A 55601-nucleotide genomic window follows, 5' to 3' on the forward strand; every position below is an offset into this window, starting at 1 on the left:
AAGGTTCCGAACAGGAAGGGGCCGCCCTGGCCGAAGCGGGCGCGGCAATCGGTCCAGAGGGCGTCGATGCGGGCCACGTCGGCCCGAACGTCGTCGGGGATGTCCGCCATGGGATGGTCTTCCACCACATCCATGGAGCAAGCGGAGCGCAGCGGCATGAAGCCGGCATGCATCTCGGCCGAAACCGAGCGGGCCTGGGCGCGGGCCGCCGGGTCCCGGGGCCACAGCCCGGCCTGGGGGAAGCGCTCGGCCAGATATTCGCAGATGGCCAGCGAATCCCAGACGGTGACCCCGCCATCGTCCAGGGCGGGAATCTTGCCCGACGGCGACCATTGCAGGATCCTGGCCTTGGTGTCGGGCTGGCGCAGCTCGATGAACACTTCGCGGAAGGGGGCACCGGTGGCGGCCAGCGCCATCCAGGCCCTGAGCGACCAGGAGGACCAGCGCTTGGTGCCGACGACGAGGGTGAGAGACATGATGCTTCCCAAACCGTGGATGGTCACGGATCATGGGAGCAAGCGCGGGACGCCTTCAACAGGGAATTGGTGACATGACGGAGGAAAGGGTGCTGGAACTGCTGGTCGAGACCGACGACATCGCCACGGACCTGGTTCCCCTGCGCAAGGGCGAGCTGGCCGGCTGGCTGGGCGGCCAGCCCGCCGCCATCCGCCAGTGGGTGGAGCAGACCGGTTTCAAGGCCGAACCCGGCTCGGTCTGCCTGCTGCCCGGCGAGGGCGGGGTCCTGGCCGGCGTCCTGGCCGGCCTGCCCGACGAAGACGATCCCTGGGCCTTCGCCCACTTTCCGGGCAAGCTGCCGGCCCGCACCTTCCGGCTGGCCGCGCCGCTGCCCGCCGTCCAGGAGGACCGCGCCGCCCTGGCCTGGGCGCTGGCCGGCTATTCCTTCGACCGCTACAAGGCGCGCAAGGGCAAGGAACAGCCCCGCCTGGTGTGGCCGCGCGCCGCCGACCGCGCCCGGGTCGGGCGCTGCGCCGAGGCCGTCGCCCTGGTCCGCAACCTGATCAACACCCCGGCCGCCGACATGGGACCGGCGGAACTGGCCGCCGCCGCCGATGCCCTGGCGGCGCGCTTCGGCGCCAGGTGCCGGGTGATCGTCGGCGACGGCCTGCTGGCCGAGAACTATCCCGCCATCCACGCGGTGGGGCGCGGCGCCGCCCAGAACCGCCGCCCCCGGCTGATCGACCTCGCCTGGGGCGATGAGCGCGCCCCCAAGGTGACCCTGGTGGGCAAGGGGGTGTGCTTCGACACCGGTGGCCTGGACCTGAAGCCGTCGTCCAACATGAAGCTGATGAAGAAGGACATGGGCGGCGCCGCCCATGTGCTGGGCCTGGCCTCGATGATCATGGAAGCCGGGCTGAAACTCAGGCTGCGGGTGCTGATCCCGGCGGTGGAAAATTCGGTTTCGGGGGAATCCATGCGGCCGCTGGACGTGCTGGCCACCCGCAAGGGCCTCACCGTCGAGGTAGGCAACACCGACGCCGAGGGCCGCCTGATCCTCTGCGACGCCCTGGCCGAGGCGGCGGCCGAGAAGCCCGCTTTGCTGATCGACATCGCCACCCTGACCGGAGCGGCGCGGAGCGCGCTGGGTACCGACCTGCCCGCCTTGTTCAGCAACAACGATCTGCTGGCCGCCGACATCCTCCGGAACGGCGAGGCCGAGGGCGAGCCGCTGTGGCGGCTGCCGCTGCACAAGCCCTATCGCCGCATGATCGATTCCAAGGTGGCCGACCTGACCAACGCCTCGGATTCCCCCCATGCCGGCGCCATCACCGCCGCCCTGTTCCTGCAGGAATTCGTCGAGCCGGACATCGCCTGGGCCCACCTGGACATCATGGCCTGGAACGGCGCCGGCCGCCCCGGCCGCCCCGAGGGTGGCGAGGCGCTGGCCCTGAAAGCCCTGTTCGCCACCATCGCCCAGCGGTTCGCATAACGCCGATCCGTATTCGGCGGGCGAAACGCCCGCGCTCCGCCGACGGAGCCTGGGGCGCGGCCGTTCCGGCAGCCGCCGCCCGGACGCAAGACAGTCCTTTACAGGGGAGGAGATTCCTTCCATGAGTCATCTCTTCCAAGGGGACAGATGACTTGATCGACATCCGGCCGGTTCTCTTCGTCAACGGCTTCCTGCTGCTGGTGCTGGCTGCGGCCATGGGCATTCCGGCGATAGTCGATCTGTCGGCCGGCGACGTGGACTGGAAGGTGTTCGCCGTGTCGTCCATGGTCACCGCCTTCTCGGGCCTGGCCCTGATCTTCGGCACCCGGACCAGGGGGCGGCCCTCGCTGTCGGCGCGCCAGGCCTTCATGCTGACCACCCTGGCCTGGGTCAGCACGGCGGCCTTCGCCGCCCTGCCCTTCGCCTTTTCCAACCTGCGCCTGTCTCCCACCGACGCGGTGTTCGAGGCCATGAGCGGGCTGACCACCACCGGGGCCACGGTGATCATCGGCCTGGACACCGCGCCGCGCGGCATCCTGATCTGGCGGGCCCTGCTCAACTGGCTGGGCGGCGAGGGCATCATCATCATGGCGGTGGCCATCCTGCCCCTGCTGCGCATCGGCGGCATGCAGGTCTTCCGCATGGAGACCTCGGACAAGACCGAATCCATCAAGCCGCGCATCACCCAGGTGGCCACCGCCATCACCCTGGTCTACGTGGTGTTCACCGCCCTGGCGGCGCTGGCCTTCTGGGCGGCGGGCATGGGCCGCTTCGACGCCGTCTGCCACGCCATGGCGGCCATCTCCACCGGCGGATTCTCCACCTCGGACGCCAAGCTGGCCCATTGGAACACCGCCGTGCAGTGGGTGGCCATCTTCGCCATGATGGTCGGGGGATCGAGCTTCGTGCTGTGGACCGGCCCGTGGCGCAACGGCCGCCCGCGCATCCTCGACGACGCCCAGGCCCACTGGTACCTGATGTTCATCGGCACCGCCGCCGGGGTGCTGGCCCTATGGCAATGGGCGGTCAACGACATGAGCCTGGGGATCGCCGTGCGCCACGCCGCCTTCAACGTGGTGTCCACCGTCACCACCACCGGCTTCGTCTCCACCGATTACGGCCTCTGGGGCGGCTTCGCCCATGTGGTGTTCTTCATCCTGGTGTTCATCGGCGGCTGCACCGGCTCCACCGCCGGCGGCGTCAAGATCTTCCGCTGGGAATTGCTGTTCGCCCTGGCCGGCATCCACCTGAAGCGCCTGCTTCACCCGCACGGCGTCTTCGTCATCCACTACAACCAGCGGCCCATCGCGCCCTCGATCCTCGATTCGGTGCAGGGCTTCGTGGTGATGTACTTCTTCACCTTCGCCCTGTTCGCCCTGGCCTTGAGCATGGTGGGGGTGGACTTCCTCACCGCCCTGTCGGGGTCGGCGGCGGCGCTGGCCAATGCCGGGCCGGGCATCGGCGAGGTGATCGGCCCGTTCGGCAGCTATCGCCCGCTGCCCGATTCCGCCAAGTGGATCCTGTCCTTCGAGATGATGCTGGGCCGCCTGGAACTGTTCACCGTGGCGGTGCTGTTCTCGCGCAGCTATTGGCGGGAGTAGCGGCATCATGATCGACATCCGCCCCGTCCTGTCCTCCATCGGCGCCCTGGTCTGCATCCTGGCCGCCGCCATGTGGCTGCCGGCGGCCATCGACTTCCGCGACGGGCACGAGGAATGGCAGGTCTTCGCCACCTCGTCGGGGCTGACCCTGTTCTTCGGCCTGGCCCTGCTGCTGGGCACCCGCACCCCCAGCCAGCGGCGCGGCGTGCGCCAGACCTATCTGGCCGCCACCTTCGGCTGTCTGGTCCCCGGCCTGTTCGCCGCCCTGCCCCTGGTCTACGGACCGCTGCAATTATCGCCCACCGACGCGGTGTTCGAGGCGCTGGCCGGCCTGACCACCACCAACGCCACGGTGATCCGCGGCATGGACGCCCTGCCGCGCGGGCTGGTGCTGTGGCGCGCCGTGCTGGGCTGGCTGGGCGGCATCGGCGTCATCGCCATGGCCATCGCCGTGCTGCCCGATCTGGCGGTGGGCGGCATGCAGATGTTCCGCCTGGAGGTTCCCGGCCCGGCCGAGCGCGCCACCTCGCGCGGGCGGCGCATCGCGTTTTCCATCCTGGCCGGCTATTGCGGCGCCACCGCCCTGCTGGCCCTGGCCCTGTGGCTGGCCGGCATGAGCGGCTTCGAGGCCCTGGTCCACGCCATGGGGACCATTTCCACCTCGGGGGCCTCCACCTCCGACGCCTCGGTCGGCCATTTCGACAGCGCCGCCATCACCGTGCTGATCACCTTCGGCATGGTGCTGGGCGGCATGCCGTTCCTGCTGTTCTTCCACTTCCTGCGCGGCAACCGCAAGATCGTGCTGCGCGACCACCAACTGCGCTGGTACTTCGCCCTGCTGGCGCTCGGCACCCTGGGGGTATCGGCCTGGCTGGTGGCCAGCCGGGGGCTGCCGCCGCTGGACTCGCTGCGCCATGGGGCGCTGACCGTGGTGTCGGTGATGACCGGCACCGGGCACTTCACCCTGGAATACGGCAATTGGGGCGGCATGCCGGCCGCCATCCTGTTCTTCCTGGCCTTCGTGGGGGGCTGCGCCGGCTCGACCAGCGGCGGCATCAAGGTCTTCCGCTTCCAGTTCCTGTTCGCCGACGCCCTGATGCAGATCCGCCGCCTGCTGCGCCCGCACGCGGTGCTGATCGCCGGCTTCAACCGCCGCCCCATCCCCGAGGAGGTGTTGGGCTCGGTGATGGGCTTCCTGTTCGTCTATGCGCTCTCTTTCGCCATGCTGGCCATGTCGCTGGCCTTCCTCGGCCTCGACTTCGTCACCGCCGTGTCGGGGGCGGCCTCGGCCCTGGCCAATCTCGGGCCGGGCCTGGGGCCGGAGATCGGCCCCGGCGGCTCCTATGCCGGCCTGCCCGATCTGGCCAAGTGGCTGCTGTCCCTGGGGATGCTGGTGGGAAGGCTGGAACTGTTCACCGTGCTGGTGCTGTTCGTCCCCGCCTTCTGGCGGCAGTGAGTTCGGACGCCGTCAGCCGAACAGCTTGTCGATGGCGTCCTGGCCCAGCATGCGGTCCACGTCGGCCTGAGAGACGCCCTGGCCGGGCAGTTGGGGCCCGTGCAGCAGCGCCTTGTCGGGATCGACCTCGTCCTTCTTGATCTCGACCACCAGCTTGGTCAGCTCGTCCTTGCCCCAGGTGAGGATGACCGCCTTGATGCGGTCCTCGACGAACTTCAGGGAATTGACGATCTTGGAGATGCGCTGGCCGGTGATGTCCTGGAACGAGCAGGCCTCGAACACCTGGTTGACCCGGTCCTCCACCTTGTCGAAAACCTGGACCAGCGGCTGGTTGTCGATGGCGATGGCGCGGGCCTCGCACATCAGCTCGCTGACGCTCTCCATGCTTTCCATGATGGTGTTGGTGGCGCTTTCCGTGGCGCCGACGATGGCGTCCAGCTGCTCCGACATGCTGCCGAAGTGATCCTGGGCACCGGGCGGGTTGAGGGCGGCCAGCTCGGTCTTGATCTTCTGGAGGTGCCCGAACAGCCCCACCAGCTCCCGCTTGAGGAGGCCGCTATCGGTCATCGGTGTCTGCATGTTCATTCCGTCGCCTTCATATAGAAGCCTGAGAATAGCCTGTTTATCGGGAGCACGCCAAGGGGCATCCCTGGAATTAGTGCTGCCCCCGGAAGGTCCGCACCAATTGCCGCGCCGCCGCGCCGGGCGCCATCCGTCCGGCGGCGACGCCGCGCTCCATCTCGGGCAGCAGCCTTTCCACCCGGGGGTCGTCGCGCAAGGCCTGCAACAGGGTCTCCGACACCTCGTTCCACATCCAGGCATGGGCCTGGGCGGCGCGGCGTCCGGCCAGGGCGCCGGCCTTGTCCATGGCGTCGCGGTAGGAGGCGATGGTCGACCACACCGCGTCGATGCCCGACCGCGCCAGGGCCGAGCAGGTCAGCACCGGCACAGTCCAGTGGGGCGAGGAGGGCGCCAGCAGATGCAGGGCATTCTTGTAGTCGCGCGCCGCACGCCCCGCCGCCGCCGCCAGGTCGCCGTCGGCCTTGTTGACGATGATGGCGTCGGCCAGCTCGACGATGCCCTTCTTGATGCCCTGCAATTCGTCGCCGCCGCCGGGCACCAGGACCAGCAGGAACATGTCGACCATGTCGGCCACCGCCGTCTCGGATTGCCCGACCCCCACCGTCTCGACCACGATGACGTCGAAGCCCGCCGCCTCGCAGACCAGCATGGCTTCCCGGGTGCGGCGCGCCACGCCGCCCAGGGTGCAGCCGGACGGACTGGGGCGGATGAAGGCCCGCGCGTCGCGCGACAACTCCTCCATGCGGGTCTTGTCGCCGAGGATCGAGCCGCCCGAGCGCGGGCTGGAGGGGTCCACCGCCAGCACCGCCGGCTTCTTGCCCATCTCCAGCACATGCAGGCCAAAACTTTCGATGAAGGTGCTCTTGCCCGCGCCGGGCACGCCGGTGATGCCGACCCGCACCGAGCGCCCCGTGTGGGGCAGCAATTCGTGCATCAGCGCTTCCGCCGCCTCGCGGTGGTCGGGGCGGGTGGATTCGATCAGGGTGATGGCGCGGGCCAGGGCGCGGCGCTCGCCGGCCAGCACGCCCTCGGCCAGGGCCTTGGGATCGGGGGAGGTGCTCACGTTACGGGCTATCTCTTCTTGTCGTCGGGCTCGCGGCCCTGGTTGAGGAAGGTGAGGATGGCCATGCCGACCAGCTTGGCGCGGTCCTCGTCCGACAGGGCGTCGAGAATCTTGCGCTTGGCGCGGTGGACCTCCTGGGCGCGCTTCAGCAGGGCGGTGCGGTCGGAGCCGGGATCGGCCTTGGCTGGAGGCAAGGGCTTGGGCTTGGCTTTCGGCTTTGGCTTCGCCTTCGGCTCGCCGGGACCGAACAGGGCTTTGAGGAAGCCGAACATGCTCAACCGCCCCCCAGCAGCGCCTTGCGCGCCACCTGTTCCAGCCTGGCCCGCTCGTCGTCGGAAAGCTCGGCCAGCACCGATTGCCGCGCCCGGTGCACCAGCATGGCCGAACGGATCAGCTGGGCCTTTTCCGGCGGCAGGCGCTTCATGCGCTCCTCCGCCTCGGCCAAAGCGGTGGCGGGGTCGCGTTCCCTCGGCCTGGAGGCGGCAGCCTTCGGACGCGCCGACACCCCCGGCGCCGGGCGCTTCAGCGCCTCGCGCGCCCGCTTGTCGAGGACCAGACGGGACAGCCAGCCGAGCATGGGGCGAGTCTACTCCAAATGATTCGTATCGGCGAGCCGCTGAAGCGACTCGCCTTATCACCCTCAGACGCCGGGCGCTTCGCTTGGCTTACTTGGCATAAGCCGAGGCGAGCCGTGCCCTTGCCGCCTTCCGACGGAAGGCGGAATCAACCCAGGTAGCGCCGCCGCAGATGGGCCTCGAACACGGTGGGATCGAGAGGACGGCCGGTGGCCTGGGTCAGCAGCTCGCGGGTGGAAACCAGCGAACCCCTGGAATGGACATTGGCGCGCAGCCAGGCGAGCAGCGGCCGGAAATCACCGCCGGCGATGCCTTTCGACACCTCGGGATCGGCGGTCCTGGCGCCGTCGAACAGCTGGGCGGCGGTCATCGCCCCCAGGGTGTAGGTGGGGAAATAGCCCCAGGCGCCGCCATACCAGTGGATGTCCTGCAGGCAGCCCAGGCGGTCGTCGGGCGGCCGGATGCCCAGCAGGCGCTCGTAGCCGTCGTTCCAGGCGGCGGGTAGGTCGTCCAGCTCCATGCGGCCCTCGATCAGGGCCTTTTCCAGGCGGTAGCGGATGATGACGTGGGCGGGATAGGTGACCTCGTCGGCCTCGACGCGGATGAAGCCCCGGCTGACCCGGATGCCGCGCCGGTAGAGATTGTCCGCCTCCCAGGCCGGGCCGTCGCCGCCGAAGGTGCTTTTGAGCAGCGGCGAGAGGAAGCCGGCGAATTCCTTGGACCGGCAGGCCTGCATCTCCATCAGCAGCGACTGGGATTCGTGCATCACCATGCCCCTGGCCCGGCCCACCGGCTGCGAGCGCCAGTGGCCGGACGGCAGGCCGAACTCGTAGAGGGCATGCCCGGTCTCGTGCAGCACCCCCATCATGGCCGAGGCGAAATCGTCCTCGTTGTAGCGGGTGGTCACCCGGATGTCGCCGGGATAGCCGCCGCAGAACGGGTGGTGCGACACGTCCAGGCGGCCATGGCGGAAATCGAAGCCCAGCACCTCCATCAGGCGCATGCCCAGCGCCTTCTGCCGGTCGGTGGGAAACAGGCCGTCCGGTTCCAGGACGGCGGGGCGGGCCGCCTGGGCGTCGAGCACCTCGCCGATGAAGCCGGGCAGGAACTTTTCCAGGTGGTCGAACACCGGGTCGATCTCGGCGGCGCGGCCCAGGGGCTCGTACTGGTCGAGCAGGGCGTCGTAGATGGAGACGCCCAGCGCCTCGGCCTTGACGTGCCCCACTTCGCGCACCAGCCCCAGCAATACCTTGAGCGCCGGCAGCACGGCCTTGAAGTCGGCCGCCGGGCGGGCCTGGCGCCACACCATCTCGCAGGCCGATTCGGCCCGCGCCAGGGCGTCGACCAGATCGGCGGGCAGGGCGCTGGCATGAATCCAGTCGCGGCGCATCTCGCGCAGGTTGGCCGCCTGCCATTCGTCCAGCGGCCCGGCCGCCGCCTTGTCCAGCAGTTCGCCCAGGTCGGGGGCGGTGATCTGTTCGTGGTTGATGCCGCGCAACGTCGCCACCTGCTCGGCGCGGAACTCGGCGGCGCCCTCGGGCATCATGGTCGCCATGTCCCACGACAGCACCGACAGCGCCTCGGCGACGGAATTCATCTTGCGGAAGCAGGCTTCCAGGGTGGCATAGGCGGGATTGGGGCTCATGGAACTCACATGGTATCTCGAACGGGGAAACGATAGACCATGGCCCTCGCTTCGGGGAATCGTATAATCACGCGACTTTCCCCGAGAGGATGAGGAACACCCCATGACCGCCAAACCCCGCTTCGCCGTCGTGCTGTCCGGCTGCGGCGTCTATGACGGCGCCGAGATTCACGAAGCCGTGCTGACCCTGCTGGCCATCGACCGCCAGGGCGGCACATATCAGTGCTTCGCCCCCGACCGCGCCCAGATGCATGTGGTCAACCACCTGACCGGCCAGGAAGCCGCCGGCGAAAGCCGCAACGTGCTGGTGGAATCGGCGCGCATCGCGCGCGGCAATATCAAGTCCCTGGCCGAGTTCGACGCCTCCCAGGTGGATGCCCTGATCCTCCCCGGCGGCTTCGGCGCCGCCAAGAATCTCTGCACCTTCGCCACCCAGGGCCCCGATTGCACGGTGGATTCCGATACCGAGAAGGCGGTCAAGGCCATGGCGGCGGCGGGCAAGCCCATGGGCGCGCTGTGCATCGCCCCCGCCCTGATGGCCCGAATCTTCGGCGACGGCATCGACGTCACCATCGGCAACGACGAGGGCACCGCCACGGCCATCGAGGCCATGGGCGCCCGGCACACCAAGGCTGCTCACGGCGGCGTGGTGGTGGACAAGGGCCACAAGGTGGTGACCTCGCCCTGCTACATGCTGGACTCCTCCATCTCCCAGATCGCCGACGGCGCCGAGAACACGGTGAAGGCCCTGCTCCAGCTTCTGGGCCGCTGAGTGGGCCGCAAGCGCAAGGGCAATCCCGTTCACGGCTGGCTGGCCATCGACAAGCCGTTGGGAATCGGCTCCACCCAGGTGGTGGCCAGGGTCAAGCGCATCCTGGGCGCCGCCAAGGTCGGCCATGGCGGCACCCTGGACCCGCTCGCCTCGGGCATCCTGCCCATCGCGCTGGGCGAGGCGACCAAGACGGTGCAATACGTCATGGACGGGGCCAAGACCTACCGCTTCCAGGTCCGCTGGGGCGAGGCCACCGCCAGTTGCGATCGTGAGAACGAGGTGACCGGAACCTCGCCCGTCCGCCCGACGGCCGAAGCCATCCAGGCCGCCCTGCCCGCCTTCCTGGGCGAGATCGAGCAGATCCCCCCCGCCTATTCCGCCATCAAGATCGACGGTCAGCGCGCCTACGATCTGGCCCGCGCCGGAGAGGAGGTGGAGATCAAGCCCCGCCGGGTCACCATCGACTCGTTCATCCTGCTGGGCCAGCCCGATGCCGACCACGCCGATTTCGAGGTCCATTGCGGCAAGGGCACCTATGTGCGCTCCCTGGCCCGCGACCTGGCCCTGGCGCTGGGTACCTTGGGGCACGTCTCGGTGCTGCGCCGCACCGCCTGCGGCCCGTTCACCGAGCAAAACGCGATTTCCCTTGAATCCCTGGAGCAAAAGGGGCAAGTTCCCGCCCCTTGGACCTTTCTGCTTCCCATCGAGACCGCGCTGGACGACATCCCGGCCCTGGCCCTGACGGAAAGCGAGGCCCGCCGCCTCCAGAGCGGTAATCCCGTGTCAATCCCGCACGTGGCTTCCCGGCATCCGCAGGCTGAACTCGCCGAAGGCATGGTATGCCGGGCGATGCAGTCAGAGCGGCTGGTGGCGTTGGTTCGCATCGAAAGCGGAGAAATCCGTCCGGTGCGGGTCATGAACCTCACCGATGAATAGGAGTAGACGATGTCGATCACTGCTGAGCGTACCCAGGAACTCGTCAAGGAATACGCGACCAAGGAAGGCGACACCGGTTCCGCCGAGGTCCAGGTCGCCATTCTGTCGGAGCGCATCCGCAACCTGACCGAGCACCTGAAGTCTCACAAGAAGGATTTCCACTCGCGCCGCGGCCTGCTGATCATGGTCGGCCAGCGTCGCCGCATGCTCGACTACCTGAAGGCCAAGGACAACAAGCGCTACGAGGGCCTCATTGGCCGCCTCGGTCTGCGCAAGTAATCCACACAGCCGCTATACGAAGGCCGGGCGTCGCCTGGAATGCACCCGCGCGGGGATGGCTCCGCGCGGGTGACCGTATTTGAGCCGTTTGAAAAGCGGCCGATGCGAGAAATTGACGCCGGGACCGGCCGCAATCCGGCGGCGGTCCTAAACATAAGGAAGTGACTTACATGTCCATGTTCAATGCCCACCGCAAGGAAATCACCTGGGGCGGCCGCAAGCTGGTGCTGGAGACCGGCAAGGTCGCCCGCCAGGCCGACGGCGCCGTGATGGTCACCTATGGCGAAACCACCGTGCTGTGCACCGTGGTGGGCGCCAAGAGCCAGAAGCCCGGCATCGACTTCTTCCCGCTGACGGTGAACTACCAGGAGAAGGCTTTCGCCGCGGGCAAGATCCCCGGCGGCTTCTTCAAGCGCGAGGGCCGTCCGAGCGAGAAGGAGACCCTGGTCTCCCGCCTGATCGACCGCCCGATCCGCCCGCTGTTCGCCGATGGCTTCCGCAACGAAGTGCAGGTGGTCTGCACCGTGCTGAGCCATGATCTCGAGAACGACCCCGACATCGCCGCCCTGGTCGGCACCTCCGCCGCCCTGACCATCTCCGGCCTGCCCTTCATGGGCCCGGTGGGCGCCGCCCGCGTCGGCTACGTCAACGGCGAGTACGTGCTGAACCCGCTGGTCGGCGACCTGCCCAACAGCGAGCTCGACCTGGTGGTCGCCGGCACCGTCGAAGGCGTGCTGATGGTCGAATCCGAGGCCAAGCAGCTGTCGGAAGAGATCATGCTGGGCGCCGTGATGTTCGGCCACCGCGAATTCCAGGCGGTGATCCAGGCGATCATCGATCTGGCCGAGGAATGCGCCAAGGACCCGTGGGACCTGCCCGAGCCCCCCGCCGAGGTGGCGGTGGTCAATGGCAAGTTCGCCGATGCCGGCGTGCCCGCCGAGATGGCCGAAGCCTACAAGATCATCAAGAAGCAGGACCGCTACGCCGCCGTGGGCGCCGTGAAGAAGAAGGCCCTGGCCCTGCTGACCGAGGCGGCCGAGATCGCCGTCGCCGGCGGCATCCTGAAGCACCTGGAAGCCGACGTGGTGCGTGGCAACATCCTGAAGACCGGCGTGCGCATCGACGGCCGCGACACCAAGACCGTCCGTAAGATCGAGGTCGAGGTCGGCGTCCTGCCCCGCGCCCACGGTTCCGCCCTGTTCACCCGCGGCGAGACCCAGGCCCTGGTGGTCGCCACGCTGGGCACCGGCCAGGACGAGCAGATCATCGACCAGCTGGCGGGCGAGTACCGCGAGCACTTCATGCTGCACTACAACTTCCCTCCCTACTCGGTGGGTGAAGCCGGCCGCATGGGTTCGCCCGGCCGCCGCGAGATCGGCCACGGCAAGCTGGCCTGGCGCGCCATGCGCCCGACCCTGCCGGCCAAGGAGGCCTTCCCCTACACCATGCGTGTGGTCTCCGAGATCACCGAGTCCAACGGCTCGTCCTCCATGGCGACCGTCTGCGGCACCTCGCTGGCCATGATGGACGCCGGCGTGCCCCTGCCCAAGCCGGTGGCGGGCATCGCCATGGGCCTGATCAAGGAAGGCGCCGACTTCGCCGTGCTGACCGACATCCTGGGCGACGAGGATCACCTCGGCGACATGGACTTCAAGGTGGCCGGCACCGTCGACGGCGTCACCGCGCTGCAGATGGACATCAAGATCACCTCGATCACCGAGGAGATCATGAAGATCGCGCTCGGCCAGGCCAAGGACGGCCGCATCCACATCCTGGGCGAGATGAACAAGGGCCTGGATCACGCCCGTGATTCGGTGTCGGGCAATGCGCCGCGCATCACCACCATCTCCATCCCCAAGGAGAAGATCCGCGAAGTCATCGGCACCGGCGGCAAGGTCATCCGCGAGATCTGCGAGCAGACCGGCGCCAAGATCGACATCGACGACGACGGCACCATCAAGGTCGCCTCGGTGGACGCCGATGCCGCCCAGCGCGCCATCGACTGGATCCGCGGCATCGTCGCCGAGCCGGAGCTGGGCGTGGTCTACAACGGCAAGGTCGTGAAGGTCGTCGATTTCGGCGCCTTCGTGAACTTCCTGGGCTCGCGCGACGGCCTGGTCCACATCTCGGAACTGGCCCGCGAGCGCGTCGCCAAGACCGCCGACGTGGTCAAGCAGGGCGACGCGGTCAAGGTCAAGGTCCTGGGCTTCGACGACCGCGGCAAGGTAAAGCTGTCCATGAAGCAGGTGGATCAGACCACCGGCGAGGACATCTCCGCCCAGCTGGAAGCCGAGCGCGCCGCCTCCAAGCGCGAGCGTCACCACGAGGATTGATCCTCGGGCGAGGTCCGCATGAAAGGGCGCGGCTCCGGAAACGGGGCCGCGCTTTTTTCTTGGGGGCCGCCACCCTACATTGAGGACGAAGGAGACAGGCCATGACCGACAAGGTGGCGAAGACCGATGCCGAGTGGCGGGAACAACTGAGCCCCGGCCAGTACGCGGTGACCCGCCAGAAGGCGACGGAGCGGCCGTTCTCGGGCGAATACGACCACTTGTTCAAACCCGGCCGCTACCACTGCGTCTGCTGCGGCCAGGAACTGTTCCTGTCGGAGGCCAAGTTCGATTCCGGCTGCGGCTGGCCGGCCTTCTCCATGCCCGCCGATCCACAAGCGGTGACCGAGGAGAAGGACCGCAGCCACGGCATGATCCGCACCGAGGTGCTGTGCGCCCGCTGCGACGCCCATCTCGGCCACGTCTTCGACGACGGCCCCGGCCCGGCGGGCCTGCGCTATTGCATCAACTCGGCTTCGCTCAGGTTCGAGAAGACGTGAGCTTCAGGTACAGTTCCTCGACCTTCTGCCGGGCCCAGGGGGTCTGGCGCAGGAATTTCAGGCTCGACTTGATGCTGGGCTTATTGAAGAAGCACTGCAGATTGATCTGCTGGCACAATCCGGCCCAGCCGTAATGCCTGACCAGGGTGGTCAGCACGGCTTCCAGCGTGATGCCGTGCAGGGGATTCTTGGGCTGTTCGCGGGTCATGGCCGCAGCATAATGCGCCCGGGCCGCATCCGTCCAATTGCATCCGCGGCGATTTTGCCCTAACACCACCCGGTGATCATCCCAGCGAAAGGGCTTCTTCATGGCGGACGGACATTCCACTCCCGTGCTCGGCATCATCGGCGGTTCGGGCGTCTATGACATCGACGGGCTGACCAACAAGGAATGGCGCCGGGTGGACAGCCCGTTCGGCCCCGCCTCGGACGAATTCCTGTTCGGCGAACTGGACGGCCAGAAGCTGGTCTTCCTGCCCCGCCACGGGCGCGGCCACCGCATTCCTCCGTCCGAGCTGAATTTCCGCGCCAACATCGACGCCATGAAGCGGGCCGGCGTCACCGAGATCCTGTCGGTCTCGGCGGTGGGCAGCCTCAAGGAAGAGCTGCCGCCCGGCACCTTCGTCATCGTCGACCAGTTCATCGACCGCACCTTCGCACGCACCAAGAGCTTCTTCGAGACCGGCCTGGTGGCCCACGTCTCCATGGCCCATCCCACCTGCGGCCGCCTGGGCGACCTGGTCGAGGCCGCCGCCAGGGAGGCCGGCATCGTCGCGGTGCGGGGCGGCACCTATCTGGTCATGGAAGGCCCGCAATTCTCGACCCAGGCGGAAAGCAACCTCTATCGCCAGTGGGGCTGCGACGTCATCGGCATGACCAACATGCCCGAGGCCAAATTGGCCCGCGAGGCGGAGATGTGCTACGCCAGCGTCGCCATGGTCACCGATTACGATTGCTGGCACCCCGACCACGACGCCGTCACCGTGGACGCCATCATCAAGGTCCTGCTGGCCAACGCCGACCGCGCCCGCTCGCTGGTCAAGGCGGTCGCCCCCAAGGTCACCGGGCGCAAGAGCCCCTGCGCCAAGGGCTGCCACACCGCTCTCGACAACGCCATCATCACCCATGGCGAGGTCCGCGACCCGGCGGTGGTGGGTCGGCTGGATGCGGTGGCGGGCCGGGTACTAAACCGGTAGGGTGGCCGTCAGCCGCTCCGCCACCCGGTCCCGGTCAGGTTGTGGCAAGATGCCGATCCGTTCGGCATCCCTGGCCTCGATGGTGGCGACCTTGGCGGTGCGGATCACCGAGGGGGCCGGCAGACCGGTAGCCTTCAGGTCGGAAATCTCCACGTCACCCGGCCAGCCCCGGTTCTCGGCGCTGGTGATCATCAGCACCCACAACAGGCCGTGATCCCCCGCCAACGACCCGGCGGCGATCACCAGGGCCGGGCGGTTCTGGCGCGTGGACCGATCGGTATAGGGAAACGGGACCTTGACCACGTCCCAGACGTCAAAGGCTGCCATAGGCCTTGCGATCCGCCTCGCCGCCCCATTCGCCGAAGGTGGCGAAGGGGTCCTCCACCGCCTCCTTCTGGACCCGGGTCATCACGACCCGGTCGCCTTCGATGGCATAGGCGATCTCGTCGCCGTCCTTGAGGCGCAATGCCAGACGGACGGGCTGGGGAACGGTGGTCTGGGCCTTGCTGGTCAATCGGCTGGAAATCATGGCCGGTCATTCCAAGTGCAACGATCCGATTGTAAGGATTTTCCTTACCCGCGGTCAAGGGGATGGTTGCCGCCCTCCTTGCCATCCCTTAGAGTGCCGCCGGTTCCCCTGGAGAGCACCCCATGAAGATCAACGGCACCCCCTACCGCACCATCTGGCTGGCCAAGGACGGCAAGACGGTCGAGATCATCGACCAGACCCGGCTGCCCCATGAATTGGTGGTGATGGCGCTGCGCTCGCTGGACGACGCCGCCAGGTCCATCAAGGACATGTGGGTGCGGGGCGCGCCGCTGATCGGCGCCACCGCCGCCTACGGCATGGCCCTGGCCGCCGTGGGCGACGCCAGCGATGCCGGACTGGAGCGGGCCTATCAGGTGCTGCACGCCACCCGGCCCACCGCCATCAACCTGAAATGGGCCCTGGACGAGATGATGGCGGCCTTGAAGACGCTGCCCGTCGGCGAGCGCATCGGGGCTGCCTATCAGCGCGCCGCCGAGATCTGCGACGAGGATTCCGCCCAGAACGCCGCCCTGGGCGAGCACGGCGCGGCAATCATCGCCGAACACCACAAGGCCAAGCGCCGGACCATCAACATCCTGACCCACTGCAACGCCGGCTGGCTGGCCACGGTGGATTGGGGCACCGCCCTGGCCCCGGTCTACAAGGCCTTCGATTCCGGCATTCCCCTGCATGTCTGGGTGGACGAGACGCGGCCGCGCAACCAGGGCGCCAGCCTGACGGCGCGCGAACTGAACTGGCACGGCGTGCCGCACACGGTGATCGCCGACAATACCGGCGGCCACCTGATGCAGCACGGCATGGTGGATCTGTGCATCGTCGGCACCGACCGCACCACCCGCAACGGCGACGTCTGCAACAAGATCGGCACCTATCTCAAGGCCCTGGCCGCCAGGGACAACGACGTGCCGTTCTATGTCGGCCTGCCCAGCCCGACCATCGACTGGACCGTCGCCGACGGGGTCAGGGAAATCCCCATCGAGGAGCGCTCGGCCCGCGAGCAGACCCATATCTTCGGTCGTACCGAGGACGGCCAGGTCTGCGAGGTCCAGGTCACCCCCGACGGCTCACCCGCCGTCAATTACGGCTTCGACGTCACCCCCGCCCGCCTGGTCACCGGCCTGATCACCGAGCGCGGCGTGTGCGAGGCGTCGCCGGAGGGGCTGAGAGGACTGTTCCCGGAGCGGGCATAGTTGGGTTGCCGCCCAAGCCCGCCTGGAGGCACGCCTTCCGGACCTCTCCTTATTTCAATAAACGGGAGGGTTCGGGAGGCTGTGCCTCCCGACCGGGGACCGGGGCGAGAGCCCCCTTATGCCTCACTCCTCGTCCTCACCCGAATCCTCGATGGCGGCGGCACTGGATAGAGCCAGCAGCGCATTCACCTGCGCATCAGGAATGACCTCGACGTTCCTCAGGCTCTTGTCGATGACGCGCTTGCGCCGGGCGACCTCCTCGATGGAATTGGTGGCGCTCTGCAACTGCTTCTTCACCTTGTCGAGCACATCTCCGTATTTGCCGAACTCGACCTTGACCACCTGCAGCGTCTCGCGGATTTCCGACGAGCGCTTTTCAATGGCCAGAGTCTGGAAGCCCATCTGAATGGCGTTCAGGATGGCTCCCAATGTGGTCGGCCCAGCCGCCACCACCTTGAAGTCGCGTTGAATCGCATCCACCAGGCCGGGGCGGCGCAGCACTTCGGCATAGAGGCCCTCGGTGGGCAGGAACAGGATGGCGAAGTCGGTGGTCGCCGGCGGATTGACGTATTTGTCGCGGATATCGCGGGCGAAACTCTTGATTCGCACCTCCAGCGCCTTGGCGGCGGCCTCCACCGCGTCCGGATCGGCGCGTTCGACGGCCATCTGCAGCCGCTCGTAATCCTCGTTGGGGAATTTGGAATCGATGGGCAGCAGGACTTCCGGCTCATCGTCGCCCTTGCCCGGCAGGCGGATGGCGAAGTCGACGCGCTCCAGGCTGCCCTTCTTGCAATTGGCCTCGCGCATGTACTGGTCGGCGCGCAGCATCTGCTCCAACAGATTGCCAAGCTGCACCTCGCCCCAGGTGCCGCGTGTCTTGACGTTGGTGAGGACGCGCTTCAGGTCGCCGACGCCGCCCGCCAGGGACTGCATCTCACCCAGGCCCTTGTGCACCTGCTCCAGCCGGTCGCTGACCAGCTTGAAGGATTCGCCCAGGCGCTTTTCCAGGGTGCCCTGCAGCTTCTCATCCACGGTCTGGCGCATCTGCTCCAGCTTGGCGGTGTTCTCGCCGCGCAGCTTGTCCAGGTGCTCGGAGACCACGCGGGTCTGCTCGGACACCGTCTTGCCGATGCCTTCGCCCAGCTGCTTGATACCGCCCAGCACCTCTTCCCGCAGGGCGCGGGCCTGGGTGGCCTGATCCGAGCGGAACTCGGCCAGCTTGGTCTCCACCAGGATGCGCAGCTCGGTGTGGTACTTGTCGGCGCTGGCGGCGGAACCGGCCTGATGGTCGCGGATCATCTCGGCGGTCTCGCGCCGGTCCTGGCGGGCCTCGTCGCGCAACACCCGCTCCAGCCGGTCGAGACGCTCGGACAGATCCTCCTTCCGACGGAGCAGCAACAGCACAACCCCGACCAGGGCGAGCAGGGAAAGACCAGCGGAGATCAGGGCAAAATCCATGGTGACCGTCCGAACATTACAGGAACGCTCGCTTGTATCACGGATTGGCGGGGGATACAAATGACGACGGCGGGCCGGGATGGTCCGGTCCGCCGTCAAGGAGGAAAGTGCATGAATCAGATGCCCTTTCTCCTGGTGCCCCGGTTTCGTCTCTGGCGGATTCTCGTCCGCCTGATCGTCACCAGGGCCTAGGAGTGGCCGGCGTCGGGGCGCAACCCGGCGTCGGCTTCCTCCCTATCATAACCACGTCAGGCGTGATTTTCCAGTTTCCAGACCACGAACACCAGCCGCGCCGCGCCGCGCGGGCGTTCGTCCACCGCCTCGAACCCGGCCGGCGGCGTGAAGGCCTCGTCGGCGGCCACCTCCACCACCGCCAGGGCGCCGCTCGCCAGCCAGCCCTTGGCGGCCAGACCTTCCAGGCAGGGAACGGCGAGACCGGAATGATAGGGCGGGTCCAGAAAGGCCAGGGTACAGGCATGGGGGGCGGCGGGCGGCTTGGCGGCGTCGGCGCGCAGAACCTTGGCCTGCCCCTCCACCTTCAGGGCCTTGACGTTGGCGTAGAGGACGGCGAGGGGCCGGGCGGCCAGTTCGAGGAAGCAGGCATGGGCCGCGCCGCGCGACAGGGCTTCCAGGCCCAGCGCCCCCGACCCGGCGAAGGCGTCCACCACGCGGGCGCCGTCCATCTCCACCCGATCGGAATGCATCAGGATGTCGAACAGCGCCTGACGCACCCGGTCGGCGGTGGGGCGGGTGTCGCGGCCGGCGGGAGCCTCGAGCCGGCGGCCCTTATGAAGACCGGCGACGATTCGCATCGGGTTTCGCCTTCTTGGCGCTCGCGGCGCGCTTGTCGTCGGCCAGCTTGGCCTTGCGGGCCTTGGCGGCGACGCGCTGTTCCTTCTCGCGCTCGCCGGCCGGCTTATTCTCGACCTTGGGCCGGAGCACCGCCTTGCCCTCGCCCATCTGCTCGCGTAGCACCTTGCCCGCCACCTCGTCGGCGGCGCCCTCTTCCAGGGTCCCCAACTGGAACGGGCCGTAGGAGACGCGGATCAGGCGCGACACCGGCCAGCCGAGGAAATCCATCACCCGGCGGATTTCGCGGTTCTTGCCCTCGCGCAAGCTGACGGAGAGCCAGGCGTTGGCGCCCTGGCGGCGGTCCAGGGTGGCGCTGATCGGGCCATAGGCCATGCCGTCGATGGTGATGCCGTTTTCCAGCCGGGCCAGGGCGTCTTCCGACACCTCGCCATGGACGCGGACCCGGTAGCGCCGCAGCCAGGCGTTGGAGGGCAGTTCCAGCTTGCGGGCCAGTTCGCCGTCATTGGTCAGCAGCAGCAGCCCCTCGGAATTGAGATCGAGCCTTCCGACCGAGATCACCCTGGGCATACCGTCGGGCAGATGCTCGAACACCGTCGGCCGCCCCTCGGGGTCCTTGTGGGTGGTGACCAGCCCGGCCGGCTTGTGATAGCGCCACAGCCGGGTCTTTTCCGGCTCGGCCAGCGGCTTGCCGTCGACGATGACGATGTCGCCGGGACCGACCACGCAGGCGGGACTGTCCAGGGTCTTGCCGTTGACCGAGACGCGGCCCATCTCGATCCAACGCTCGGCCTCGCGGCGCGAGCACAGCCCGGCACGGGCCAGCCTTTTCGCGATACGCTCGCCCTTTTCCTCGGTCATGTTCGGCAGGCTCCAACGAAAGCTCGCAGCAGGGCGGAATCCGCCGGGCTGATGTCATATTCGGGATGCCATTGCACCCCGATGCAGAAGGTGCGGTCCGTGGCCTCGATGCCCTCGACCACCCCGTCGGGGGCGATGGCGTTGATCAGGCAGCCGGGCGCCACCTGGCGCACCGCCTGATGGTGGGCCGAGTTCACCGGAATGCGCGTCTCGCCGACGATGGCGGCCAGCCGGGTGCCGGCGGCGATCTCCACCCAATGGCCGGGTTCGGAGCGGGAATTGGGCTGCTCGTGGGCCAGCGCGCCGGCCACCTCGTCGGGGATATGCTGGATCAGGGTGCCGCCCAGGGCCACGTTGAGCAGTTGCTGGCCGCCGCAGATCCCTAAGATGGGCATGTCGCGCTCCAGCGCGCCTTGCACCATGGCCAGTTCGAAGCGGGTGCGGCCGCTCTTCAGCACCAGGCCGGCGCGGGCCTCGGCCCCGAACAGCGCCGGGTCGATGTCGAAGGCCCCGCCGGTGACGACCAGCCCGTCGATGCGGTCGAGGAAGGCGGCGGCCAGATGGGGCTCGTGCGGCAGCAGCACCGGCAGCCCGCCGGCCCGCGCCACCGTCTCGGCGTAGTTGCGGCGCAGCGCGTACCACGGCATGCGGGAATAGCCGCCGGGCTCCTCGCTGTCCAGGGTGATGCCGATGAGGGGGGGCGAAAGGCTCATGAGGCTTTCTATACCCCCCCGCCGCTAAAGAAGAAAGGCCCGGGCGCGAGTGCCCGGGCCAGTTTGTCCTGCATCAGGGGATGCGGGAGGGTGAATTTCCGTTTCATCCCTGATGAAACGGCAAGCGCAAAGCGCGCCGCGGCTTATGCCGCGAGAGCCCGAGCGAAGCGCCCGGCGATTGAGGGACTTACGGCGAGCCGGTTCTCCGGCTCGCCGGGACAGATGCTAAGGAATCATCCAGGTCAGCCAGTAGGCCTGCACCCAGGTGATCACGCCGATGATGCACACGAAGAAGATGCTGTGCTTCAGGGTGAAGCGGAACAGGTTCGACTCGTGGCCGACCAGGCCCACGGCGGCGCAGGCCACCGCGATGGACTGGGGCGAGATCATCTTGCCGGTGACGCCGCCGGTGGTGTTGGCGGCGACCATCAGGATGTCGCTGACCCCCAGCTGGTGGGCGGTGGTGGCCTGCAGCGCGCCGAACAGGGCGTTGGACGAGGTGTCCGACCCGGTCAGGAACACGCCCAGCCAGCCCAGGACCGGCGAGAAGAAGGGATAGGCGTCGCCGGCGCCGGTCAGCAGCAGGGCAAGCGTGGTGGACAGGCCCGAGGCGTTGGCGACGTAGGCGAAGGCCAGCACCGTACCGATGGTGTAGATGGGGCGCTTCAGCTCGTTCAGGGTCTCGCCGAAGGTGGCCAGCCCGTCCTTGCCCTTCATCCCCAGCATGACGATGGTGATGATGGCCGAGATCAGGATGGCGGTGCCGGTGGCCGACACCAGGTTCAGGGTGTAGACGGCGGGCACGGACTTGGCGGCGGCAACGATCGGCGGCACCTTGGCCACCAGGTTGTGCAGGAACGGCACGTCCCAGGTGATGTTGGTGGAGACCAGCGCGCCGCCCTTGGCGAACATCGCCTTGAAGGGCTTCAGGCTCCACACGGTGACCACGGCGGTGAGGATCAGGAACGGCGCCCAGGCCTTGGCCACCTGGCCGGCGGTGTAGTCGTGGGAGTGCTTCTCGTCCTCGCCCTCGGCCTTGAAGCGGAAGATGTTCTTCGGCTGCCAGAACTTGAGGAACACGGTGATGCAGACCAGGCTGATCAGCGCCGAGGTGATGTCGGGCAGTTCCGGGCCGATGTAGTTGGAGGTGAACCACACGCCGAAGGCGAAGGACCCGCCGGCCACCAGGATGGCGGGCCAGGTTTCCTTGACGCCCTTGAAGCCGTCCATGATGAAGACGATCCAGAAGGGCACGAACACGGCCAGCAGCGGCAGCTGGCGGCCGGCCATGGCGCCGATCTTGAAGGGATCGAGGCCCGAGACCTGGCCGGCGACGATGATCGGAATGCCCATGGCGCCGAAGGCGACGGGAGCGGTGTTGGCGATCAGGCACAGGCCGGCGGCGTAGAGCGGGTTGAATCCCAGGCCGACCAGCAGGGCGGCGGTGATGGCCACCGGCGCGCCGAAGCCCGCCGCACCCTCGAGGAAGGCGCCGAACGAGAAGCCGATCATCAGCATCTGCAGGCGCTGGTCGGCGGTGATCGACACCACCGAGGCGCGGATGATCTCGAACTGGCCGGTCTTGACCGTGACCTTATACAGGAACACCGCGCCGATGATGATCCAGGCGATGGGCCACAGGCCGAACAGGAAGCCCTGCACGCCGGCCATCAGCGCCGATGCGACCGGCATCTTGTAGAAGACGATGGCCACGGCGATGGACAGCAGCACCGTGACGGTGCCGGCCACATGGCCCTTCATCTTCAGGATCGCCAGGGCGATGAAGAAGAAGATGATCGGAATGGCGGCGATCAGTGACGACAGCCACAGATTGCCGGCCGGGTCGTAGACTTGCATCCAAGCTTGCATGGTGCCTCCCCGAAGGTTCGACCGTGCATCCGCCCGGATGCCGGCGAGGTGTTGACGTTGAACGTTTTTTGAACCGTGGTAACAAAATTTGACCAGATGTGATGGGTGGATAACTCATTTGGTTACCATGTGTAAATGGAAAAGTTGCTATGCCAAAAATCCATGGTTGGCTATGCCCCGCCGCCGGCCTATCCTGATTCCATGAGTCACGCCGCCCCCAAGATTCCGTCCGAACCGGCCGCCGATCCCCTGGCCCGCCTGCTGCAGGCGCACCCGGAAACCGCCTACGACTACCTGGAATTCCGCCGGGTGATGGCCGGCAACGCCGCCGCCCTGGCCGCCGAGCGCGCCACCGATCAGGAACTGGCGCGGATTCGCGCCTGCCTGGATTCCATGGAGAAGGCCCACGCCCTGGACGACCCCGCCCAGGAGGCGGCGGCCGATGCCGAGTTCCACCTGGCCATCTACGAGACCGCCCACAATCTGGTGATGGTCCAGGTGATGCGGCGCATCTTCGAGATGCTGAAGGGCGGGGTGTTCTACGACCGCAGCGACCTCTACCGCCGGAAAGGGGTGCGCGACGGCTTCCTGCGCCAGCACCAGGCCATCTGGCACGCCATCGCGGCGGGCAACCCGGAAGCGGCCCGCACCATGGCCGAGGCCCATATCTCCTCCATCGAGGAAGCCCTGCGCGAGGCGCAGCGGGCCGATTCACGGCGGGAAACCGCCCTGCGCCGGCGCACCGGCTCGGATCTCACCGGCCGCATCCGGGCCGACGCTACCGCGGCAAAAATAGTGGACAAATAATTTTACCACTTTACGCTCTTGGTAAGAATGCTGTAACCATAGTGGCGCCGAAGCCCTACGCTCCGGCCAAACAACACTGGTGGAACGCCCATGCCAAAGCCGACTCGCCCGGAAAGCGTCTACTTCTTCGGCACCTGCCTGATCGACCTGTTCTACCCCGAAGCCGGACTGGCCGGGATGGAGCTGTTGAAACGCCAGGGCGTCAAGGTGGTGTTCCCCCCCAAGCAGACCTGCTGCGGCCAGCCGGCCCGCAACAACGGCTATCAGGACGAGGCCCGCGCCGTGGCGCGGCTGCAGCTGGACGCCTTTCCCGGCGACCGGCCCATCGTGGTGCCCTCGGGTTCCTGCGCCGGGATGATGAAGACCCACTACCCGGAAATGTTCGAGGGCACCCCCGACCACGAGCGGGCGGTGGCGTTCTCGAAGCGCGTCTACGAGCTGACCGAGTTCCTGGTGGACGTGCTGGGCGTCAGGCTGGAGGACAAGGGCCGGCCGGTGACCGTCACCTGGCATCCCTCGTGCCATTCCCAGCGGGAAGCCGGAGTGGTCGAGCAGCCCAAGGCCCTGCTGCGGATGCTCTCCAACGTCACCCTGGTGGAGAACCCGCGCGAGAAGGAATGCTGCGGCTTCGGCGGCGCCTTCGCGGTGCGCCAGGCGGAAATCTCGGCGGCCATGGTCGCCGACAAGGTGGCCTCCATCGAGGACACCGGCGCCACCCAGGTGGTGTCGGGCGATTGCGGCTGCCTGATGAACATCACCGGCGCCGCCGAAAAGGCCCGCAAGGGCTTCACCGGCCGTCACATCGCCGAATTCATCCTGGAGCGCTGCCATGGCCGCTGACGCCGGAAAGCTGGAATTCGGCGCCAAGGCCCATGTGGCGCTGAACGACCCCAAGCTGCGGGCCAATTTCCGCCGCGCCATGGACGGGTTGATGGCCAAGCGGACCATCCAGTTCGCCGACGAGGCGGAGTGGACCTCCCTGCGCGCCCGGGGCGCAATGGTGCGCGCCAACGCCCTGGCCCGGCTGCCCGAGCTGCTGGAACAGTTGGAGGCCAATTGCCTGAAGAACGGCATCCAGGTGCACTGGGCAGAAACCACCCAGGAAGCCAACGCCATCGTTCTGGGCATCCTGGAGGCGGCGGGCGCCAAAACGGTGATCAAGGGCAAGTCCATGGTCACCGAGGAGATGCACCTCAACGCCCACCTGGAAAAGCACGGCATCACTCCGGTGGAATCCGACCTGGGCGAGTACATCATCCAGCTGGCGGGCGAGGCGCCCAGCCACATCGTCATGCCCTGCATCCACAAGAACAAGGCCGAGATCGCCGAACTGTTCCACGACAAGATCGCGGACCAGCCCTATACCGAGAACGTCGACGAGCTGACGGCGGCGGCGCGGAAGGCCCTGCGCGGCGCCTTCGCCGGCGCCGATGCCGGCATCTCCGGGGTCAATTTCGCGGTGGCCGAGACCGGCACCCTGGTGCTGATCGAGAACGAGGGCAACGGAAGGCTGTCCACCACCCTGCCGCCGCTCCACATCGCGGTGACCGGCATCGAGAAGGTGCTGGAGAAGCTCGACGACGTGCCGCCGCTGCTGTCCCTGCTGCCCCGCTCGGCCACCGGCCAGCCCATCACCACCTACGTCAACATGATCTCGTCACCCCGGAAGGACGGCGAGAAGGACGGGCCCAAGGCGGTGCATCTGGTGCTGCTGGACAACGGGCGGTCCCGCGTCCACGGCGATTCCGAACTGCGCGACACGCTGCGCTGCATCCGCTGCGCCGCCTGCATGAACCACTGTCCGGTCTATACCAGGGTCGGCGGCCACACCTACACCTTCACCTATCCCGGTCCCATCGGCAAGTTGCTGACCCCGCAGATCGAGGGGCTGGACTGCGCCGGCGACCAGCCGCACGCCTCGACGCTCTGCCGGGCCTGCGCCGACGTCTGTCCGGTGCAGATTCCCATTCCCGACCTGCTGGTCCGCCTGCGCACCGAAGCGGTGCGGCCCACCTCCCCCGATGCGGTCAAGGGCGCGGGCTCGTCGGCCACCACCGGCGAAACCCTGGGCTGGAAGGGCTGGACCCTGCTCTACGGCTCGCCGCTGCTCTACCGCATCGGAACGAGAATGCTGGGCTGGTTCGGCAATCTGATGCCGTCTTCCGCCCCCATGCTGAAGCAATGGACCAGCGTGCGCACCAAGCCGAAATTCGCGCCCAAGAGCCTGCACGAACTGGCCCGCGAGAAGGGGTTCTGTGATGAATAGCCCGCGAGAGCGCATCCTCTCCCGCCTGAAGGCCTCCCCCAGGGCCGCCGCCCCCCTGCGCCCCGACTGGATTCCGCCGTCCTATTCGCCCGCCGAGCGCAAGGCCAAGTTCAAGGCCATGCTGGAGGCGTCGCACGCCGATGTGCACGAGGTGACCGCCGCCGGCTGGCCCGAACGCCTGAAATCCATCCTGGCCGACAAGGGGGTAGGCAACGTGGTCTACGCCCCCGCCACCCGGGCCGGCCGCCAGCTGGCCGAGGCCTGGGCGGGCGGCGGACCGGAACTGCTGGCCTATGACCGCCCGCTGGAGGAGCTCAAGGAGGTGCTGGTCTCCCAGGCCGATGCCGGCCTGACCACCGCCCGGGGCGGCATCGCCCAGACCGGCTCGCTGGTGCTGTGGCCGACCTCCGACGAGCCCCGGCTGATGAGCCTGCTGCCGCCCATCCACATCGCCCTGGTCGAGGAATCCAGCCTGACCGATTCCCTGGCCGAGACCATCCGGGTCCAGGGCTGGGCGGGCGGCATGCCCACCAATGCCGTGCTGGTGTCCGGTCCCTCCAAGACCGCCGACATCGAGCAGACCCTGGCCTATGGTGTCCATGGGCCGAAGGAACTGATCGTCCTGCTGATCGGGAGTGAGTCTCCGTGAGCCGCAATTCGCCTGCCCCTGACTATTCCGCCCTGCTGCAGGACCTGACCGGCGTCATGCCGGTGGAGCGCCTGGTCACCGATCCCCTGCGCCGCCTGGCCTATGGCACCGACGCCAGCTTCTACCGGCTGGTGCCCCAGGTGGTGGCCGAGGTGCGTGACGAGGCCGAGGTCAAGGGCGTGCTGGCCGCCTGCCGCCGCCATGGCGCCTCCGTCACCTTCCGCGCCGCCGGCACCTCGCTGTCGGGACAGGCGGTCAGCGATTCGGTGCTGATGATTCTCGGCTCCGGCTGGACCCAGGCGACGGTCGAGGACGAGGGCCGGCGCATCCGCCTGCAGCCCGGCGTGATCGGCGCCGACGCCAACCGCCGCTTGGCCGCCTTCGCCCGCAAGATCGGTCCCGACCCGGCCAGCATCGACAGTTGCAAAATCGGCGGCATCGCCGCCAACAACGCCAGCGGCATGTGCTGCGGCACCTCGGACAATTCCTACCAGACCCTGATGTCCATGCGTCTGGTCCTGGCCGACGGCACCCTGGTGGACACCGGCGATGCGGACAGCGTCGCCGCCTTCCGCGCCTCCCACGCCGGCCTGCTGGACAAGCTGGACGACATGGGCAAGCGGGTGCGGGCCGACGAGACCCTGGCGGGCCGCATCCGCCACAAGTTCGCCATCAAGAACACCACCGGCTATTCCCTGAACGCCCTGGTGGACTTCACCGACCCGCTCGACATCCTCACCCACCTGATGATCGGCTCCGAAGGCACCTTGGGCTTCATCGCCGAGATCACCTACCGCACGGTGCCCGAGCACGCCCACAAGGCCAGCGCCCTGCTGCTGTTCCCCGACATCGCCGAGGCCTGCCGCGCCGTGGTGCTGCTGAAGCAGGCCCCGGTCTCCGCCGTGGAACTGATGGACCGCGCCAGCTTGCGCTCGGTCGAGGACAAGCCCGGCATGCCCGCCCAGATCCGCGGCCTGGCCGAGGGCGTCACCGCCCTGCTGGTGGAGGCGCGCGGCGAAACCGCCGAATCCCTGTCCGCCACCCTGGCCGAGATCGGCGCGGTGCTGGGCGGCGTCACCACCTTGTTTCCGCCCGACTTCACCACCGACCCCGCCGAATACGGCAAGCTGTGGAAGATCAGGAAGGGCCTGTTCCCGGCGGTGGGCGCGGTGCGCCCGGTGGGCACCACGGTGATCATCGAGGACGTGGCCTTCCCCATCGCCTCGCTGGCCGCCGCCACGGTGGACCTGGAGCATCTGTGCCGCAAGCACGGCTATGACGAGGCGATCATCTTCGGCCATGCCCTGGACGGCAACCTGCACTTCGTCTTCACCCAGGATTTCGGCATCAAGGCCGAAGTCGACCGCTACGCCCGCTTCATGGACGAGGTCGCCGAACTGGTGGTGGGCAAGTACGACGGCTCGCTGAAGGCCGAGCACGGCACGGGCCGCAACATGGCCCCCTTCGTCGAGATGGAATGGGGGGCCGAGGCCACCGGGCTGATGTGGGACATCAAGCATCTGCTCGACGCGCAAGGCCTGCTCAATCCCGGCGTGCTGCTGGACAGGGACCCCAAGGCCCACCTCAACAACCTGAAGCCGCTGCCCGCCGCCGACGCCCTGGTCGACACCTGCATCGAGTGCGGCTTCTGCGAGCGCATGTGTCCCAGCCACGGCCTGACCCTGTCGCCCCGCCAGCGCATCACCTCGTGGCGCGAGATTTCGCGGCGCGCCGCGGCAGGCGAGAATTCCGACGCGCTGCGCCGCCTCTACGACTACCAGGGCATCGACACCTGCGCCGCCTGCGGCCTGTGCGCCACCGCCTGCCCGGTGGGCATCGAGACCGGGCTGCTGACCAAATCCTTGCGCGGCCGCCGCCTGGGCGGCGCCGCCCACGCCGTGGGCCAATGGACGGCAAACCATTACGGCGCCGCCATGAGCGCCACCCGTTTGGGCTTAAGCGCCGCCGCCCTGGTTTCCAAGGTGGCGGGACCGGGCACCATGGCCGCCATGGCCAACGGTCTTCGCAAACTGTCGGGGGGACGCACGCCCAAGGTGGGCGAGCATCTGCCGACCGGCGCCGACTTCACTCCGCCGGTCAACGCCCAGGTGGGCGAGCGGGTGGTGTATTTCCCCACCTGCGCGGGCCGCGCCATGGGCCCCGCTTCCGGCGACCCGGAAAAGGATTCGCTGCCCACCGTCATGACCCGCGTCTTGCAGCGCGCCGGATTCGGCGTGGTGATGCCGGACGGCCTGGACAATCTGTGCTGCGGCCAGGCCTTCGAGAGCAAGGGCCTTGCCGCCACCGCCGACGCCAAGGCCGCCGAGCTGGAGGCCGCCCTGTTCAAGGCCTCGGACCACGGCAGGCTGCCCATAATCATGGACGCCTCGGCCTGCACCTGGCGCATGAAGACCTATCTGGGCGAACGGCTCAAGGTGCTGGATTCGGTCGAATTCCTGCACGATTCCGTGCTGCCCCGCCTCAAGCCCGCCCGGCAGGACCAGCCGGTGCTGGTCCACGTCAATTGCGGCGCCCGCAAGCAGGGCCTCGACGACAAGATGATCGGGCTGGCCAAGGCCTGCGCCCGGAATGCGGTGGTGCCCGAGGCGGTGGGGTGCTGCGGCTTCGCCGGCGACAAGGGCTTCACCACGCCCGAACTCAACGACCATGCGCTCCGCCATCTGGCTCCCCAGGTGCCCCAGGGCTGCGAGGCCGGCTATTCCTCCAACCGCACCTGCGAGATCGGCCTGGCCGACCACGCCGACGTGCCGTACCGCTCCATCGTCTATCTGCTGGACCGGGTCACACGGTAGGGACTTGCCCGCGCCGGACGCTCATGCCAGCCTCTCCTTAAGTTAAATGCGCAAGGAGAGGCTGAAATGAGCGAGTTGGTGCTGTCCCATGTGGAGTGCGGCGTCCAAGTGGTCCGCATGAACCGCCCGGACAAGAAGAATGCCCTGATCGGCGAGATGTACGCCGCCCTGGCCGAGGCCTTCGCCAAGGGCGAGGCCGACGACGAGGTCGGGGTCTTCCTGATCCTGGGCAGCCAGACCGACTTCACCGCCGGCAACGATCTGCCCGACTTCCTGACTTGGGAGGCGCTGAGCGGTTCGGTAGCCGACCGGTTCATCCGCGCCGTGGCCGGGACGAAAAAGCCGGTGGTGGCGGCGGTGCGCGGCGCGGCCATCGGTCTGGGCGCCACCCTGCTGCCCCATTGCGATCTGGTCTATGCCGCGCCGGGCACCCGCTTCCACATGCCGTTCATCAATCTGGGGATCGTGCCGGAAGCCGGCTCCAGCCAGACCATGCCCGCCCTGGCCGGCCATCGCCGCGCCGCCGAGATGCTGATGCTGGGCGAGCCGTTCGGGGTGGAAACCGCCGAGGCGGTCGGCCTGATCAACGGCGTGGTGCCGGGCGATGACCTGGAGGAGACCGCCATGGCGGCGGCCCGCAAGCTGGCGGCCAAGCCGCGCGCCATCCTGCAGCAGATCAAGGCCCTGATGAAGACTCCGCCCGAGCCGATCATGGACCGCCTGACCCGCGAGGCGCGTGTGTTCGACCTCTGCCTGAAGGGCGAAGCCCTGGCCGAGGCGGTGTCGGCCTTCAAGGAAAAGCGGGCGCCCGACTTTTCCCGGTGCCGTTGATACGGGTGGGATGCCCGCGCTCCGGAACCGATATGGAGCGCGGCCGTCCCGGCCGCAGGTCGGCTACTTCTTCAGGATCCGGCTGACCGACAGCATGGCTTCCATGGGCCGGCGGCCGGGGGCGGAAACCGAGGTGACCAGGGCCAGCGGCTGGCTGCCGTCCTCGGCGAAACGCCGGCCCAGGTCGCGGGCGAACCAGTCGGACGGCATCACGTAGTAGTCGGCGATGTGGCTTCCCGCCTCGTCGCGGGCGTCGAGCGCCAGCAATTGCGCGCCGCCCTTCAGCCCGCCCTTCTCCACCATGGCCAGCAGGTGGCGCTGCAGCGAGGTGGCCTCGGCGTATTCCGACCACACCGTGCAGATGCCGTCCTTGCCCGCCACCAGGGTGATGGCCCCCAGGCCGGCGCGGCGCAGCACCCGGACCTGGCCGGCGCGCCCCTTGAGGAAGGCCTCCGCCACCTCGGGCGCCACCTCGGCGAAACCGAACTCGCCGGTGGGCGAGGCGGCGGTCAGGGTGGCGTTGTAATCGCCGATGTTGAGGATGCAGATGCGCCCCAGCACCGCCGCCGCCAGCCGCGAGGTCTCGTCGCGCACCGCGACCCCGCTCATGGACTGTGCCCGGGTCTCGAGCGGCAGGGCCAGCAGGGCGAGCAGCAGGATACGGGCGATTCGGCTCATGGCTGCCTCAAACCGATGGTGATGATGGCCTGCAGGTCGGGATTGGCGCTTTCCGAGGTGGTGACGATCACCCGGAGGCCGGCCGGCTCGCTACCGTGCTTCTTGACCAGTTCCTCGCGGTAGACCGCCGTGGGCACCAGGTCGATGAAGCGCGAGGTCAGCGCCCCCTTGGCGTCGCGCCCGCCCGCCTGGATGGTGAAATAGCGTCCCACCGCACTCCTCAGGTCCTTTTCCACCCGCTCGTTGATGGCCTTGGACGCCACCCGGCGGACGAACACCGCGCATTGTTCCTCGGCCGGCACCAGCGCCAGGGTGACGCCTGCGTCTTCGCGGATATAGGCCTCGCCGGGCCGGCCCTGGAGGAAGGGCCGCGCCGCGCTGTCGGGCAACCGGGGCAGATAGAGGTCGCCGCCCGGCTGCAGGCGCTCGCGCAGCTTGTCCAGCGCCCCCACATGGGCGGCGCAGCCCAGCACGAAGGTGGCCGACGCCACCTCGGCCACGTTGCGGGGCGGCTCGGCGGCCGGGGCGGGCGGGGAGGCCAGACAGAGACCGAGAGCCAGGCCGACAAGAACGCGGGTCATGCGCATTGCCGCGGCATGAAGGACTTGAGGCGCATGTCCTGGTTGGCAACGTGCTCGACCAGGGCCTCCATCAGGGCATGGGTGCCGAGCAGGCAGTCGATCAGGCAGTCGGCGGCGTGGATTCCCGCCACAACCTCTTCGGTACGGGCCAGCAGGCGCTCGTGCTCCTGGCGGTGGACGGCCAGGGCGGGGAAGCCGATACGGGCCATCAATTGCTCCTCGTCGGCGAAATGGGCCCGCAGATTGGCGATGAAGGCCGTGCAATAGGCGACGATTTCATCCTTCGGCTCCTCGGAGGCCAGGGCGGAACGCAGGGCGGCGGCCTCCTCGAAGAAGGCCCGGTGCTGCGCGTCCACGATGGGATCGCCCAGGGCGAAGTCGTCGCTCCACCGATACTGCCACAATGCGTTGCCGCTCATGAACCCCTATACTCCCGAACCCGCGCCCGGCCGCCGCGAGCGCTGCTGCATCTTCACCCAGGCGAAATCGCGGGCGCGGCGGCCCAGCCACCCCCTGGGGTCGAGGCCGACCGCCTTGACCACCATGCCTGCCGCGCGCTCGGCGTGCACCTTGCCATAAAGCGCATAGGCGCGCGAGGCATAGGCCGCGTTGCAGCGCGCCCGGTCATATTCCACGCCGTCCGGCTCGTTGGCGGCGTGCCAGGCATAGGCCAGTTCATCGTCGTCGCTTTCCCGGATGCGGCCCACCGCCACCAGGGCGCGGCGCCACAGGGGCAGCCGGTCGCGGGCCTGGGAATCGCGCATGGCGCCGTAGAACAGCTTGTAATGACGGAACTCGTCGCCGGCGATGCGGTGGCAGATCTCGCGCAGCACCGGTTCGCGGCTGGCGTCGCGGATGGCCGAGTAGAAGGACGAGGTCCCGGTCTCGACGATGCAGCGGGCCAGCAATTCGCCGGTGGCCGAACCGCGCACCGAGGCCTCGGCCTCGGCCTGGGCGGGAATACGGTAGCCGTCGGCAAAGCGCCCGAACCGCTCGGCAAAGCAGAAACCGGGATCGGCCAGTTCGGCATAGCGCCCCAGAATGTCGCCATGGCGGATCTCGTCTTCCCGCCACCGGTCGAGCCGGGCGACGAAGCCGGGATCATCCCGGAACACCCGGGCGAGGTAGAGGGTGTAGTCGGCGGCGTTGCGCTCGACCATGGCGGCGGCCTTGATCACTTGCAGGATGCCTGCATCCACCCGGCCGGGATCGAAGCGATCCCAGGCGATGTCGTCCGCGTTCCAGCCCTTTCCGCCCAGCATGTCGAACCCGCATTCCCCCTTGAAGGATTCCATTCTGGGAGATGGAGGGGGATTTTCAAGACAAAAGGGCCGCCCCCGGCGGGAGCGGCCCTTTTGCGAAGAGATCGGCCGTCGATCAGGCGACCGCGGCGGCCATGGCTTCGGCGACCAGGGCGAGGCGCAGGGCATGAGCCTTGTCCCGCTCGTTGCCGGCGTCGTCCAGGGCTTCCTTGGCGGTCTTCTTGCGGGCCTCGGCCATCTCGGCGGTCAGCTCGTTCACCGGAATGGCTTCCTCGGCCAGCACGGTGATGCGCTCCTCGTTGACCTCGGCGAAGCCGCCGGCCACGAAGATCGACGACGAGACCTTGCCGCCGTCATGGATGTCGATGACACCCGGACGCACGGTGGTGATCATCGGGGCGTGCAGCGCCATGGCACCGAAGTCGCCTTCGCTGCCCGGCACCACGACCATGTCCACCTTGGACGAAACCAGAAGCTTCGCCGGGGACACCAATTCGAACTGAATCTTGTCGGCCATGCCGCGATTCCTTCAACCTGTCTTGAAGGGGTGGGCGAACCCACCCCTGTCATTGCCGAAAGCCTTAGGCCGCTTCGGCGGCCATCTTCTTGGCCTTCTCGATCACCTCGTCGATGCCGCCGACCATGTAGAAGGCGGATTCGGGGAGGTGGTCGTATTCGCCGGCGACGATGGCCTTGAAGCCCTTGATGGTGTCTTCGAGAGCCACCAGCTTGCCCGGCGAGCCGGTGAAGATTTCGGCCACGTGGAACGGCTGGGACAGGAAGCGCTGGATCTTGCGGGCGCGGGTCACCACCAGCTTGTCCTCTTCCGACAGTTCGTCCATGCCCAGGATGGCGATGATGTCCTGCAGCGACTTGTAGGTCTGCAGGATGCGCTGCACGTCGCGGGCGGTCTGGTAGTGGTCGGTGCCGACCACGCGGGGGTCGAGAACACGCGAGGTCGAGTCGAGCGGATCCACGGCCGGGTAGATGCCCAGCTCGGCGATCTGACGATTCAGCACGGTGGTGGCGTCCAGGTGGGCGAACGACGTGGCCGGAGCCGGGTCGGTGAGATCGTCGGCCGGCACGTAAATGGCCTGCACCGAGGTGATCGAGCCCTTCTTGGTCGAGGTGATGCGCTCCTGCAGGGCGCCCATGTCGGTGGCGAGAGTGGGCTGATAGCCCACCGCCGACGGGATGCGGCCCAGCAGCGCCGACACTTCCGAGCCGGCCTGGGTGAAGCGGAAGATGTTGTCCACGAAGAACAGCACGTCCTGGCCTTCCACGTCGCGGAAGTACTCGGCGACGGTCAGGCCCGACAGGGCGACGCGGGCGCGGGCGCCCGGGGGCTCGTTCATCTGGCCGTACACCAGGGCCACCTTGGAGCCCGGGCCGTCCAGCTTGATGACGCCCGACTCGATCATCTCGTGATAGAGGTCGTTGCCTTCGCGGGTACGCTCGCCGACGCCGGCGAACACCGAATAGCCGCCGTGCGCCTTGGCGATGTTGTTGATCAGCTCCATGATCAGCACGGTCTTGCCCACGCCGGCGCCGCCGAACAGGCCGATCTTGCCGCCCTTGCAGTACGGGGCCAGCAGGTCGATGACCTTGATGCCGGTGACCAGGATCTCGGTCTCGGTGGACTGGTCGACGAAATCGGGGGCGTCGGCATGGATCGGCAGGGTGGTCTTGTTGCCGATGGGGCCGCGCTCATCGATGGGCTCGCCGATCACGTTGATGATGCGGCCCAGGGTCTCGGGGCCGACGGGCATCTGGATGGCGGCGCCGGTGTCAACCACCTCGGTGCCGCGGGTCAGGCCGTCCGTGGAGTCCATGGCGATGGTACGCACGGTGGACTCGCCCAGATGCTGGGCGACTTCGAGAACCAGCTTCTTGCCCTGATGTTCCAGGTGAAGCGCGCTGAGGATGGCCGGCAGCTGGCCGTCGAAGCGCACGTCCACGACGGCGCCCAGGACCTGGGTGATCGTGCCGACGTTCTTGTTTGCCATGGTGTGCTCCTAGTCTTCCGTCACAGCGCTTCGGCGCCGGAGATGATTTCGATCAGTTCCTTGGTGATCTGGGCCTGGCGAGACCGGTTGTACTTGATCGCCAAGGCATTGATCATGTCGCCCGCGTTGCGAGTCGCGTTGTCCATCGCGGTCATGCGCGCGCCCTGCTCCGAGGCCTGGCTTTCCAGCAAGGCACGGAACATCTGGGTAGCCAGATTGCGCGGCAGGATCTCGGCCAGGATTTCCTCTTCGCTGGGCTCGAACTCGTAGATGGCCTTGGGTCCGGTGTCGGACTTGGCGGCCTGTTCGGGCACCGGGAAGGGAATCACCTGCTGGCGGGTCACTTCCTGTGCGATAGCCGATTTGAACTTGTTGTAGACCACGGTGCAGACATCGAATTCCTCAGCCTCGAACATGGCGGAGATCTGCGACGCGACCTGGTCGGCCTCGGCGAAGACGATGCCCTTGCGGCCCAACTGCTCGAAGCCTTCGATCATGTACTGGCCGTAGTCGCGGCGCAGCTGCTCGCGGGCCTTGCGGCCCACCGGCATGATCTTGACGATCTTGCCCTGCTTCAACAGGTCGGCGGCCATCGCCTTGGTGGCGCGGACGATCGACGAGTTGAAGCCGCCGCACAGACCGCGATCAGCGGTCACCGCGACAAGCAGATGCACCTTGTCTGCTCCGGTGCCGGTGAGCATGCGGGGCGCGCCGCTTTGCCCGGCCAGCGAGGCGGCCAGGGTGCCCAGCATGCGCTCCATGCGCTCGGCGAACGGCCGAGCCGCTTCCGCCGCGGTTTGCGCGCGGCGGAGCTTCGAGGCAGCGACCATCTTCATGGCGGACGTGATCTTGCGCGTCGATTTGACGCTCACGATCTTCATCCGCAGGTCCTTGAGACTCGCCATAACCTAAACTCCCACGGGACGGTTAAGCGAAGGTCTTGGAGAACGCGTCGAGGAACGCCTTGAGCTTCTCTTCGGTCTGGGCGCTGATCTGCTTCTCGGTGGCGATGGCGGTCAGGACGTCCGGCGCCTTCGACTTGATTTCCGACAGCAGGGACGATTCGAAGCGGCCGACCTGGCGCACGTCGATCTTGTCCAGATAGCCCTTCACACCGGCGTAGATGGAAATGACTTCCTCTTCGGTGGCCATGGGCGAGAACTGCGGCTGCTTCAGCAGCTCGGTCAGACGCGCGCCACGGGCCAGCAGCTTCTGGGTGGCCGGGTCCAGGTCGGAAGCGAACTGCGCGAAAGCAGCCATTTCACGATACTGGGCCAGTTCCAGCTTGATCGAGCCCGCGACCTGCTTCATCGCCTTGATCTGGGCGGCGGAGCCGACGCGCGACACCGACAGACCGACGTTCACGGCCGGGCGGATGCCCTTATAGAACAGTTCGGTTTCCAGGAAGATCTGGCCGTCGGTGATCGAGATCACGTTGGTGGGGATGTAGGCCGACACGTCGTTGGCCTGGGTCTCGATGACCGGCAGGGCGGTCAGCGAGCCGGCACCGGCGGCGTCGCCCATCTTGGCGGCGCGCTCGAGCAGGCGCGAGTGCAGGTAGAACACGTCGCCGGGATAGGCTTCGCGGCCCGGCGGGCGGCGGAGCAGCAGCGACATCTGGCGATAGGCGACGGCCTGCTTGGAGAGATCATCATAGATGATCAGGGCATGCATGCCGTTGTCGCGGAAGTACTCGCCCATGGTGCAGCCGGCGTAAGGCGCGATGAACTGCAGCGGAGCGGGCTCCGAGGCGGTCGCGGCCACCACGATGGTGTATTCCATGGCGCCGTAATCGGTCAGGGTCTTGACGATCTGGGCGACGGTGGAGCGCTTCTGGCCGACGGCGACGTAGATGCAGAACAGCTTCGCCTTCTCGTCGTTGGCGTCGTGCCAGCGCTTCTGGTTGATGATGGTGTCGACCAGGATGGCGGTCTTGCCGGTCTGGCGGTCACCGATGACCAGCTCGCGCTGACCGCGGCCGATCGGGATCAGGGCGTCCACGGCCTTGATGCCGGTGGACATGGGCTCGTGCACCGACTTGCGCGGGATGATGCCCGGCGCCTTGACGTCGACGCGCTGACGCGACGCCGCCTCGATGGGGCCCTTGCCGTCGATGGGATTGCCCAGGGCGTCGACGACGCGGCCGAGCAGGCCCTTGCCGACCGGGACGTCCACGATGGAGCCGGTCCGCTTGACGACGTCGCCTTCCTTGATGTTGCGGTCGTCGCCGAAGATCACGACACCGACATTGTCGGTCTCGAGGTTCAGCGCCATACCCTTGATGCCACCCGGGAATTCGACCATCTCGCCGGCCTGGACCTTGTCGAGGCCGTGCACGCGGGCGATGCCGTCACCGACAGACAGCACCTGACCGACCTCGGCAACTTCCGCCTCGGTCCCGAAGGTGGCGATCTGTTGCTTGAGGATTGCGGAGATCTCCGCGGCGCGGATTTCCATTATCCAACCCCTTTCATAGCGAGCTTGAGATGCTGCAGCTTCGTCTTCAACGAGCTGTCAACCATGCGGGAACCGACCTGAACCACCAAGCCGCCCAGCAAGCTGGGATCGACCTTGACTTCAACGGCGACATTGCCGCCGAAGGCCGCCTTGAGGGCGGTGGTGAGGGCGTCTTGCTGGGCCGGCGTGAGAGAAACGGCGGAAGCCACCGTCGCGGACTTTTCGCCGCGACGGGCCGCCAACCGGCCGAGATAGGAAGCGATCACCCCGTAAAGGGTGAACAGCCGGCGGTTCTTGGCCGCCAGCCCGAGAAACTTGGAGGTCAGCTCCGAGAAGCCGGCGGCCTTGGCGATGGCGGCAATCGCCGCCCCCTGCTGCTCGCGGCTCAGAACGGGGCTGTCGACGAGCCGGCGCAGGTCGGCGCTTTCGCGCAGCATGGCCTGGAGCGTCTTGAGGTCACCAGCCACCTGGTCGAGCGAACCGGAAGAATCGGCCAACTCGAAGAGAGCGGTGGCGTAGCGGTCGGCGATCACGCCAATAGTTTCGGAAGGCACCTGGGCAAGTCCTTGGATAGGGTCGAACCGGCAGCCGTAACCTATTGAAAGGCAACATAATTCTGGCGCCATCAGGAAAGGCCCCCCTGTCGGCGCGTCGGTTAACTAGCACATCGGGTTTTGCGTTGCAAGACGACTCCTGCCCATTCGGGGGAGGAGTGCGAATTATCCTCCCTGCGCCGGGCGCGGGACTGTGGGCAAAATCGGGGGTGGGGACACGGGTGGGCGGACCTACCCGCCGCCAAGCCTCCCGGCCTGATCGGCAAGGCCCGCGCCCAGGTGCCCGCAAGGACCATTTCAGCCACTCCCCGCGCTCCGGGATGAAGGGGATGCGGGCGGGATGCCCACGCTCCGGGCTTGGCGTCCCTTATGGGAGCGCGGGCGTCCCCGCCCGCCTTCACTCCCTCCGCGCCTCGAACGCCGCCACCGCGTCCAGCAGGACCTGACCATAGCGCTCCCGCTTGGCCTCGCCCAGGCCGGCGACGCCGTCCAGGTCCTGCGGGCGACGGGGCCGGCGCCGCGCGATATCCAGCAGGGTCGAATCGTGCCAGATGACATAGGACGGCACGCCCTGGGCCTTGGCCAGGACCATGCGCTCGGCCCGCAGATGCTGGAACAGCGCCTCGTCGGAGGGGTCGGTGAGCGGCGTGGCCGGTTTCCTGCCCGCCGACGCCTTGGCCTTGCCCCTGGCCGGCAGGGGGTCGCGGCGCAAATCGACGCGCGCCTCGCCCCGCAGCACCGGACGGCAAGCCTCGGTCAGCTTGAAGGCGCCGTGCCCCTCGGTATCGATGGCCAGCAGACCCGCCGCCACCAGCTGGCGCAGCACCGAGCGCCATTGCTCGGCGGGCAATTCGGTGCCGATGCCGAAGGTGCTGAGGTTCTGGTGGCCGAAACGCTGGACCTTGTCGTTGTCCTTGCCCAGCAGCACGTCGATGACGTGGCCGGCCCCGAAACTCTCGCCGGTGCGGTAGACGCAGGACAGCGCCTTGCGGGCCAGCTCGGTGCCGTCGAACGACGCCACCGGCTCCAGGCAGGTATCGCAATTGCCGCAGGGCCCGGCCCCCGTCTCGCCGAAATATTCCAGCAGCACCTGCCGGCGGCAGCGGGCGGTCTCGCACAGGCCGAGCAGGGCGTTGAGCTTGCCGCGCTCGATGCGCTTCTGGGCGTCCGAGGACGGGCTCGACGCGATGAACTGCCCCAGCTTGGCCACGTCCTCCAGGCCATAGGCCATCCAGGCGTCGGCGGGCATGCCGTCGCGCCCGGCGCGGCCGGTCTCCTGGTAATAGGCTTCCAGGCTCTTGGGCAGGTCCAGGTGGGCGACGAAGCGCACGTCGGGCTTGTCGATGCCCATGCCGAAGGCGATGGTCGCCACCATGACGATGCCGTCCTCCCGCAGGAAGCGCTCCTGGTTGGCGGCCCGCACCGGCTGGTCGAGGCCGGCGTGGTAGGCCAGCGCGGTATAGCCCTTGCCCGCCAGCCAGGACGCCGTTTCTTCCACCTTGGCCCGGGACAGGCAGTAGACGATGCCCGATTCCGCCCCCGGCCCGCCGTGCTCGGCCGCGAGGAAGCGCAACAGCTGCTCGCGGGCGTTGTTCTTGGCGGCGATGCGGTAGCGGATGTTGGGGCGGTCGAAGCCGGCGACGAAGTGGCGTCCGTCGCCGAGATTCAGCCGTTCGGCGATATCCCTGCGGGTGGGGCCGTCGGCGGTGGCGGTCAGCGCGATGCGGGGCACATGGGGGAAGCGTTCGTGCAGCAGGGCCAGTTGCAGGTATTCCGGGCGGAAATCGTGCCCCCATTGCGACACGCAATGGGCCTCGTCGATGGCGAACAGGGCGATTCGGCACTCGTCGAGCAGGGCGAGGAAACCGGGCAGCACCAGCCTTTCGGGGGCCACGTAGACCAGATCCAGCTCGCCCGCCCGCATGCGGCGCTCGATCACCCGGACCTCGTCCAGGCTGCGGGCGGAATTCAGCGCGGCGGCCCGCACTCCCAGCTGGTTCAGCGCCTCCACCTGGTTCTGCATCAGGGCGATCAGCGGCGACACCACCACCGCCACCCCGTCGCGGCACAGGGCAGGCACCTGATAGCACAGCGACTTGCCCGCCCCCGTCGGCATCAGCACCAGGGCGTCGCCGCCCGCCACCACATGCTCGATGACCTCGGCCTGCTGGCCGCGGAAGGCGGGGAAGCCGAAGACGCTGTTGAGGATTTGGAGGGGCGTGGGCATGGAGAATCCGGTCACATGAAGCTGTAGGGATCGACGTCCACCTGGACGCGCACGCTCTTGGGGGGAACGGCGCGGTCCAGCCAGTCGCGCAGCAGGGCCTGAAGGTTCACCGTGCGGGCGCTCTGCACCAGGAAGCGGCGGCGGTGGCGACCGCGCAGCAGGGCCATGGGGGCTGGGGCCGGCCCCAGCACCTGCACGTCTTCGGCCCGGGGCGCCGCCTTGGCCAGGGTGCGGGCGTAGGACTCCACCACCCCGACGTCCAGCCCCGACAGGATCAGGGCGGCGAGGCGGCCATAGGGCGGCATGCCGGCGGCGCGGCGCAGATCGGCTTCGCGGGCGATGAAGGCGTCGCGCTCGCCCGAGCGCAGGGCGCGCATCACCGGGTGGTCGGGCTGATAGGTCTGCAGCAGCACCCGGCCGGGACGCTCGGCGCGCCCGGCGCGGCCCGCCACCTGGGAGAGCAGCTGGTGGGTGCGCTCGCCCGCCCGCAGGTCGCCGCCCTCCAGCCCCAGATCGGCGTCCACCACGCCGACCAGGGTCAGCATGGGAAAGTGATAGCCCTTGGCGACGATCTGGGTGCCGACCAGCAGGTCGATCTCGTGGTCGGAGACCCGGCGGACGAACTCGGCGGCGGCATGGGGGCCGGAACAGGTGTCCGACGTCATCACCGCGATGCGGGCGGCGGGGAACAGCAGGGCGGCCTCCTCCGCCACCCTTTCCACGCCGGGGCCGCAGGCGGCGAAATTGGCCTCGGCCTCGCATTCCGGGCATTTGGGCGGCAGACGGATGTGATGGCCGCAATGGTGACAGATCAGCCTGCCTGCCGAGCGGTGCTCCACCAGCCAGGCGGTGCAATGGGGGCATTGCAGCCGGTGGCCGCAGGTGCGGCACAGCGTCAGCGGCGCATAGCCCCGGCGGTTGAGGTAGAGCATGGCCTGCTCGCCCGCCGCCATCACCTCTTCCAGCGCCTCGACCAGCCGGGGCGACAGCCAGCGGCCCCTGGGCGGGGGAAAGCGGCGCAGATCCACCGGCACGATGTCGGGCATCACGGCGCCCGCATGGCGGTCGGGCAGGTGGACCAGGCGGTAGCGTCCGGCCTGGACGTTGGCCAGGCTCTCCAGCGAGGGGGTGGCCGAGGCCAGCACCGCCGGAAAGCCGCCCAGCCGGGCGCGGACCACCGCCATGTCGCGGGCGTGGTAGCAGACGTGGTCCTCCTGCTTGAAGGCCTGGTCGTGCTCCTCGTCCACCACGATCAGGCCGAGGTCCCTGAACGGCAGGAACAGGCCCGAGCGGGCGCCGACCACGATGGCGGCCTCGCCCGAGGCCACCGCCCGCCAGGTCTTGCGCCGGGTGGAATCGCCCAGGTCGGAATGCCACATGGCGGGCTTGACCCCGAAGCGACGGCGGAAACGGTCCAGCCACTGGGCGGAAAGCGCGATCTCGGGCAGCAACACCAGCACCTGCCGTCCCTGCGCCAGGCATGCCGCCACCGCCTCGAAATACACCTCGGTCTTGCCCGAGCCGGTGACGCCGTCGATCAGGAGCACCGAGAAGCCGCCCCCCAAGGCGGCGACCAGGGCGTCGGCCCCCTCCTGCTGACCCGGCGACAGCTCGGCGCGCGGCGCCGCGAGGTCGGGGGACGCGAAGGCGGGCGGCGGCGGCAGTTCCACGCTTTCCAGGGCGCCGGCCTCGACCAGTCCCTTGACCACCGCCGGCCCCACCCCGGCCTCGCGGGCGAGATCGGCGGCGGACAGCGGCGGCAGGCGTCCGGCCGCCGCCATCACCTTGCGCCGCGCGGGGGTGTCCTTGAAATCGGGAATCGCGGCGGCGAGACGCAGCCCCAGATGGGGCGGAACGGGCTCCAGGGCCGAGGGCACGCTCATGGCCATCTTCAGCACCGCGCCGGGCGGCGCCATGGTGTAGGCCGCCACCCAATCGACGAAGCGCCGCGTCACCTCGGGCAGCCGGGGCGCGGCGAGGCGCCGCGCCACCGGGCGCAGTTTCGCCGCGTCGACCTTGCCGTCGCCCGCTCCCCAGACCACGCCCGCCACCAAACGGCCGGCCAGCGGCACCTCGACGAAATCGCCGGGCTGCAACGCCTCGGCTCCCACCGCGTAATCGTAGGCCCCACCCAGGGGTAGGGGCAGCATCACGGCGACACGTTGTCCAGGGTTGAACAAACTGTGAGCCGGATTGAGCAGGGAGGGGGTTGAAGTGGCGGACATGGCGTGCATAAGCTACGGAACAAGGGAGAACCAGGGAAGGGATATTGGTCATGGCGCGCAAGCGCGACGACGCCGCGTTGCATCTGCCGCTGCCCGACGAACGGCAGGTCATGGCGTTTCTCAAGGCCCAGCCCGATTTCCTGGTCCGTCACCCCGACCTGCTGCTGTCGCTGTCGCCGCCGTCGCGCTGGGCCGAGGACGACGGCGTGCTGGACATGCAGGTGTTCATGATCGACCGCCTGCGGGACGAGGTGGAGCGGGTCAAGGGCGCCGCCGAGACCCTGATCCACACCAGCCGTTCCAACATGTCGATCCAGACCCGCACCCATCGCGCCGTGCTGTCCATCCTGGGCGCCGACAGCATGGCCGAACTGGTCGAGGCGGTGTCCGACGACCTGCCCGCGCTGCTGGACGTGGACGTGGCGACGCTGTGTTTCGAGAAGCCCGAGGGCTCCCTACCCGAATTGCTGGCCCCTGGCATCCTCACCCTGCCGGTGGGCACCGTCGCCAAGATCATGGGCGGCGCCGACCGCGACTGCGCGCTCACCGAGGAAATGCCGGGCGATCCCGCCCTGTTCGGCGACGGCGCCGGGCTGGTGCAGTCCTCGGCGGTGGTCCGCCTGTCGCCGGGCGGACGCTCCCCCGATGGGGTGATGGCCCTGGGCTCGCGCCACGGGCGGACCTTCCATGCCGGCCAGGCCACCGAACTGATCACCTTCCTGGCCCGCGTGGCCGAGTGTTCGGTGCGGCGCTTCGTGGGGTAGATCGCGTTCGCGGAAGGGAGGATCGCATGGATTTCATGACCGCCGTCAAGACCTGCCTGGGCAAGTACGCCACCTTCCAGGGCCGCGCCGCGCGTTCCGAGTACTGGTTCTTCACCCTGTTCAACATCATCCTCAGCATGATCGCCTCGGTGATCGCCGGGGCCTCCCTGGGCGTGCTGTCGGTCCTGCCCATGATCCTGATGATCGGCCTGTTCCTGCCGACCCTGGCGGTTTCCATCCGACGGCTGCACGACCTGGATAAGCCGGGCTGGTGGTTCCTGATCATCCTGGTTCCGGTGGTCGGCGGCCTGGTGCTGCTGTGGTGGTTCTGCCGGCGCGGCACCGAGGGGCAGAACATGTTCGGCAGCGATCCGCTGTGGACCGCCCTGACCTCCGCGCCGTAATCCCCGGCCGGCCATGCCCCCCATCCCCATCCATTTCGCGGCCAAGGCCGATCTGGCGCGGGCGGTGGAATCCTGGTGGCAATGGCTGGGGGCGGAGAAGCGCGCCTCGTCCCACACCCTGGACGGCTATGGCCGCGATCTGGCGGCCTTTCTCGGCTTCCTGACCGACCACCTGGGGGGCGAACCCGATCTGGCCGCCCTGGCCGGGCTGGGGGCGGGGGATTTCCGCGCCTTCCTGGCCCGGCGCACCGATGACGGGCTGGGGCGGTCGTCCCTGGCGCGGCTGATGTCCACCCTGCGCGGTTTCTTCAAGTTCCTCGACCGCCACGGCCTGGTCCACAACCCGGCCATCACGGCAGTGAAGTCGCCGCGTCCGCCCAAATCCGTCCCCAAGCCGCTGGCCCCCGACGAGGCGCTGGAAGCCCTGTCCAGCGCCGGCGAGCTGCACGACGAGCCCTGGCTGGCGGCGCGCGACGTGGCGCTGTTCACCCTGCTTTACGGCGCCGGGCTGCGCCTGGGCGAGGCCCTGTCCCTGCTGCGCCGCGACCTGCCCCGGGGCGATACCATGGTGATCACCGGCAAGGGCAACAAGCAGCGCGTCGTGCCCATCCTGCCCGTGGTCAAAGACGCCATCGCCGATTACCTGAAACGCCTGCCCTACCCCGCCGACCCCGACATGCCGCTGTTCCTGGGGGCGCGCGGCGGCCCGCTCAATCCCGGCGTGGTGCAGCGGCAGATGCGGCGGTTGCGCATCCTGATGGGCCTGCCCGACACCGCCACGCCGCACGCGCTCCGGCATTCCTTCGCCACCCACCTGCTGGCCGGCGGCGGCGACCTGCGCACCATCCAGGAATTGCTGGGCCATTCCTCGCTGTCCACCACCCAGCGCTACACCAAGGTGGACGCGGCACGTCTCACCCGCGTCTATCGCGACGCCCATCCGAGGGCCAAGGCATGAGCCTCGTCGTCTCCTTCGATCTTCCCGCCGAAACCGACACCATCCGTCTCGGCCGGCGGCTGGCGGCGCTGGTGCGCCCCGGCGACGTCATCGCCCTGGCCGGCACGCTCGGCACCGGCAAGAGCACCCTGGCCCGCGCCCTGATCCGGGCGCTGACCGACGCGGAGGAAGAGGTGCCCAGCCCCACCTTCACCCTGGTGCAGCAATACGAGTCCGCCGCCGGGCTGGTCTGGCATTTCGACCTCTACCGGCTGGAGAAGCCCGACGACGCCCTGGAACTGGACATCGAGGAAGCCTTTGCCGACGGCATCAGCCTGATCGAATGGCCGGACCGCCTGGGGCCGCATCTGCCGCGCCGCCGCCTCGAGGTGCTGCTGCACCAGGGCGAGGCCGGACTCGGCCGCCACGCCACCCTGACCGCCTATGGCCCGTGGGCCGAACGCATCGGAGAATTAGCGCATGAGTGAGCGCGGGAACCTGATCCAAGATTTCCTGACCAAAGCCGGCTGGGGCGCGGCGAAGCGCGGCCGGCTGGCCGGCGACGCCAGTTTCCGCCACTACGACCGCCTGATGCTGGACGGTCGCCCCGCCGTGCTGATGGACGCGCCGCCGCCCAAGGAGGACGTGCGGCCCTTCGTGCGCATCGCGCGGCACCTGAGGGAACTGGGCCTCTCGGCTCCCGATCTGCTGGCGGTGGACGAGGAGAACGGCCTGCTGCTGCTGGAGGATCTGGGCGACGCCACCTATACCCGCCTGCTCGACGCCGACCACGATGAGACGGCGCTCTACCGGCTGGCCACCGACGTGCTGGCCGAGATCGCGGCGCGGCCCGAATCGGTGCTGGCCGGCACGCCGCCCTATGACGACGAGCGGCTGCTGACCGAGGCCTGCCTGCTGACCGACTGGTACATGCCGGCCATCGGCGCCCGCGACACCGACGCGGCGGCGCGGGCGGAATACGTGGAGATCTGGGAACGCCTGTTCCCGGTGGCGCGCATGGTGCCCGACACCCTGGTGCTGCGCGATTTCCACGTGGACAACCTGATGCTGCTCGACCGCCCCGGCCTCGCCGCCTGCGGCCTGCTGGATTTCCAGGACGCGGTGACCGGTCCGGCCACCTACGACCTGATGAGCCTGCTGGAGGACGCGCGGCGCGATATCGACCCGGTGATGGCCGAGATCATGAAGGGCCGCTTCCTCAAGCGCTTCCCCGCCCTGGACCGCACCGTGTTCGAGGCCTCGTGGGCGGTGATGGCGGCCCAGCGCCACGCCAAGGTGATCGGCATCTTCACGCGGCTGTGCAAGCGCGACGGCAAGCCCGGCTATCTGGTGCACATCCCCCGCGTCTGGCGCCTGCTGGAAGGGGCCTGCAGGCATCCGGTGATGGCGGAGCTGGGCCGCTGGCTAGACCGCCACATCCCCACGGAAAGCCGGGGAGTGCCCGCCCCGTGAGTGCCCACATCACCCACGCCATGGTGCTGGCCGCCGGATTGGGCCTGCGCATGCGGCCCATCACGCTCGCCATCCCGAAGCCGCTGGTGACGGTGGCGGGGCACACCATGCTGGACCGGGCGCTCGACCATGTGGAGCGGGCCGGCATCGACGACATCGTGGTCAACACCCACTGGCTGGCCGGCAAGGTGACCGAGCATCTGGCCGGGCGCGGCGGCATCACCCTCTCGCACGAGCCGGAGCTGCTGGAGACCGGCGGCGGGGTGGCCAAGGCCCTGCCCCATCTCGGCCACGCCTCGTTCTTCGTGGTCAACAGCGACATCATCTGGACCGACGGCGACACCCCGGCGCTGGCCCGTCTGGCCCGCATGTGGAACCCGGAGCGCATGGACGCCCTGCTGCTGCTGCAGCCGGTGGAACGCGCCGTGGGCTACGAGGGCAAGGGCGACTTCTTCCTGGACGCCGCCGACGTGCCCCGCCGCCGGGGCGAGGCGTCTTCGGCCCCCTATCTTTTCTCCGGCGTCCAGGTGCTGCATCATCGCCTGTTCGAGGGCGCGCCGGAAGGCCGGTTCTCGCTCAACGTCCTCTACGACCGGGCGGCGGAGCGCAAGCGCCTGTTCGGGCTGGTCCACGACGGCGCGTGGTACCATGTGGGCACCCCGGAAACCCTGCCCGAGGTGGAGCGGCTGCTCTCTTCCCCGCAGGTATGACAATTCGGCGGGGGTCCATTTGGGCCATTGCCCCCCGGCCCCGCCTCGGCTAAAAGATTTCGTCGTCGCAACGAATGAGTGGATTGATGGGCGTTCCCCTGAAACCGGTGCAAGCTCTCGACCTCTGGCGCGGAGCCATCGTCGAAAGCGTCCGGCGTGACGCCCCCGATCTGTCCGCCCGCCAGATGGCGCTGCTGCTCACCGTCTATCTCATCCCGCCGCCCCACACGGTGCGCGGCTTGGCGGAGACTCTCAACATCTCCAAGCCGGCCATCACCCGCGCGCTCGACCGCCTGACCGAGTTCGGCTTGGTCAAGCGCAAGGTGGACGACCAGGATCGCCGCTCGGTGCTGATCCAGCGCACGGTGAAGGGCTCGGTGTTCCTGCGCGAGTTCGGCGACATCATCGTCACCGCCGGGGCCGGCGCCGCCGAAGCGGGCTGAGGCCACCTGTCATTCCGAGGCAAAGCCGAGGAATCTCCGTCTGTCGCGGTCTAGCCAGTTCGGAAACAGCATGCCAGGATGAGATCCCTCGCATTGCTCGGGATGACAAACCGATTATGTGGAGAGAGGGTGGGAGACCGGACACGACCCGGACCGGAAATCGTTACGGCTGCTTCCTTCCGGACCTGACCGGGTTGGCGACGGGTCCGTCCATGCCGATCTCCCGGGGCGGACCATAAGAGCAACCGGCAGCCCAATGCAAGACCGATTCGCGTCATGACCCGCATCCTCGCCGTTCTCGGCCCCACCAACACCGGCAAGACCCACTTCGCCATGGAGCGCATGCTGGGCCACGCCAGCGGCATGATCGGCTTTCCGCTGCGTTTGCTGGCGCGGGAGAATTACGACCGTATCGTCCGCCTGAAGGGCGCGTCGCAGGTGGCGCTGGTCACCGGCGAGGAAAAGATCATCCCGCCCCACCCGCGCTGGCTGGTCTGCACGGTGGAATCCATGCCCCTGGACCGCCGGGTCTCTTTTCTGGCGGTGGATGAGATCCAGCTGTGCGCCGATCCCGAACGCGGCCACATCTTTACCGACCGCCTGCTGCACGCCCGGGGCGAGGCCGAGACCCTGTTCCTGGGCGCCGAGACCATCAAGCCGCTGATCCGCCGGCTGGTACCGGGCGTCGAGTTCATGAGCCGGCCGCGCTTTTCCCAGCTGACCCATGTGGGAGCCAAGAAGCTGGGCCGCCTGCCGCCGCGCTCGGTCCTGGTGGCCTTCTCGGCGTCCGAGGTCTACGCCATGGCCGAGTTCGTCCGCCGAAGCCGGGGCGGCGCGGCGGTGGTGCTGGGCGCCCTGTCGCCCCGCACCCGCAACGCCCAGGTGGGTCTGTACCAGGCCGGCGAGGTGGACTACATCGTCGCCACCGACGCCATCGGCATGGGGCTCAACATGGACGTGGACCATGTGGCCTTCGCGGCGCTTCGCAAGTTCGACGGCCGCGCGCCGCGCCCGCTGGAACCAGCCGAAATCGCCCAGATCGCCGGCCGTGCCGGGCGGCACATGAACGACGGCACCTTCGGCACCACCATGGACGCCGGCACCATTCCGCCCGAGATGGCCGAACAGGTGGAGAATCACCGCTTCGATCCCCTGAAGACGCTCTCCTGGCGCAACGCCGATTTACGCTTCGCGTCCGTTCCCGCCCTGCTGTCCAGCCTGGACAAGCCCCCCGACAAGCCGGGGTTGCTGCGGGCCAGGGACGCCGACGACCAGTTGGCCCTGTCCGCCCTGGCCCAGGACGAGGAGATCGCCCGCCTCGCCAACCACCCCGAGCGGGTCCGGCTGCTGTGGGAGGTCTGCCGCGTCCCCGATTTCCGCAAGGTGATGGACGAATCCCACACCCGCCTGCTGGGCCGCATCTTCCGCCATCTGGCCGCGCCCGCCGGGCGACTGCCCAGCGACTGGCTGGCCGAAAACATCAAGCGCATCGACCGCACCGACGGCGAGTTGGACACCATCGTCGCCCGCATCGCCAATATCCGCACCTGGACCTATGTGTCGCACCGGGGCGACTGGGTGGCGGACTCGGTCCATTGGCAGGAGGTGACCAGGGGCGTCGAGGACCGCCTGTCCGACGCCCTGCACCAGCGCCTGACCAACCGCTTCGTCGACAAGCGCACCGCATTGCTGGTGCGCCGCATGCGCGACGACAGCGCCATGGACGCCGAGATCAGGCCGGGCGGCGAGGTACGGATCGAGGGCGAGTATGTGGGCCGGCTGGCCGGCTTCCGCTTCGAGGCCGACAAGGCGGAGACCGGCGCCGCCGCCCGGACCATGCTGGCCGCCGCCACCCGCGCCTTGGGGCCGGAGGTGGAGCGCCGCCTGGCCCAGGCCCTGGCCGACCCATTCGAAGCCTTCGACCTGGGGCCGGGCGGCCTGTCGTGGCGGGGCGAGGTGCTGGCCCGCCTTGGCCCCGGCGCCGATGCCCTTCACCCCCAGGTGGAAGCGCCCCTGGGCGACCTGCTGGCGCCACGCGAGCGCGAGCGCCTGCGCAAGCGGCTGGGCGAGGTGGTGCAGGCGTGGCTGGCCGCCCGCCTGCCGTCGCTGTTCCGGCTGGCCGGGGCGCCGCTGTCGGGCGCGGCGCGGGGGCTGGCCCACCAGCTGGCCGAGGGGCTGGGCTCCATGCAGGCCGACGAGTCCCTGGTCCGCACGCTGTCGAAGGACGACGCGCTGGCCCTGGCCCGCCTCGATGTCCGGGTCGGGCGGCACGGCCTCTACATCCCCGCGTTGTTCAAGCCCAGGACGCAAGGCTTGCGCGCCCTGCTGTGGTCCGTTTACGCAGGAATTCCCGCACCGGACGTGCCCGGCCCCCGCCCGGCGGTGATGATGGCGGAGAACGTGCCGGCGGCATTTTACGAGGCGGTAGGTTATGGCGCGACGGGCAAGGTGGCCATCCGCCGCGACGTGCTGGAACGCCTCGCCGCCCTGGCCCGCACCGCCGCCCACCACGGCGCCTTCCTACCCGACCATGCCATGCATTCGGCCCTGGGCCTGGGACCAGCGGCCACGGAAGCCACGCTGGAGGCGCTGGGCTATGTCCGCTCGGGCGAGGGGTTCAGGACGGGCCGGAAGCCCCGGCGGAAGGCACGGCCGGAAAAGCCCTCGGATTCGCCATTCGCGGTGCTGCGCCGGAATCTCCCTCTCCCTGGAGGGAGAGGGGCGGGGTGAGTGGGCCTCACGCAAACAGATACGGCACGAAGGACCGGTTGTTCTCGTCGACGCTGATATGGCTGCCGATGGGGGGGAAAGCGCGCTGGCGGCAATCGTCGCGCTCGCAGATGCGGCAATTGACGCCGATGGGCACGGCGGCCTGCTCCGAGGCGAGGTCGAGGCCGGCGGAATAGACCACCTCGGAGGCATAGGCGGTCTCGCAGCCCAGGCCCACCGCGAACTGACGGTCGGGCCGCAAATACGAGCCGCCGCGCTTGGACACGGTGCGGGCCACGCAGATATAGGAGATGGAATCGGGCATACGGGCCAGCTGCACCAGGATCTTGCCCGGCTGGGCGAAGGCCTCGTGCACGTTCCACAGGGGGCAGGCCCCGCCGAAGCGGGTGAAGTGGAAGCGCGTCGCCGAGTGGCGCTTGGTGATGTTGCCGGCCATGTCGACGCGGACGAAATAGAACGGCACGCCGCGTGCGCCCGGCCGTTGCAGGGTGGAGAGGCGGTGGCAGACCTGCTCGAAGCTGGCGCCGAAGCGGCTCTGCAGCTGCTCGACATCGTGGCGCAAGGCCTTGGCCTGCTGGGCGAAGGCCAGATAGGGCATCACCAGGGCGCCGGCGAAGTAATTGGCCAGCCCCACCCGGCAGATGGAGCGCGCGTCGTCGGACGACAGCTTGGCACCCCCCACCACTTCCTCGATCAGTTCGTGATAGGCCAGCAGCGCCACCTGATGGGCCAGTTGGAAGGTGCGGCTGGGCACCGACAGCAGCGCCGACAGCGACAGCGAGCCGTTACCCGGCTCAAAAGTGCGCATGCCCGCCGTGTCGTCCTCGGCGACGATGCGCACGCGCACGCCGTGGCGGCTCTCGAGATAGGCCACCAGATCGTTGTGCATCTGGCCCAGGCGGAAGCCCTCGGCCTCCACCAGCGCCTCGGCGGCCTCGTCCAGGGTGCCGAAGTAGTTGTTGCAGTAGTAGAAGAAGTCGCGGACCTCCTCGTAGGGGAAGTGGGCGTGGCCGCCGCGCTCTTCCCCCGTGGCCGAGGACAGGTTCTCGGTCAGCGACTGCATGCGCTCGTCCAGCTGGCGGAAGGTCTGGTACAGCGTCAGCACCCTTTTCGCCAGTTCCGGCGAGGCTGACGCCGCGTTCCGCAGTTCCGACAGGCCGATGGAGCCCGAACCGAACACCGGATCGTTCAGGGCCTCGCGCAGGTCGGCGACCAGCCGGGATTCCTCGTCCTCCACCAGGGTGGCGAGGTCGACATCCAGCACCTTGGCGATGCGCAGCAGCACCGGCACCGTCAACGGGCGCTGGTTGTTCTCGATCTGATTGAGGTAGCTGGGCGACACTTCCAGCAGCGCCGCCAGGGCCGCCTGGGACAGCTTCTTGCCGTCGCGCAGGCGACGGAGTTTGTAGCCGAGGAACAGCTTCTTGTTCATGACCATAGGTTATAGCCGCCCCCGCCCGGCTTCGCAACCTTAGCAACTTCACAGGGCAAGGTTGCGAAGCCCTTCGCAACACCGCCCTTTTCCCCGCGACTCCTGTTGCCACCAATAGGGCTTTGCGAATACACCCGACGCCAATGTCACTCTGCCCGCCGGAGGCCCGCGTCCATGCACGAAATCATTCAGCAGCTCGAGGAAAAGAGGGAAGGCGCCCGGTTGGGCGGTGGCGAGAAGCGCATCGCCGCCCAGCACAAGCGCGGCAAACTGACGGCGCGTGAGCGCATCGAGCTTCTCCTCGATCCCGATTCCTTCGAGGAATGGGACATGTTCAAGGAGCACCGCTGCACCGATTTCGGCATGGACTCGGAAGAGAACATGATCCCCGGCGACGGCGTGGTCACCGGCTACGGCACCATCAACGGCCGTCTGGTCTTCGTGTTCAGCCAGGACTTCACCGTGTTCGGCGGCTCGCTGTCCGAGGCCCACGCCGAGAAGATCTGCAAGATCATGGACAAGGCGGTGCAGGTCGGCGCTCCCGTCATCGGCCTCAACGATTCCGGCGGCGCCCGCATCCAGGAAGGCGTCGCCTCCCTGGCCGGCTACGCCGAGGTGTTCCAGCGCAACGTCATGGCGTCCGGCGTGGTGCCGCAGATCTCCATGATCATGGGCCCGTGCGCCGGCGGCGCCGTGTACTCGCCGGCCATGACCGACTACATCTTCATGGTCAAGGACAGCTCGTACATGTTCGTGACCGGCCCCGACGTGGTCAAGACCGTCACCCACGAGACGGTGACCGCCGAGGAACTGGGCGGCGCCATCACCCACTCCACCAAGTCGGGCGTCGCCGATCTGGCCTTCGAGAACGACGTGGAGGCGTTGCTGCAACTGCGCCGCTTCATGGACTTCCTGCCCAGCTCCAACCGCGAGAAGCCCCCCGTCCGCCCCACCAATGACGGACCCGAGCGCATCGAGACCAGCCTCGACACCCTGATCCCCGACAACGCCAACAAGCCCTACGACATGAAGGAACTGATCCTGAAGGTCGTGGACGAGGGCGACTTCTTCGAGGTGCAGCCCGGCTATGCCGGCAACATCATCGTCGGCTTCGCCCGCATGGAAGGCCGCACGGTGGGCATCGTCGCCAACCAGCCCATGGTGCTGGCCGGCTGCCTCGACATCTCGTCGTCCATCAAGGGCGCCCGCTTCGTGCGCTTCTGCGACGCCTTCAACATTCCCATCGTCACCTTCGTGGACGTGCCCGGCTTCCTGCCCGGCACCAGCCAGGAATACGGCGGCATCATCAAACACGGCGCCAAGCTGCTCTACGCCTATGCCGAGTGCACCGTGCCCAAGATCACCGTCATCACCCGCAAGGCCTATGGCGGCGCCTACGACGTGATGAGCTCCAAGCATCTGCGCGGCGACGTCAACTTCGCCTGGCCGACCGCCGAGATCGCCGTGATGGGCCCCAAGGGCGCGGTGGAGATCATCTTCCGCTCCGATATCGGCGATTCCGAGAAGATCGCGGCGCGCACCGAGGAATACCGCCAGAAATTCGCCAATCCCTTCATCGCCGGCCATCGCGGCTTCATCGACGACGTCATCATGCCCCGCAACACCAGGAAGCGCATCTGCCGTTCCCTGGCCATGCTGAAGGACAAGGACGTCAAGAATCCGTGGCGCAAGCACGGCAACATTCCGCTGTAAGGGGGACGATCGCATGTTCACAAAGATTCTGATCGCCAACCGCGGCGAAATCGCCTGCCGGGTCATCAAGACCGCGCGCAAGATGGGCATCAAGACGGTGGCGGTGTATTCCGACGCCGACAAGGACGCGCTCCACGTCTCCATGGCCGACGAGGCCGTGCATATCGGCCCGGCGGCCTCGGCCCAGTCCTATCTGGTGATCGACAAGATCGTCGAGGCCTGCAAGCAGACCGGCGCCCAGGCGGTCCATCCCGGTTACGGCTTCCTGTCGGAAAAGCGCGAATTCCAGGAGGCCCTGGGCAAGGCGGGCATTGCCTTCATCGGCCCCGACGCCCACGCCATCTTCGCCATGGGCGACAAGATCGAGTCCAAGAAGCTGGCCCGCGAGGCCGGGGTCAACACCGTGCCGGGCTATCTCGGCGTCATCAAGGACGCCGACGAGGCGGTGAAGATCGCCAAGGAAATCGGCTATCCCGTCATGCTGAAGGCCTCGGCCGGCGGCGGCGGCAAGGGCATGCGCCTGGCCTGGAACGATGCCGAGGCCCACGAGGGCTTCACCAGCGCCACCAACGAGGCCAAGACCAGCTTCGGCGACGACCGCGTCTTCGTGGAAAAGTTCATCGAGCAGCCCCGCCACATCGAGATCCAGGTGCTGGCCGACGGCCAGGGCACCACGCTGTACCTGGGCGAGCGCGAGTGCTCGATCCAGCGCCGCCACCAGAAGGTGATCGAGGAGGCGCCGAGCCCCTTCCTGACGCCCGAGACCCGCAAGGCCATGGGCGAGCAGGCCTGCGCCCTGGCCCGCATCGTCAACTACAAGTCGGCCGGCACGGTGGAGTTCATCGTCGGCGGCGCCACCGGCGAGTTCTACTTCCTGGAAATGAATACCCGCCTGCAGGTGGAGCATCCGGTCACCGAGATGATCACCGGCCTCGACCTGGTCGAGCAGATGATCCGCGTCGCCTATGGCGAGAAGCTCTCCATCACCCAGGACGACGTCAAGCTGAACGGCTGGTCCATGGAGGCCCGCGTCTATGCCGAGGACCCCTTCCGCAACTTCCTGCCGTCCACCGGCCGCCTGACCCGTTACCAGCCGCCGGCCGAAAGCCCGCATGTGCGCGTCGACACCGGCGTCTACGAGGGCGGCGAGATCAGCATGTTCTACGATCCCATGATCGCCAAGCTGATCACCTACGGCCCGACCCGCGACGCCGCCATCGCCCATATGCGTCAGGCCCTGGACGAGTACTACATCCGCGGTCTGTCCCACAACATCCCGTTCCTGGCCTCGCTGTTCTCCAAGGAGCGCTTCGTCAAGGGGGCGCTCACCACCAACTTCATCGCCGAGGAATACGCCAACGGCTTCCACGCCAACGACCTGCCCGCCGACGACCCGACGGTGCTGATCGCCGTGGCCGCCGCCGCCAACCGCCGCATCCACGAGCGCGACACCCGCATTTCCGGCCAGTTCCCCGGCCACGAGATGAAGGCCGGCGACGAGTGGGTGGTGGTGATGAGCGGCCAGTACCACGACATCACCGTGCGCCCCACCGAGGGCGGCTACGCCGTGGTGATCGCCGGCGAGGTGGTGGACGTCAAGACCGGCTGGCAGATCGGCGAGCCGCTGTTCCTGGCCAGCGTCGATGGCCGTTCGGTGGCCGTGCAGATCGAGCGGGCGGGATCGGGCCTGCGCCTTGCCCATGCCGGTTCGCGCGCCGACGTGCTGGTGCTGACCCCGCATGCCGCCCGCATGAACAGGCTGATGCCGTTCAAGGCGCCGCCGGACATGAGCAAGTACATGCTGTCGCCCATGCCCGGCCTGCTGGTCAAGCTGCTGGTCGAGGACGGCCAGGAGGTCAAGACCGGCGAGCCGCTGGCGGTGGTCGAGGCCATGAAGATGGAAAACATCCTGAAGGCCGAGCGTGACGCCACGGTCGCCAAGACCCACGCGGCGGCCGGCGATTCGCTGGCGGTGGACCAGAAGATCATCGAGTTCGCCTCATGAGCAAGGTCCCGGGGATCGACCGCCTGCTGGCCAATAACAAGGCCTGGGCGGAGGAGACGGAGCGCACCAAGCCCGGCTTCTTCGCCCATCTGGCAGAGCAGCAGACCCCGGGATATCTTTGGATCGGCTGCGCCGATTCCCGGGTTCCGGCCAACGAGATCGTCGGCCTGGAACCCGGTCAGGTCTTCGTCCACCGCAACGTGGCCAACCAGGTCCACCACGCGGACATGAACTGCCTGTCGGTGCTGCAATACGCCATCGACGTGCTCAAGGTGGAGCACATCATCGTCTGCGGCCATTACGGCTGCGGCGGCGTACGGGCGGCGCTGCAGGATTCGCGCCTGGGCGTCACCGAATACTGGATCCGCCCGGTGCGCGACCTCTGCGAATGCCACCGGCACGAACTGGACATGCTGCCCAGCGAATCCGCCCAGGTGGACCGGCTGTGCGAACTGAACGTCATGCAGCAGGTGCGCAACCTGTGCCGCTCGCCGGTGATCCAGGACGCCTGGCAGCGCGGCCAGCAGTTGGAAGTGCATTCCTGGGTCTACGGCCTGACCGACGGCATGGTGCGGCCCCTGGGGCCCATCGTGGCGGGATTGAAGTCGTTGGATGAATTCGGTGCGTCGTACCTGATGCGCGGCGCGGCGTTCTAGAACAAGAAACAAGGGAGTAGGGTCGATGAGCGAGTTCCCGAAGAAGAGCGTTTCCGATTGGGAAGCCCTGGCGTCGAAGGACCTCAAGGGCGCCTCGCCCTCGACCCTGGACTGGGAGACCCCGGAAGGCATCACGGTCAAGCCGCTCTATACCGCCGCCGACCTGGAAGGCCTCGACCATCTGGGCTCGCTGCCCGGCTTCCCGCCCTTCACCCGCGGCCCCCGCGCCACCATGTACGCCGCCAGGCCGTGGACGGTGCGCCAGTACGCCGGCTTCTCCACCGCCGAGGAATCCAACGCCTTCTACCGCAAGAATCTCGCCGCCGGCCAGCAGGGCATTTCGGTGGCCTTCGATCTGGCCACCCATCGCGGCTATGATTCCGATCACCCCCGCGTGGTGGGCGACGTGGGCAAGGCGGGCGTCGCCATCGATTCCGTCGAGGATATGAAGATCCTGTTCGACGGCATCCCGCTGGACAAGATGTCGGTCTCCATGACCATGAACGGCGCCGTTCTTCCCGTGCTGGCGGGCTACATCGTCGCGGCGGAAGAGCAGGGCGTCTCCCAGGACCAGCTGGCGGGCACCATTCAGAACGACATTCTGAAGGAGTTCATGGTCCGCAACACCTACATCTATCCGCCGG

Annotated in this window: 54 protein-coding genes and 1 other RNA gene (1 of these 55 running past the window's edge); 28 read left to right on the top strand and 27 right to left on the bottom strand. The window is 68.0% G+C overall.

Annotation, left to right across the window (positions count from 1 at the left end; translation table 11 throughout):
- On the bottom strand, positions 1–476 hold a 476-nt coding region (locus H261_RS08310), incomplete at its 3' end, for a glutathione S-transferase (protein WP_040476046.1).
- A 74-nt stretch (positions 477–550) separates the two neighbouring features.
- On the opposite strand from H261_RS08310, the gene H261_RS08315 reads away from it, so the two are divergent.
- From H261_RS08315 to H261_RS08325, 3 genes are all read left to right on the top strand, one after another.
- Positions 551–1948, top strand: coding sequence for a leucyl aminopeptidase family protein (locus H261_RS08315; RefSeq protein ID WP_008616434.1), 1398 nt, complete (start codon positions 551–553; stop codon positions 1946–1948).
- Positions 1949–2100: 152 nt separating this feature from the next.
- Complete coding sequence (locus H261_RS08320; protein WP_008616435.1) at positions 2101–3549, top strand: TrkH family potassium uptake protein; 1449 nt, start codon at positions 2101–2103, stop codon at positions 3547–3549.
- 7 nt (positions 3550–3556) lie between these two features.
- A complete protein-coding gene (locus tag H261_RS08325; protein WP_008616437.1) occupies positions 3557–5005 on the top strand; it encodes a TrkH family potassium uptake protein in 1449 nt (482 codons plus the stop codon).
- Between the two features lie 12 nt (positions 5006–5017).
- Here H261_RS08325 and H261_RS08330 read toward each other — a convergent pair whose 3' ends face one another.
- The 5 genes from H261_RS08330 to H261_RS08350 form a co-directional block, all read right to left on the bottom strand.
- Positions 5018–5572, bottom strand: a complete 555-nt coding sequence (locus tag H261_RS08330) for a protein phosphatase CheZ (protein ID WP_008616439.1) — start codon at positions 5570–5572, stop codon at positions 5018–5020.
- A gap of 88 nt (positions 5573–5660) precedes the next feature.
- On the bottom strand, positions 5661–6650 hold the full coding sequence (gene meaB / locus H261_RS08335; protein WP_008616441.1) for a methylmalonyl Co-A mutase-associated GTPase MeaB: 990 nt from the start codon (positions 6648–6650) through the stop codon (positions 5661–5663).
- A gap of 8 nt (positions 6651–6658) precedes the next feature.
- On the bottom strand, positions 6659–6922 hold the full coding sequence (locus H261_RS08340; RefSeq protein WP_008616443.1) for a hypothetical protein: 264 nt from the start codon (positions 6920–6922) through the stop codon (positions 6659–6661).
- 2 nt (positions 6923–6924) lie between these two features.
- On the bottom strand, positions 6925–7227 hold the full coding sequence (locus H261_RS08345; RefSeq protein ID WP_008616445.1) for a hypothetical protein: 303 nt from the start codon (positions 7225–7227) through the stop codon (positions 6925–6927).
- A gap of 146 nt (positions 7228–7373) precedes the next feature.
- On the bottom strand, positions 7374–8870 hold the full coding sequence (locus tag H261_RS08350; protein ID WP_008616447.1) for a carboxypeptidase M32: 1497 nt from the start codon (positions 8868–8870) through the stop codon (positions 7374–7376).
- Positions 8871–8973: 103 nt separating this feature from the next.
- Between H261_RS08350 and elbB the strand changes: the two genes are divergently transcribed.
- From elbB to msrB, 5 genes are all read left to right on the top strand, one after another.
- Positions 8974–9642, top strand: a complete 669-nt coding sequence (gene elbB, locus H261_RS08355; protein WP_008616449.1) for an isoprenoid biosynthesis glyoxalase ElbB — start codon at positions 8974–8976, stop codon at positions 9640–9642.
- Entirely contained in the window at positions 9643–10578 is a 936-nt protein-coding gene (gene truB / locus H261_RS08360; RefSeq protein ID WP_008616451.1) for a tRNA pseudouridine(55) synthase TruB, read from the top strand.
- Between the two features lie 9 nt (positions 10579–10587).
- Positions 10588–10857 (top strand): 30S ribosomal protein S15, encoded by a 270-nt coding sequence (gene rpsO, locus H261_RS08365; RefSeq protein WP_008616454.1) that lies wholly within the window; start codon positions 10588–10590, stop codon positions 10855–10857.
- A 170-nt stretch (positions 10858–11027) separates the two neighbouring features.
- Entirely contained in the window at positions 11028–13190 is a 2163-nt protein-coding gene (gene pnp, locus H261_RS08370; RefSeq protein ID WP_008616456.1) for a polyribonucleotide nucleotidyltransferase, read from the top strand.
- Between the two features lie 101 nt (positions 13191–13291).
- A complete protein-coding gene (msrB, locus tag H261_RS08375; protein ID WP_008616457.1) occupies positions 13292–13687 on the top strand; it encodes a peptide-methionine (R)-S-oxide reductase MsrB in 396 nt (131 codons plus the stop codon).
- On the opposite strand, the gene H261_RS08380 is transcribed toward msrB, so the two are convergent.
- A complete protein-coding gene (locus tag H261_RS08380; RefSeq protein WP_040476017.1) occupies positions 13668–13895 on the bottom strand; it encodes a VF530 family protein in 228 nt (75 codons plus the stop codon). The genes msrB and H261_RS08380 overlap by 20 nt on opposite strands.
- Positions 13896–13995: 100 nt before the next feature.
- On the opposite strand from H261_RS08380, the gene H261_RS08385 reads away from it, so the two are divergent.
- On the top strand, positions 13996–14883 hold the full coding sequence (locus H261_RS08385) for an S-methyl-5'-thioadenosine phosphorylase (RefSeq protein WP_008616459.1): 888 nt from the start codon (positions 13996–13998) through the stop codon (positions 14881–14883).
- On the opposite strand, the gene H261_RS08390 is transcribed toward H261_RS08385, so the two are convergent.
- Both H261_RS08390 and H261_RS08395 read right to left on the bottom strand, forming a co-directional pair.
- Positions 14872–15210, bottom strand: coding sequence for a type II toxin-antitoxin system PemK/MazF family toxin (locus H261_RS08390; RefSeq protein ID WP_008616460.1), 339 nt, complete (start codon positions 15208–15210; stop codon positions 14872–14874). The genes H261_RS08385 and H261_RS08390 overlap by 12 nt on opposite strands.
- A complete protein-coding gene (locus H261_RS08395; RefSeq protein WP_008616462.1) occupies positions 15197–15412 on the bottom strand; it encodes a type II toxin-antitoxin system PrlF family antitoxin in 216 nt (71 codons plus the stop codon). Before H261_RS08395 ends, H261_RS08390 begins: the two co-directional genes overlap by 14 nt.
- A gap of 122 nt (positions 15413–15534) precedes the next feature.
- Between H261_RS08395 and mtnA the strand changes: the two genes are divergently transcribed.
- Entirely contained in the window at positions 15535–16623 is a 1089-nt protein-coding gene (mtnA, locus tag H261_RS08400; RefSeq protein WP_008616464.1) for an S-methyl-5-thioribose-1-phosphate isomerase, read from the top strand.
- 123 nt (positions 16624–16746) lie between these two features.
- On the opposite strand, the gene H261_RS08405 is transcribed toward mtnA, so the two are convergent.
- The 5 genes from H261_RS08405 to H261_RS08425 form a co-directional block, all read right to left on the bottom strand.
- Entirely contained in the window at positions 16747–18081 is a 1335-nt protein-coding gene (locus H261_RS08405) for a DNA recombination protein RmuC (protein WP_008616474.1), read from the bottom strand.
- A gap of 248 nt (positions 18082–18329) precedes the next feature.
- Complete coding sequence (rsmD, locus tag H261_RS08410; RefSeq protein WP_008616475.1) at positions 18330–18893, bottom strand: 16S rRNA (guanine(966)-N(2))-methyltransferase RsmD; 564 nt, start codon at positions 18891–18893, stop codon at positions 18330–18332.
- Positions 18868–19752, bottom strand: a complete 885-nt coding sequence (locus tag H261_RS08415) for a pseudouridine synthase (RefSeq protein WP_008616476.1) — start codon at positions 19750–19752, stop codon at positions 18868–18870. The genes rsmD and H261_RS08415 overlap by 26 nt, the downstream gene beginning before the upstream one ends.
- Positions 19749–20465, bottom strand: coding sequence for a gamma-glutamyl-gamma-aminobutyrate hydrolase family protein (locus tag H261_RS08420; RefSeq protein WP_008616477.1), 717 nt, complete (start codon positions 20463–20465; stop codon positions 19749–19751). Before H261_RS08420 ends, H261_RS08415 begins: the two co-directional genes overlap by 4 nt.
- Before the next feature lie 225 nt (positions 20466–20690).
- Positions 20691–22334, bottom strand: coding sequence for a lactate permease LctP family transporter (locus H261_RS08425; protein ID WP_040476019.1), 1644 nt, complete (start codon positions 22332–22334; stop codon positions 20691–20693).
- A 162-nt stretch (positions 22335–22496) separates the two neighbouring features.
- On the opposite strand from H261_RS08425, the gene H261_RS08430 reads away from it, so the two are divergent.
- From H261_RS08430 to H261_RS08455, 6 genes are all read left to right on the top strand, one after another.
- Positions 22497–23141, top strand: a complete 645-nt coding sequence (locus H261_RS08430) for an FCD domain-containing protein (RefSeq protein WP_008616479.1) — start codon at positions 22497–22499, stop codon at positions 23139–23141.
- A gap of 90 nt (positions 23142–23231) precedes the next feature.
- Complete coding sequence (locus tag H261_RS08435) at positions 23232–23981, top strand: (Fe-S)-binding protein (protein WP_008616480.1); 750 nt, start codon at positions 23232–23234, stop codon at positions 23979–23981.
- Positions 23971–25407, top strand: coding sequence for a LutB/LldF family L-lactate oxidation iron-sulfur protein (locus tag H261_RS08440; RefSeq protein WP_008616481.1), 1437 nt, complete (start codon positions 23971–23973; stop codon positions 25405–25407). The genes H261_RS08435 and H261_RS08440 overlap by 11 nt, the downstream gene beginning before the upstream one ends.
- On the top strand, positions 25400–26056 hold the full coding sequence (locus tag H261_RS08445; RefSeq protein ID WP_008616482.1) for a LutC/YkgG family protein: 657 nt from the start codon (positions 25400–25402) through the stop codon (positions 26054–26056). The genes H261_RS08440 and H261_RS08445 overlap by 8 nt, the downstream gene beginning before the upstream one ends.
- Positions 26057–26112: 56 nt before the next feature.
- Positions 26113–28869, top strand: coding sequence for an FAD-binding and (Fe-S)-binding domain-containing protein (locus tag H261_RS08450; RefSeq protein ID WP_052004197.1), 2757 nt, complete (start codon positions 26113–26115; stop codon positions 28867–28869).
- A gap of 66 nt (positions 28870–28935) precedes the next feature.
- The gene (locus H261_RS08455; protein WP_008616484.1) at positions 28936–29700 is read left to right on the top strand and encodes an enoyl-CoA hydratase-related protein; all 765 of its coding nucleotides are present in this window, start codon (positions 28936–28938) and stop codon (positions 29698–29700) included.
- 63 nt (positions 29701–29763) lie between these two features.
- Here H261_RS08455 and H261_RS08460 read toward each other — a convergent pair whose 3' ends face one another.
- The 11 genes from H261_RS08460 to H261_RS08510 form a co-directional block, all read right to left on the bottom strand.
- On the bottom strand, positions 29764–30378 hold the full coding sequence (locus H261_RS08460; protein WP_008616485.1) for an NMCC_0638 family (lipo)protein: 615 nt from the start codon (positions 30376–30378) through the stop codon (positions 29764–29766).
- Complete coding sequence (locus tag H261_RS08465; protein WP_152426781.1) at positions 30375–30959, bottom strand: NMCC_0638 family (lipo)protein; 585 nt, start codon at positions 30957–30959, stop codon at positions 30375–30377. The genes H261_RS08460 and H261_RS08465 overlap by 4 nt, the downstream gene beginning before the upstream one ends.
- Entirely contained in the window at positions 30956–31378 is a 423-nt protein-coding gene (locus H261_RS08470; RefSeq protein WP_008616492.1) for a bacteriohemerythrin, read from the bottom strand. Before H261_RS08470 ends, H261_RS08465 begins: the two co-directional genes overlap by 4 nt.
- Positions 31379–31384: 6 nt before the next feature.
- A complete protein-coding gene (locus H261_RS08475) occupies positions 31385–32221 on the bottom strand; it encodes a ferritin-like domain-containing protein (RefSeq protein ID WP_040476056.1) in 837 nt (278 codons plus the stop codon).
- A 115-nt stretch (positions 32222–32336) separates the two neighbouring features.
- Positions 32337–32738 (bottom strand): F0F1 ATP synthase subunit epsilon, encoded by a 402-nt coding sequence (locus H261_RS08480; protein WP_008616494.1) that lies wholly within the window; start codon positions 32736–32738, stop codon positions 32337–32339.
- Between the two features lie 64 nt (positions 32739–32802).
- The gene (atpD, locus tag H261_RS08485; protein ID WP_008616501.1) at positions 32803–34227 is read right to left on the bottom strand and encodes a F0F1 ATP synthase subunit beta; all 1425 of its coding nucleotides are present in this window, start codon (positions 34225–34227) and stop codon (positions 32803–32805) included.
- 20 nt (positions 34228–34247) lie between these two features.
- The gene (locus tag H261_RS08490) at positions 34248–35132 is read right to left on the bottom strand and encodes a F0F1 ATP synthase subunit gamma (RefSeq protein ID WP_040476022.1); all 885 of its coding nucleotides are present in this window, start codon (positions 35130–35132) and stop codon (positions 34248–34250) included.
- A 22-nt stretch (positions 35133–35154) separates the two neighbouring features.
- On the bottom strand, positions 35155–36684 hold the full coding sequence (atpA, locus tag H261_RS08495) for a F0F1 ATP synthase subunit alpha (RefSeq protein ID WP_008616503.1): 1530 nt from the start codon (positions 36682–36684) through the stop codon (positions 35155–35157).
- A complete protein-coding gene (locus tag H261_RS08500) occupies positions 36684–37238 on the bottom strand; it encodes a F0F1 ATP synthase subunit delta (protein ID WP_040476023.1) in 555 nt (184 codons plus the stop codon). Before H261_RS08500 ends, atpA begins: the two co-directional genes overlap by 1 nt.
- Positions 37239–37635: 397 nt before the next feature.
- Positions 37636–39465 (bottom strand): DNA helicase RecQ, encoded by a 1830-nt coding sequence (gene recQ / locus H261_RS08505; RefSeq protein ID WP_040476024.1) that lies wholly within the window; start codon positions 39463–39465, stop codon positions 37636–37638.
- An 11-nt stretch (positions 39466–39476) separates the two neighbouring features.
- A complete protein-coding gene (locus tag H261_RS08510) occupies positions 39477–41615 on the bottom strand; it encodes a primosomal protein N' (RefSeq protein WP_008616506.1) in 2139 nt (712 codons plus the stop codon).
- A gap of 125 nt (positions 41616–41740) precedes the next feature.
- Here H261_RS08510 and H261_RS08515 point away from each other — a divergent pair, with 125 nt between their 5' ends.
- The 7 genes from H261_RS08515 (at position 41741) to H261_RS08545 (ending at position 46421) form a co-directional block, all read left to right on the top strand.
- Positions 41741–42454 (top strand): DUF484 family protein, encoded by a 714-nt coding sequence (locus tag H261_RS08515; RefSeq protein WP_008616507.1) that lies wholly within the window; start codon positions 41741–41743, stop codon positions 42452–42454.
- Between the two features lie 26 nt (positions 42455–42480).
- Positions 42481–42858 carry a DUF805 domain-containing protein gene (locus tag H261_RS08520; protein ID WP_008616508.1) on the top strand — a complete coding sequence of 126 codons (378 nt, stop codon included), beginning with the start codon at positions 42481–42483 and terminating at the stop codon, positions 42856–42858.
- A 13-nt stretch (positions 42859–42871) separates the two neighbouring features.
- Positions 42872–43816 (top strand): tyrosine recombinase XerC, encoded by a 945-nt coding sequence (locus H261_RS08525; protein WP_008616511.1) that lies wholly within the window; start codon positions 42872–42874, stop codon positions 43814–43816.
- Positions 43813–44283, top strand: coding sequence for a tRNA (adenosine(37)-N6)-threonylcarbamoyltransferase complex ATPase subunit type 1 TsaE (gene tsaE, locus H261_RS08530; RefSeq protein ID WP_008616512.1), 471 nt, complete (start codon positions 43813–43815; stop codon positions 44281–44283). Before H261_RS08525 ends, tsaE begins: the two co-directional genes overlap by 4 nt.
- On the top strand, positions 44276–45268 hold the full coding sequence (locus H261_RS08535) for an aminoglycoside phosphotransferase family protein (protein WP_008616515.1): 993 nt from the start codon (positions 44276–44278) through the stop codon (positions 45266–45268). The genes tsaE and H261_RS08535 overlap by 8 nt, the downstream gene beginning before the upstream one ends.
- Entirely contained in the window at positions 45265–45978 is a 714-nt protein-coding gene (locus tag H261_RS08540; protein ID WP_008616517.1) for a nucleotidyltransferase family protein, read from the top strand. Before H261_RS08535 ends, H261_RS08540 begins: the two co-directional genes overlap by 4 nt.
- Before the next feature lie 86 nt (positions 45979–46064).
- Complete coding sequence (locus H261_RS08545) at positions 46065–46421, top strand: MarR family transcriptional regulator (RefSeq protein WP_008616518.1); 357 nt, start codon at positions 46065–46067, stop codon at positions 46419–46421.
- A gap of 127 nt (positions 46422–46548) precedes the next feature.
- Here H261_RS08545 and ffs read toward each other — a convergent pair.
- An RNA gene (gene ffs, locus H261_RS23800) (signal recognition particle sRNA small type) lies at positions 46549–46647 on the bottom strand.
- A 50-nt stretch (positions 46648–46697) separates the two neighbouring features.
- Here ffs and H261_RS08550 point away from each other — a divergent pair.
- Positions 46698–49151: a helicase-related protein gene (locus H261_RS08550; protein ID WP_008616519.1), complete on the top strand. Its 2454-nt coding sequence runs from the start codon at positions 46698–46700 to the stop codon at positions 49149–49151.
- 7 nt (positions 49152–49158) lie between these two features.
- Here the strand turns inward: H261_RS08550 and H261_RS08555 are convergent, their stop codons facing one another.
- Positions 49159–50589 (bottom strand): helix-turn-helix domain-containing protein, encoded by a 1431-nt coding sequence (locus H261_RS08555; protein WP_008616520.1) that lies wholly within the window; start codon positions 50587–50589, stop codon positions 49159–49161.
- Positions 50590–50757: 168 nt separating this feature from the next.
- Here H261_RS08555 and H261_RS08560 point away from each other — a divergent pair, with 168 nt between their 5' ends.
- The 4 genes in view from H261_RS08560 to scpA are tightly spaced (at most 25 nt apart) and all read left to right on the top strand, a layout consistent with a single transcriptional unit that may run on beyond the window.
- A complete protein-coding gene (locus H261_RS08560) occupies positions 50758–52296 on the top strand; it encodes an acyl-CoA carboxylase subunit beta (protein WP_008616522.1) in 1539 nt (512 codons plus the stop codon).
- Between the two features lie 13 nt (positions 52297–52309).
- A complete protein-coding gene (gene accC / locus H261_RS08565) occupies positions 52310–54301 on the top strand; it encodes an acetyl-CoA carboxylase biotin carboxylase subunit (RefSeq protein ID WP_008616524.1) in 1992 nt (663 codons plus the stop codon).
- Positions 54298–54957: a carbonate dehydratase gene (gene can / locus H261_RS08570; RefSeq protein ID WP_008616537.1), complete on the top strand. Its 660-nt coding sequence runs from the start codon at positions 54298–54300 to the stop codon at positions 54955–54957. Before accC ends, can begins: the two co-directional genes overlap by 4 nt.
- Positions 54958–54982: 25 nt before the next feature.
- Positions 54983–55601: the beginning of a methylmalonyl-CoA mutase gene (gene scpA, locus H261_RS08575; protein WP_008616539.1), read on the top strand. It continues 1532 nt past the right edge of the window; 619 of the gene's 2151 nt are visible here — the first part of the coding sequence; it begins with the start codon at positions 54983–54985; the stop codon falls past the right edge of the window.

This window comes from Paramagnetospirillum caucaseum (assembly GCF_000342045.1).
GTDB classification, from domain to species: Bacteria; Pseudomonadota; Alphaproteobacteria; order Rhodospirillales; family Magnetospirillaceae; genus Phaeospirillum; species Phaeospirillum caucaseum.

Excerpts from the sequence above, each read along its gene's own strand:
- H261_RS08315 (WP_008616434.1), top strand. The coding sequence starts at position 551 with ATGACGGAGGAAAGGGTGCTGGAACTGCTGGTCGAGACCGACGACATC.
- H261_RS08535 (WP_008616515.1), top strand. The coding sequence starts at position 44,276 with ATGAGTGAGCGCGGGAACCTGATCCAAGATTTCCTGACCAAAGCCGGC.
- H261_RS08545 (WP_008616518.1), top strand. The coding sequence starts at position 46,065 with ATGGGCGTTCCCCTGAAACCGGTGCAAGCTCTCGACCTCTGGCGCGGA.
- H261_RS08425 (WP_040476019.1), bottom strand. The coding sequence starts at position 22,334 with ATGCAAGCTTGGATGCAAGTCTACGACCCGGCCGGCAATCTGTGGCTG.
- H261_RS08430 (WP_008616479.1), top strand. The coding sequence starts at position 22,497 with ATGGTTGGCTATGCCCCGCCGCCGGCCTATCCTGATTCCATGAGTCAC.
- H261_RS08340 (WP_008616443.1), bottom strand. The coding sequence starts at position 6,922 with ATGTTCGGCTTCCTCAAAGCCCTGTTCGGTCCCGGCGAGCCGAAGGCG.
- H261_RS08480 (WP_008616494.1), bottom strand. The coding sequence starts at position 32,738 with ATGGCCGACAAGATTCAGTTCGAATTGGTGTCCCCGGCGAAGCTTCTG.
- can (WP_008616537.1), top strand. The coding sequence starts at position 54,298 with ATGAGCAAGGTCCCGGGGATCGACCGCCTGCTGGCCAATAACAAGGCC.
- elbB (WP_008616449.1), top strand. The coding sequence starts at position 8,974 with ATGACCGCCAAACCCCGCTTCGCCGTCGTGCTGTCCGGCTGCGGCGTC.
- H261_RS08325 (WP_008616437.1), top strand. The coding sequence starts at position 3,557 with ATGATCGACATCCGCCCCGTCCTGTCCTCCATCGGCGCCCTGGTCTGC.
- H261_RS08460 (WP_008616485.1), bottom strand. The coding sequence starts at position 30,378 with ATGAGCCGAATCGCCCGTATCCTGCTGCTCGCCCTGCTGGCCCTGCCG.
- H261_RS08490 (WP_040476022.1), bottom strand. The coding sequence starts at position 35,132 with ATGGCGAGTCTCAAGGACCTGCGGATGAAGATCGTGAGCGTCAAATCG.
- H261_RS08345 (WP_008616445.1), bottom strand. The coding sequence starts at position 7,227 with ATGCTCGGCTGGCTGTCCCGTCTGGTCCTCGACAAGCGGGCGCGCGAG.
- H261_RS08420 (WP_008616477.1), bottom strand. The coding sequence starts at position 20,465 with ATGAGCCTTTCGCCCCCCCTCATCGGCATCACCCTGGACAGCGAGGAG.
- H261_RS08515 (WP_008616507.1), top strand. The coding sequence starts at position 41,741 with ATGGCGCGCAAGCGCGACGACGCCGCGTTGCATCTGCCGCTGCCCGAC.
- H261_RS08415 (WP_008616476.1), bottom strand. The coding sequence starts at position 19,752 with ATGACCGAGGAAAAGGGCGAGCGTATCGCGAAAAGGCTGGCCCGTGCC.
- H261_RS08555 (WP_008616520.1), bottom strand. The coding sequence starts at position 50,589 with ATGGTCATGAACAAGAAGCTGTTCCTCGGCTACAAACTCCGTCGCCTG.
- H261_RS08440 (WP_008616481.1), top strand. The coding sequence starts at position 23,971 with ATGGCCGCTGACGCCGGAAAGCTGGAATTCGGCGCCAAGGCCCATGTG.
- H261_RS08550 (WP_008616519.1), top strand. The coding sequence starts at position 46,698 with ATGACCCGCATCCTCGCCGTTCTCGGCCCCACCAACACCGGCAAGACC.
- atpA (WP_008616503.1), bottom strand. The coding sequence starts at position 36,684 with ATGGAAATCCGCGCCGCGGAGATCTCCGCAATCCTCAAGCAACAGATC.
- H261_RS08350 (WP_008616447.1), bottom strand. The coding sequence starts at position 8,870 with ATGAGCCCCAATCCCGCCTATGCCACCCTGGAAGCCTGCTTCCGCAAG.
- H261_RS08510 (WP_008616506.1), bottom strand. The coding sequence starts at position 41,615 with ATGCTGCCCCTACCCCTGGGTGGGGCCTACGATTACGCGGTGGGAGCC.
- rsmD (WP_008616475.1), bottom strand. The coding sequence starts at position 18,893 with ATGCGAATCGTCGCCGGTCTTCATAAGGGCCGCCGGCTCGAGGCTCCC.
- H261_RS08450 (WP_052004197.1), top strand. The coding sequence starts at position 26,113 with ATGCCGGTGGAGCGCCTGGTCACCGATCCCCTGCGCCGCCTGGCCTAT.
- mtnA (WP_008616464.1), top strand. The coding sequence starts at position 15,535 with ATGAAGATCAACGGCACCCCCTACCGCACCATCTGGCTGGCCAAGGAC.
- H261_RS08560 (WP_008616522.1), top strand. The coding sequence starts at position 50,758 with ATGCACGAAATCATTCAGCAGCTCGAGGAAAAGAGGGAAGGCGCCCGG.
- accC (WP_008616524.1), top strand. The coding sequence starts at position 52,310 with ATGTTCACAAAGATTCTGATCGCCAACCGCGGCGAAATCGCCTGCCGG.
- tsaE (WP_008616512.1), top strand. The coding sequence starts at position 43,813 with ATGAGCCTCGTCGTCTCCTTCGATCTTCCCGCCGAAACCGACACCATC.
- H261_RS08405 (WP_008616474.1), bottom strand. The coding sequence starts at position 18,081 with ATGGATTTTGCCCTGATCTCCGCTGGTCTTTCCCTGCTCGCCCTGGTC.
- H261_RS08470 (WP_008616492.1), bottom strand. The coding sequence starts at position 31,378 with ATGAGCGGCAACGCATTGTGGCAGTATCGGTGGAGCGACGACTTCGCC.
- H261_RS08475 (WP_040476056.1), bottom strand. The coding sequence starts at position 32,221 with ATGCTGGGCGGAAAGGGCTGGAACGCGGACGACATCGCCTGGGATCGC.
- H261_RS08390 (WP_008616460.1), bottom strand. The coding sequence starts at position 15,210 with ATGGCAGCCTTTGACGTCTGGGACGTGGTCAAGGTCCCGTTTCCCTAT.
- H261_RS08435 (WP_008616480.1), top strand. The coding sequence starts at position 23,232 with ATGCCAAAGCCGACTCGCCCGGAAAGCGTCTACTTCTTCGGCACCTGC.
- H261_RS08520 (WP_008616508.1), top strand. The coding sequence starts at position 42,481 with ATGGATTTCATGACCGCCGTCAAGACCTGCCTGGGCAAGTACGCCACC.
- recQ (WP_040476024.1), bottom strand. The coding sequence starts at position 39,465 with ATGCCCACGCCCCTCCAAATCCTCAACAGCGTCTTCGGCTTCCCCGCC.
- H261_RS08445 (WP_008616482.1), top strand. The coding sequence starts at position 25,400 with ATGAATAGCCCGCGAGAGCGCATCCTCTCCCGCCTGAAGGCCTCCCCC.
- H261_RS08380 (WP_040476017.1), bottom strand. The coding sequence starts at position 13,895 with ATGACCCGCGAACAGCCCAAGAATCCCCTGCACGGCATCACGCTGGAA.
- H261_RS08395 (WP_008616462.1), bottom strand. The coding sequence starts at position 15,412 with ATGATTTCCAGCCGATTGACCAGCAAGGCCCAGACCACCGTTCCCCAG.
- H261_RS08385 (WP_008616459.1), top strand. The coding sequence starts at position 13,996 with ATGGCGGACGGACATTCCACTCCCGTGCTCGGCATCATCGGCGGTTCG.
- H261_RS08455 (WP_008616484.1), top strand. The coding sequence starts at position 28,936 with ATGAGCGAGTTGGTGCTGTCCCATGTGGAGTGCGGCGTCCAAGTGGTC.
- H261_RS08330 (WP_008616439.1), bottom strand. The coding sequence starts at position 5,572 with ATGACCGATAGCGGCCTCCTCAAGCGGGAGCTGGTGGGGCTGTTCGGG.
- msrB (WP_008616457.1), top strand. The coding sequence starts at position 13,292 with ATGACCGACAAGGTGGCGAAGACCGATGCCGAGTGGCGGGAACAACTG.
- atpD (WP_008616501.1), bottom strand. The coding sequence starts at position 34,227 with ATGGCAAACAAGAACGTCGGCACGATCACCCAGGTCCTGGGCGCCGTC.
- rpsO (WP_008616454.1), top strand. The coding sequence starts at position 10,588 with ATGTCGATCACTGCTGAGCGTACCCAGGAACTCGTCAAGGAATACGCG.
- H261_RS08525 (WP_008616511.1), top strand. The coding sequence starts at position 42,872 with ATGCCCCCCATCCCCATCCATTTCGCGGCCAAGGCCGATCTGGCGCGG.
- H261_RS08465 (WP_152426781.1), bottom strand. The coding sequence starts at position 30,959 with ATGACCCGCGTTCTTGTCGGCCTGGCTCTCGGTCTCTGTCTGGCCTCC.
- pnp (WP_008616456.1), top strand. The coding sequence starts at position 11,028 with ATGTCCATGTTCAATGCCCACCGCAAGGAAATCACCTGGGGCGGCCGC.